This window comes from Paraburkholderia phymatum (assembly GCF_040965635.1).
GTDB lineage: Bacteria > Pseudomonadota > Gammaproteobacteria > Burkholderiales > Burkholderiaceae > Paraburkholderia > Paraburkholderia phymatum_B.
Map to the genome: position 1 here is coordinate 1 of NZ_JBFRCH010000026.1, position 55,992 is coordinate 55,992.

Sequence of the window (55,992 nt, forward strand, 5' to 3'; positions counted from 1 at the left end):
CTACAACTCGGTGCGCCCGCATAGTGCCCTGGGGCAACTGGTGCCGGACCAATTCCGGCAACTGCATCAACCGAAAACCGACGAGCTCACTAACTTACGAATGGTGTACTCGGCGGGGTAAGGTCAACCAGCACCCAGGCGCACTAACCGAACACCAACTCTCCTCAATGCTTCGTCTGCGGGGCCGCAACGTCCCCGTCATCCGCACGCAGCGCATCGCTGATCACACTCTGGCATCCCGTCTCACCCAGCAACGCGACGTCGCGGGCAATGACCTGCGGCAACGCTGCTCATCAAAATCGATCATCCGCGCAAGCATCTGATGTTCATTACCGGAAATCCGTCACAAGTCCCAATCCAGCAATCCAGATATTCCAATCCGGACGCACAATAACCGTCATTGCTGCGCTTTTAAAAGCTTTAAAGCACAGAAAAACCCAATCAGACATAGCATTTAATTCAGAAGAAAAGCAAACCAAAACCAAAAAAGGGGCACGATTCATCCCGCAATTTTCCGTGTAGGATACTGTATAAATATACAGGCATTTTCCTACGTCGATGTCAGCCCCCGCTACCCGTGCCGAAGAGATTCATCCGTCGCTATGGCGAGCCTCGCAGCTCGCGCGCGGCGGGCGGCGCACGCTCGACACCGGCTATCCCGCGTTATCGACGGAGTTGCCCGGCGGTGGCTGGCCCATCGGCGCGCTTGTCGATTTGCTGGTCCAGGTGCCGGGTGTCGGCGAGATGCGGCTGTTGCGGCCGGCATTGAGTTCACTGGGCGAGCGGCCCATTGCTCTCGTTCAGCCGCCTCATATACCGGATGGGCTAGGCCTCAATCACATCGGGCTCCCGCTCGACAGGCTGCTGCAGATCAAAGCCCCCAAAAGCGCCGACGCCTTCTGGGCCGCCGAACAGATCCTGCGTGCCGGCAGTTGCGGTGCGCTGATCCTGTGGGCGCAGCATGCGCAGGCGTCGTCGCTGCGGCGTCTTCATCTGGCTGCGCAGTCGTCGGAGACGCTCTTCATCATGGTCCGGCCGCTCGCCTCGGCTCAGGACTCATCGCCGGCATTACTGCGGCTGGCGTTACGCCCCTCGGCCGACGGTCTGATGGTCGACATCGTAAAGCGACGAGGTCCAACACGCGCGGAGCCTCTGTCGATTCCTCTTCAACCCACTCCTGTTCTGTTTTCCCGCCATGCGCGTTTTTCTCGCCGTCCATCTGCCGAAATTGCCGCTCGAAGTCTTCCGACCGAGGTGGTCGCCTGAGCCGGTGCACGGCAGCGCGGTTCTGGAGAAGGACAAGGTCGCGATTGCCGACAGCGCGGCCCGCGCAGCCGGCGTGCGATTGGGCATGAAACGCGGTGGCGTGCTGACGCTGTCGCCGGAAACGGCTCTATACGAGCGCGACATCGCACGTGAAAACGCGGCGCAGCGCGAAGCCGGCGTGGCGCTGATGAAGTTTTCGCCCGATGTCGCGTTGCTCGACGAAGCGACGGTGCTCGTCGAAGTCGGCGCGAGCGTGCGGCTTTTCGGCGGGCTGCTGTCGCTATGCCGGCAGGCGAAGGCGGTTCTCGATGCGCTCGGCTTGACGGCGCGCATCAGCGCCGCGCCGACGGGGCAGGGCGCGTGGCTTCTGGCGAAACACGGCAACCGACGCGTGCTGCAACTCGCGTCGCTCGAGCGCGTGCTCGCACCGCTGCCGATGCTCGCCGTGCCGGAGATTCGTCCGTTTGCCGACTGGTTCGGCGGTTTGGGCTGCGAATGGATTGCCGATGTGCGCCGTCTGCCGCGTGCCGGTCTGCAGCGGCGCTGCGGCGAGCATCTGCTGGATTCGCTCGACCGCGCGTTCGGCACCGCGCCGGAACTGTTCGACTGGCTCGAGCTGCCGCCCACGTTCAGCGCGCGCCTCGAATTGCCCGATCGTCTGGAGCATGCGGATGGCGCCGTGTTTGCCGCGCATCGTCTGATCGTGCAGTTGTGCGGCTGGCTGTGCGCGAAGCAACTGGCGGTGACGGCGATCACGCTGTCGTTCGAGCATGAGCGCGGGCGCGAAGCCATCGCGCCGACGTCGATCGACATCGCACTGGGCGAGGCCGCCTGGCGCGAAGACCATCTGCTGCGCCTCGTGAAGGAGCGGCTGCATCGCCTCACATTGGATGCCCCGGCTATCGCGGTGCGGCTCGATGCGTCGAAGGTCGATGCGGCCGCGCCCGCCACCGATCAGCTCTTTCCCGAGCCGGGCGGCTCGCCGGCGGATCACGCGCGGCTGATCGAGCTGCTGGTTGCGCGTCTCGGCGACGAAAACGTGTTGCGTCCCGCGCCGACGGCCGACTACCGGCCGGAAGTCGCGAACCGCTGGGTGCCCGTGAACCACGCGGAAAAAAAGATGCAATTGCCGAAGAGCCTGCCGCGTCCGACATGGATGCTGGCGACGCCCGTGCGCCTGCTGATGCGTCAGCACCGGCCGTTTTACGGCTCGCCGCTGAAGATGGTGTCGCCGGGCGAGCGGATCGAAGCGGGCTGGTTCGACGGCGCATTCGTCACACGCGATTACTTCGTCATGCAAGGCGAAGACCGCAGTTGCTACTGGGTTTATCGCGAGCGCATCAGCAGCCGCGATGCCGAAGAGGAGCCGCGCTGGTTCCTGCACGGCCTGTTCGGATGACGCGCGATGGACACCACACTCAATGCGTTGCCGGCCTACGCCGAGCTGTTCTGCTTTTCGAACTTCACGTTCCTGCATGGCGCGTCGCATGCGGAAGAACTCGCCGAACGCGCGTTTCAGCTTGGTTATTCGGGGCTCGCCATCACCGACGAATGCTCGCTCGCGGGTGTCGTGCGCGCGCATGTCGCGGCGAAGGAAGTGGGCTTGCCGCTCGTCATCGGGTCGTATTTCCGGTTGCGCAATGCCGATGGCACGCCCGCGTTCGGCCTGATTCTGCTCGCGCAGAATCGCGAAGGCTACGGCAATCTGTCGGAGCTGATCACGCTCGCGCGCACGCGCGCGCCGAAGGGCGAATATCGCCTCACGCCGCACGATCTGTCGCGGCCCGATCGCGAGAATACGCATCTGCGCGGCATGCCCGATTGCCTCGCGATCCTCGTTCCCGACTTTCCCGCGGACGAAGAGGCGCTCGAAGCGCAGATCGAATGGCTCGACGAGACGTTTCCCGGCCGCGCATGGGTCGGGCTCGTGCTGCATCAGCGTGCGATGGACGACATTCATCGCGGCGCGCTCGAATATGTCGCGGGCAAGCAGAGCGTGCCCGTCGTTGCATTGGGTCATGTCGTGATGCATGTGCGCTCGCGCAAGCCGCTGCAGGACACGATGACAGCGATTCGCGTCGGCAGGCCGGTGCACGAATGCGGCTACGAGCTTGCGCCGAATGCAGAACAACATTTGCGCTCGCGTCTGCGCATCGCGAATCTGTATCCCGAGCATACGTTGCGCGAAACGATCAGCGTGTTGTCGCGCTGCACGTTTTCACTCGACGAACTGCGCTACGAATATCCCGACGAACTCGTGCCCGAAGGCTATACGCCGACGCAATACCTGCGTCAGGAAACGTATTTCGGCGCGCAGCGGCGTTTTCCTTCGGGCATTCCGCACAACGTGCAGGAGCAGATCGAGCACGAACTCGCGCTGATCGTGGACCTCAAATACGAGCCGTATTTTCTGACCGTCTACGACATCGTGCGTTACGCGCGCAGCCAGCACATTCTGTGTCAGGGGCGCGGGTCGGCGGCCAACTCGGCTGTCTGCTATTGCCTGGGCGTGACGGAGGTGGACCCGGCACGCGGCAACATGCTGTTCGAGCGGTTCATCTCGAAGGAACGCGGCGAGCCGCCCGACATCGACGTGGACTTCGAACACCAGCGGCGCGAAGAAGTGATCCAGTACATCTATCGCAAGTACGGACGCGACCGCGCGGCGATCGCGGCGGCCGTGTCGACGTACCGGCCGCGCGGCGCGTTGCGCGAGACGGGTAAGGCGCTCGGCATCGATCCGCAGATCGTCGATACCGTCGCGAAGTCGCATCACTGGTTCGATACGAGCCACGACCTGCTCAAGCGCTTCGAGGAGTCGGGGCTGAACCCGGAGAAGCCGCTGATCCAGGCGTGGGCGCGGCTCGCATCGCAACTGCTCAATTTTCCGCGCCATCTGTCGCAGCATTCGGGCGGCTTCGTGATCAGCCGCGGCAAGCTCACGCGGCTCGTGCCCGTCGAGAATGCGGCGATGGCCGATCGCTCGGTGATCGAATGGGACAAGGACGATCTCGAATCGCTTGGCCTGCTGAAAGTCGATGTGCTCGCGCTCGGCATGCTGTCGGCGATCCGGCGCACGCTGGATCTCGTGTCGGAGCGGCGCGGCGAACGCTTCGAGATGCAGGATATTCCGCCGGAAAACAAAAAGACCTACGACATGATCTCGCGCGCCGATACGATCGGCGTGTTTCAGATCGAATCGCGCGCGCAGATGAGCATGCTGCCGCGTTTGCGTCCGCAGACGTTCTACGATCTCGTGATCGAAGTCGCGATCGTGCGGCCGGGACCGATTCAGGGCGGAGCGGTGCATCCGTATCTGCGGCGGCGGCAAAGACTCGAACCCGTCAGTTATCCGAACGACAAGCTGAAAGTCGCGCTCGAGCGCACGCTTGGCGTGCCGATCTTCCAGGAGCAGGTGATGCAGGTCGCGATTATCGCGGCGGGGTTCACGCCGGGCGAAGCCGATCAGTTGCGCCGCGCGATGGCCGCGTGGAAGCGCAAGGGCGACCTCATCAAATACTACGACCGCATCGTCAACGGCATGCAGGAACGTGGCTACCCGCAGAGTTTCGCCGAGAGCATCTTCGAGCAGATCAAGGGCTTCGGCGAATATGGTTTTCCGGAGAGCCACGCGGCGAGTTTCGCGCTGCTGGTCTATACGAGCAGCTGGCTGAAATGCCACGAGCCCGAGGCGTTTCTTGCCGCGATGCTCAACAGCCAGCCGATGGGCTTCTATACGCCGTCGCAACTCGTGCAGGACGCGCGGCGGCATGGCGTGATCGTCTTGCCCGCGGATGTGACCGTCAGCGGCTGGGATTCTGCGCTCGAAACCGTGGTGGGCAGCGCGCGTCCCGCCGTTCGCCTCGGGCTGTCGCTGTTGCGCGGCATGAAGGATGGCGCGGCGGAGCGCATCGAAAATGCGCGCGCGGTGCGCCCGTTCAGGAGCGTCCACGATCTCGCGCGCCGGGCGCAACTCAACCGGCACGACCTGCATGTGCTCGCCGATGCGAATGCGTTGTCGTCGTTGGCGGGCAACCGGCGCGAGGCGTTGTGGCATTCGGTTGCCGCCGTGCCCGACAAGGACATGCTGTCCGCCGCCGCCGTTCAGGACGACACGCCCGAACTGGGTGCGCCGTCGGAGGCGCAGGACATCGTCGCGGATTACCGGTCAGTCGGGCTGACGCTCGGCCGTCATCCGCTGGAACTGCTGCGGCCCGTGCTGCTGGAGCAGCGCCTGATGCCCGCGTCGACGTTGCGCAACTATCGCAATGGACGTCTCGCGCGCGGATGTGGGATCGTCACCGTGCGGCAGCGGCCCGGCACGGCGAAAGGCGTGTTGTTCGTGACGCTCGAGGACGAGACGGGCAACGTCAACGTGATCGTGTGGCCGAGCCTGCTGGAGAAGCAGAGGAGGGAAGCGCTGGGCGCATCGCTGCTCGCCGTCTACGGCACGTGGCAATGCGAGGGCGAAGTGCGGCACCTCGTGGCGCAACGGCTCGTCGATATGTCGCATCTGCTGGGCGGGCTGCAATCGACGAGCCGCGACTTTCATTGATCGTCCGCGCCGTTTTATGCCCCGCTAACCACGCCACGGAAACTGGGCGAGCACCTGGCGGATCGCCGTATCGAATGGCGTGCGCCGGCCGATGCCGAGCGCCTCGAGCCGCGACGAGTCCAGATGGCAGTTGTGCGGGCGCGGCGTCGAGTCGGCCGGCGTGTGCAGCGGCGTGAGTTGCGCGTCGATTTGCAGCGCGTCTGCGAGGCGTTGCGCGATGTCGTACTTCGTCATCGGTTCGTCGCCGGACCACTGCGCCGTGCCGCACACCGTCTCGCCGCGTGCGTGCCGCTCCAGCAACTGCCGCACGACGACGGCCACGTCCGGCGTATACGTCGGATAGCGGATCGCCCACGCGTCCATCACGGCGGCCTTTGCGTCGGGCGCCGCGCTTGCCGACGCGGCGATCGTGGGCACGAGACTCGTCACCGCCGACTCGTGCCAACCCACGATTGGCCCGAACAGCAGCGGCAAGCGCAGCACACAGCCCAGGTCGGTCGATTCGGCGAGCGCCCGCTCGCCATCCAGCTTGCTGCGGCCATATGCGTTGATCGGCGACGGCCTCGCGTCCTCGCGATAGGGCGGCTGCGTGCCGTCGAACACATAGTCGGTGGAAATGGACAGCACCCATGCGCCGTGCTGCCGCGCCGCCGACGCAATCGCCCGCACGGCGTCGACATTCAACGCGCGCGCGAGCGCCGGATCCTGCTCGCACACGTCCGGCCGGCGCTCGGCTGCCGCGATCACGATGGCATCGGGTTGCTCGCGCTCGAGGAACTGCGTGACGGCATCCGCATCACGGATGTCCAGCCTGATGCTTTGCGGACTCGGGTGGCTGAATGCCGTCTGCACGAGTTGCCAGTCGCGCTGCCGGCTGAGCTCTCCGACAACGGACCGCCCCAACAGACCCGATGCGCCGATAACGGCAACCTTGAACATCCGCGTTCCCCGGGTCAATGGCCGTCGACGGCGACGACCGTGTAGCCGGCTTCGTCGATGGCGGCCTTGAGCGTGTCGACGGATGCGCCCGAGTGGACGGCGATCTTGCCCGCAGGCAGATCGACGTGAACCTGCGCGTGCGCGTCGTGTTCCTGGATGGCGCGCGTAACGGCCGCGACGCAATGCTGACAGCTCATGCCTTCTACCTTGAATTCGATGCTCATGCCTTTTCCTTTTGGCTTGTCAGTCCTGCAACCATTGAATTATGCCTGTCGACCGGCAACTAGGTGATTGACCTTCCCATCGTGGGAAGGTCAAGAATCGTGCAACATATCGTGAAAGCAAAATGGGGAACGGGTGATGAATATCGGTCAAGCGGCCCGCGCGTCGGGCGTGACGGCGAAAATGATCCGCTACTACGAGAGCGTCGGATTGCTCGCGGCGAAACAGCGGACCTCGGCGGGATATCGGATTTACGGCGCGCAAGAAGTGCATTCGCTGCGCTTCATCCGCCAGGCGCGGCGGCTGGGCTTTGCAGTCGGGGACATCCGCAGGCTGCTGGCGTTGTGGCAGGACCGGACGCGCACGAGTGCGGAAGTGAAATCGATCGCGCTGGAGCACGTCGCCGAACTCAACCACCGCATCGCCGAATTGACCGAGATGCGCGACACCCTGGCGCATTTGGCCGAACATTGCCATGGCGATGACCGGCCGGATTGCCCAATCATCGAAGGCCTCGCGGCCACTGAACCGATGACCGCCGTGCCCGATTGTCACAGCCATTGAAAAACATCGACGCTATGTTGTGCTCATTCACTCACGATTGCACCGAATTGGTGCCGCTGAGAGGCCTATTCCAGCTGATTTCGCGATCAATCTCAAAAAATTGGCCGCAAATCAAAGAGTTGCCCGAGAAATTAAGACGCACCATTCCAAAATGGAATGCACATCATTCGGGCAATTCACTGGCACGGTTGCACCAGTTCGTTATAATGCGGGTTAACCCTTCTACGTGAAATCCCTGATGTCCAACCCACCGGGGATTCTTAACTGATCCTTGGAGTTCATCATGATTGCGTTTCTGGTCGAAAAGCTGAGCAGCTGGTTTGAAACTGCTGAACGTAGCCGCCGTGAGGCTTATCTCGCAGCGTCGTCGGATATCGTTCAGCTCGAGCAGCGTATTCGCTCGCTCGAAACCAACGGCTACTCGCTGTAAGTCGATCGCACCGGCTTGCGCGGCACGCTGTTCGCCGCGAGCCCAACGCGATACGGAAGCCCCGCCACGCGGGGCTTTGTCGCATCTGGCGCCGGCGGATCGCGCGCGGCGGCTTCGACGACTAGCCGGACCGCCGACGTCGCGGTAATGTAGGATGTTTTTGCGATAACCGGCTTCCTACAATCAACCGGGGCGCTCATGTTTTCAGACCATTCGATGTTTCTGCTGCGGTCCGCAGCGATCGTCGTGCTGCTGGGGGCGGCATCGGCGGTGTTTGCCGCCTCGCCGGCTGGCCGTCCGCCGCTGCTTCTCGATACCCAGAGCGGCATCAGCGACGGCCAGAGCGGCACCATACTTCAAACGGGACCGCTTTCGACGAGACGCATCGTCGAAGCCCAACCGATCGCGCCGCCCGAAGAATTGCCGTACAACAACGGTTCGACGCCATATATCGTCGCGCCGTATATCCAGGTGCCGGGCGGTGCGCCAGCGCCGTATCCGCTGCCTCAGCCGCATCCACGACCCGCGCCTCGTTCGCAATAGATCGGCCGGTTCGCTCCGCACAACGATTCGTGCTTTCGCGCGCGACATGATCACCCGTGATTCGGGTTTCGGCGCATGGCGCGCGCCGGATCATCCGACGACAATCGTTGCGCAATCATCGCTCGCGGCACACACGTTTAACGCGTTCGACGCAGCGAGACGAACAACTCGAAAAAGACAGGAGACGACGAATGCCTAACCTCTGGTTCCTGCGTGCCATGGGCGCATGTGCAGCGCTGCTCGCGCTCGCGACGTATCCCGCTATCGCGAAGGAGACGCCCGAGAAGCCGAAGCTCACGATGGCCGTCGGAGGCTTGCCGGGCCTCTACTACCTTCCCGTGCTGACTGCGCAGCAACTGGGCTTTTTCAAGGACGAAGGCCTCGACGTGACGCTCGAGGACTTCGCGGGCGGATCGAAGGCGCTTGAAGCCGTGGTTGGCGGCAGCGCGGATGTCGGCGCGGGCGCCTACGAACACACGATCTTCATGCAGGCGAAAGGCCAGCACTATCGCGCGTTCGTGCTGATGGGCCGCGCGCCGCAGATCGCCGTGGCGGTGACGAAAGAGAAGGCCGGCACGCTGAAGACTCTGGCCGATTTCAAAGGCGCGAAGGTCGGCGTGAGCGCGCCGGGTTCGTCGACCGACCTCGTGCTGACGGTCGCGCTGCGCAAGGCAGGAGTGCAGCGCAGCGATATCTCGGTGATCGGTGTCGGCAGCGGTGCGACGGTGATTTCCGCCGTGAGCAACGGACAGGTAGACGCGCTATCGAACGTCGATCCGATGATGACCAAACTGCAGCGTTCGGGCGACATCAAAGTGCTGGTCGATACCCGCACCGTGAAGGGTACGCAGGAGGTATTCGGCGGGACGATGCCCGCGGCGACGCTCTATGCACCGGATAGCTTCATCCAGAAATATCCGAAGACGACGCAGGCGCTGGCCAACGCGATCGTGCGCGCGGACCGCTGGCTTCAGACGGCCAGCGACGCCGACATTGTGAAGATGGTGCCACCCGCTTATCTGCTCAACGACAAGGCGCTGTATATCGATGCCTTTCATAACGTCCGCGAAGCCTATTCGCCGGATGGCCTGATGCCCGCGGACGGGCCGCCGACGGCCTTGCGCGCGCTTTCATCGTTCGATACGCGGCTCGACGCGTCGAAGATCGACCTGAAGGCGACTTATACGAACGACTTCGCGCGGAAGGCGGACGAGCAAACCAAGTAGTTCCGGCGTTGCGAGGAGGCGGCGTCTTACGTGTCGGCTTCTTCGCTGACGCGCGCGCCTGCTTTGCTGGTTTCGCTGAGGCCGAGTCCGCGTTCGGCCCGCTGTGGCTCAGTCGCCGCGATGTTCGATTTTGAACTGCGCGGCCTTATCTTGACCGAGCGCATCGACGAGCCACAGCAGCGTTTCCTTCATCATCTTCGGCAACGTGTAGGGCGGATTCAGAATGAACATGCCGCTGCCGAAGAGTCCGAAACCATCGCTGGGCGGGCTGCTGACCGTCAGCGACACATGCAGCCAGTTCTTGTCCTGTAGCCGTTTCAGCTGGTCCGGGAAGCGCTGCGACTCCGGACGCGCGACTTGCGGATACCAGACCGCATACGTTCCCGTCGCAAAGCGCTTCAGACTTTCTTCGACGCATGTCAGCGTGCGCGCGTAATCGCGCTTGTCCTCATAGGACGGATCGACGAGCACGAGCGCGCGGCGTGGCGCGGGCGGCAGCAGCGTCTTGATGCCATCGAAGCCGTCGCCATCGAACAGCATCGCGCGCCGGCCGGCATCGCGGAAGTTGTGGCGCAGCACGTCGATTTCGGTGCTATGCAATTCGAACAGGCGCATGCGGTCCTGTTCGCGCATCAGCCGCCACGCGAGATAGGGCGAGCCCGGATAGAAACGCAACTCGCCGTCGGCATTCAGCGCGGATACTTCATCGACATACTCCGCAATCACGGGCGGCAAGTCCTTGCGATTCCACAGCTTCGCGATACCCGTTTCGAACTCCGCAGTCTTGGTCGCGTACCCTTCTTTCAGCGAATACACACCTGCGCCAGCGTGCGTGTCGATATACCAGTACGCCTTGTCCTTCTGTCCGAGATAGCGCAGCAGTTGCACGACGACTGCGTGTTTCAGGACGTCGGCGTGGTTGCCTGCGTGAAAAGCGTGGCGATAACTGAGCATGGCGATGAGGAGCGCTAGAAGAGGCTGGCGGGTTATGCGGTCGCGTATTGTACGTGAATGAGGTAAGCGAACGAGGCAAGCGAGCGAGCAGCGTGGACAACGCCGGCGGTACGCCGTTCCGGCCGAACGCATGAGCGGATCGACGGGTACCCGATCGGCGCTCGATCCATGTCCGACCCGCGCCCCTTCGAAAGCCTAGTCGTATTCGTCGCCGACAATCGCTTCAATGTTGAACTTGATCTCCGACGTGATCTGCTCGGCGACATCTTGTGCCTTCATGTTTTCCAGGATCTGCTCGACGCGCGATGCGCCCGTGATGACCGTGCTGACGTTCGGATTCGTCAGGACCCATGCAAGCGCAAGCTGCCCCACCGTGCAGCCCAGTTCGTCCGCGACTTCGCCGAGCTGGCCGACGATGCTGTTCCTGCGAGCGTCGGTGACTTCCTTGCGCAGCCAGTCGTAGCCTTGCAGTTCCGCACGGCTGCCGGATGGCACGCCGTTACGATACTTGCCCGTGAGCAGTCCGGAAGCAAGTGGGCTCCACGTCGTGAGACCGAGGCCGATGTCCTCATAGAGCCGTCGATATTCGTATTCGACGCGCTTGCGGTGAAACAGGTTGTATTGCGGCTGCTCCATCACCGGTTTGTACAGATGATGGCGCTCGGCGATTTCATGGGCCGCGCGAATTTCGTCGGCGCTCCATTCGGACGTGCCCCAGTACAGCGCCTTGCCGCGCGCGATCATATCGCTCATTGCCCATACCGTCTCGTCGATGGGCGTGTGCGGGTCGGGACGATGACAGAAAACGAGATCGACATAATCGAGTTGCAGGCGCTTCAGCGAGCCGTCGATCGCGTTGAGCAGGTACTTGCGATTGAGCGTGTGATACTGATTGGGCGCTTCGTTGAGCCCCCAGAAAAACTTTGTGGAGACGATGTAGCTCACGCGCGGCCAGCTCAGCTCCTTCAGCGCCTCGCCCATGATCTCTTCCGATCGTCCGCCCGCATAGACTTCGGCGTTGTCGAAGAAATTGACGCCCGCGTCGCGCGCAGCCGCCAGCGATTCCCGCGCGGCGCGCCGGTCCACCTGATTGCCGTAAGTCACCCATGAGCCGATCGACAGCTCGCTGACCTGCAGGCCGGAACGGCCGAGACGTCGGTAGTTCATCCAGATCTCCTTGTAAGTATCGTCGCAGGAACATCACATTAATCCGATTCCGCGAGACGTGCCTTTGGTGTTTCATTCGCTTCGGTTCATGCACAATAGCGAAGTCGGCCGCAGTGCAGCAATCGACCGAACGGCATATGCCGTTCAGCCAGCTTCACGCTATCTGCGCGCCATGGTCTCATCGCTCAATCAACTGCATGGAGGTTCTGGATGTCGTCATCGAATGAGAGTCTGAAAGGCAAGGTCGCCGTCGTCACGGGCGCGGCGAGCGGCATCGGCAAGCAGATCGCGTTGACGCTGTCGGCGGCGGGCGCGGCCGTCGCTATCGCGGACCTGAACCAGGACGGCGCAAACGCCGTCGCCGAAGAAATCAGGAAGGCAGGCGGCAAGGCGCTCGGCGTCGCGATGGACGTGACGAGCGAAGATGCAGTCAATCAGGGCATCGACAAGGTCGCGGCCGAACTGGGCTCGGTGGATATCCTGATCTCGAACGCAGGCATTCAGATCGTCAACCCGATCGAGAACTACTCGTTCTCCGACTGGAAGAAGATGCAGGCGATCCACGTCGACGGCGCGTTCCTCACGACGAAGGCCGCGCTTAAGCACATGTACAAGGACGATCGCGGCGGCGTCGTGATCTACATGGGCTCGGTGCACTCGCACGAAGCGTCGCCGCTGAAGTCCGCCTACGTGACGGCCAAGCACGCGCTGCTCGGTCTTGCGCGCGTGCTCGCCAAGGAAGGCGCGAAACATAACGTGCGCTCGCATGTCGTATGTCCGGGTTTTGTGCGCACGCCGCTCGTCGACAAGCAGATTCCGGAGCAGGCCAAAGAACTGGGTATCAGCGAGGAAGAAGTGGTCAAGCGCGTGATGCTGGGCGGCACGGTGGACGGCGTATTCACGACCGTCGAGGACGTCGCTCAGACGGTCCTGTTCCTGTCGGCATTCCCGACGGCTGCGCTCACGGGGCAATCGTTCATCGTGAGTCACGGCTGGTACATGCAATAACAACGGAGGGTGATGATGGCGCAACGCGAATCACAACGCAGCGTGAAGCGGGAGCGCGCCGGCGGCGCCGGTGCGGAAGAGGGCGAACGGGTGGGCGTGTCGTCCGGCGTTCGCGCCAGTCATCACATCGAGCTGCCGCAGTACGAAACTGTCGCGCTGGTGCTGCAGGGCGGGGGCGCGCTCGGCGCGTATCAGGCGGGCGTCTACCAGGGGCTCGACGAGGCCGGTATTTTGCCTAACTGGCTCGCGGGCATTTCGATCGGCGCGTTGAACACGGCGATCATCGCGGGCAATGCGCCCAAGCATCGCGTCGAAAAGCTGCACGAGTTCTGGGAGACGATCTGCCAGCCGGCCTACGGTCCGCCTGTGCCGCCGTCCATCGAACACGCGCTCTTCAACTCGAACGACGCAGTACGCAAGATGTTCACGGCGATGCAGGCTGTAGGCGCGCTCGTCGACGGGCAGAAGGGTTTCTTCACGCCGCGCTTTCCGCCGCCGTTGCCGGCCGTGTCGGTGCCACCGCAAAACGCGAGCTACTACGACACGACGCCCCTCAAGGCGACGCTCGAGCTGCTATGCGATTTCGACCGGATCAACTCGAAAGAGATGCGCGTGTCGGTCGGTGCGGTGAACGTGCACACGGGCAACTTCGCCTACTTCGACAACACGCATACGACGTTGAAGCCCGAGCATTTCATGGCGTCGGGTGCGTTGCCGCCGGGCTTCGGCGCCGTCGAGATCGATGGCGAGTACTACTGGGACGGCGGACTGATGTCGAATACGCCGCTCGCCGAGGTGGCGCAGGCAAGCCCACGCCGCGATACGCTCGCCTTTCAGGTCGATCTGTGGAGCGCGATCGGCCCCGTGCCCGACAACATCACCGACGTGCAGGGGCGTGTCAAAGACATTCAGTATTCGAGCCGGACTCGCTTCGTCACGGACACGATGCAACATTCGCAGCGCTTTCGGCATGTACTGCGCGAAGTGCTCGACCGCGTGTCGCCCGAGCATCGCGACGATCCGTGGTGCAAGCTCGCGGAGCAACTTGCCTGCTCGAAACGCTACAACATCATTCACCTGATCTACCGGGACAAGGAATACGAAGGGCATTACAAGGATTACCAGTTCGGCCTGTCGACGATGCATCAGCATTGGGAAAGCGGTCTGGACGATATCCGCAACTCGCTTGCGCAACCGGGCTGGCTCGATATGCCGGATAACGAGGCGAGCTTCGTCACGCACGACATTCATCGCGATTCACGTTGAGCGCAGTGTTCGACGCCTGGCGTTGACGTGTGGCATTGAATGCGCGTTTGCCGTCGCGTTGACACGCGATTGCGAGTCGGCATGAGGATGAGTGGGCACGACACGAAAAAGGCGCTCACGTGGAGCGCCTTTTGACTGGCAGCGTTAACCGCCATGCGAGAAGAGACGGCGCGTCGCCCCGTCTCTCTCTACGACTTACTTCAGGACGGCAGCAACCGCGTTGGCCACGACGTCCAGATTGCGCGTGTTCAGCGCGGCCACGCAGATACGGCCCGTGCTGACGGCGTAGATGCCGAACTCTTCGCGCAGGCGGTCGACTTGGGGCGCCGTGAGACCCGAGTACGAGAACATGCCGCGTTGTGCGTTGACGAAGCTGAAGTCGCGGTCGATGCCCGCCGCCTTCAGACGCTCGACGAGGCCATTGCGCATCGCGCGGATGCGGTCGCGCATTTCGCCCAGTTCCGTTTCCCACGTTGCGCGCAGTTCCGGCGAAGCAAGCACCGCTGCGACGACGGCGCCGCCATGCGTCGGCGGGTTCGAATAGTTCGTGCGGATCACGCGCTTGAGCTGTGACAGCACGCGCGATGCTTCTTCCTTGCTGCCCGTGATGATCGACAGTGCGCCGACGCGTTCGCCGTACAGCGAGAACGACTTCGAGAACGATGACGACACGAACACGTTCAGCTCCGACTGCGCGAAGAGGCGCACGGCAGCCGCGTCGGCGTCGATGCCGTCGCCGAAGCCCTGATAGGCGATGTCGAGGAACGGCACCAGTTCGCGTGCCTTCACGACTTCGACCACCTGACGCCACTGGTCGACGGAGAGATCGACGCCCGTCGGGTTGTGGCAGCACGCGTGCAGCACGACGATCGTGCCCGGCGCATAGCTGTTGAGCGCCGACAGCATGCCTTCGAAGTTCACGCCATGCGTCTTCGCGTCGTAGTACGGGTACGACACGACTTCGAAGCCAGCGCTTTCGAAAAGCGCACGGTGGTTTTCCCAGCTCGGATCGCTGATCGCAACCTTCGACACCGGATTGAGGCGCTTCAGGAAGTCCGCACCGATCTTCAGCGCGCCCGTGCCGCCCAGCGCCTGCGCCGTCACGACGCGGCCGGCGGCGATCAGCGGCGAATCGTTGCCGAGCAGCAGCTTTTGCACCGCTGCGTCATAGACGGCGATGCCTTCGATGGGCAGATAGCCGCGCGGCAGCGCGGCTTCAACGCGCGCCTTTTCTGCTTCGCGGACGGCGCGCAGCAGAGGAATCTTGCCTTCTTCGTTGGTGTACACGCCAACGCCCAGATTGACCTTGGTGGTGCGCGTGTCGGCATTGAAGGCTTCGTTCAGGCCCAGAATCGGGTCGCGGGGAGCAAGTTCGACGGCGGAGAACAGAGACATGATGATTCGGCAGTAGTGAAAAGAGGAAGGACTTCCGATGCTGCTAGGAACGGCATGCGGCCTGAGGCGGCCAGGTTCGGAACTTGCGATGAGAGCCATGCTCGGGTCCCGATCACGCATTCGACGACAGCCGCGGGCGCGAACGTGCCATTGTAACGAATCTCACCGGGGTTTTTCGCGCCCGGCGCGTTGGCAGGCGGATTAATTTGCAATGAAAACAGCGATCTGGCGATGTTTTTTGGCGGCCAACACGCGATTTCTGGCGCAACGGCGCGGGTGACCGGGCACGGTTTCAGACGCGAAGTGCGCCGTCGGCCCGACCGTTCGCAAAACGCTAGAATAGTCGTTTGCTCCGGGGCCGAGGTGCCGCTTCCATGTCCGAACATCATCTGAGTGAAGTCAACGACGCTCTCGACGAATCGAAATTCGTGACGTTCGAGGACTCGCCGTTCAGACTCTATCAGCCGTATCCGCCCGCCGGTGACCAGCCGACAGCGATCGACACGCTCGTCGAAGGCGTCGAGGACGGTCTGTCGTTCCAGACGCTGCTCGGCGTGACGGGCTCCGGCAAGACGTACACGATGGCGAACACGATCGCGCGTCTCGGCCGGCCGGCCATCGTCTTCGCGCCCAACAAGACGCTCGCTGCGCAGCTGTACGCTGAGTTTCGCGAGTTTTTTCCGCGCAATGCCGTCGAGTACTTCGTCTCGTACTACGACTACTACCAGCCGGAAGCGTATGTGCCGCAACGCGACCTCTTCATCGAAAAGGACTCGTCGGTCAACGAGCACATCGAGCAGATGCGTCTGTCGGCGACGAAGAGCCTGATGGAGCGTCGCGACGTCGTGATCGTCGCGACGGTGTCGGCGATCTACGGTATCGGTAATCCGTCGGAATATCACCAGATGATTCTGACGCTGCGCACCGGCGACAAGATCGGTCAGCGTGACATCATCGCGCGTCTGATTGCGATGCAGTACAACCGCAATGAGGCCGATTTCCAGCGCGGTTCGTTCCGAGTGCGCGGCGACACGATCGATATTTTTCCTGCCGAACATGCGGAAATGGCAGTGCGCGTCGAACTGTTCGACGACGAAATCGACACGCTTCAATTGTTCGATCCGCTCACGGGCCGCGTGCGTCAGAAGATTCTGCGCTTCACTGTGTATCCGTCGTCGCACTACGTGACGCCGCGTGAGACTGTGATGCGTGCCGTTGAGACGATCAAGTCCGAACTTCGAAGCCGGCTCGAGTTCTTCTACAACGACGGCAAGCTCGTCGAAGCGCAACGGCTCGAGCAACGCACGCGCTTCGATCTGGAAATGCTGCAGGAACTGGGCTTCTGCAAAGGCATCGAGAACTACTCGCGGCATTTCTCGGGCGCCGCGCCTGGCGAGCCGCCGCCGACGCTCGTCGACTATCTGCCGACCGACGCGATCATGTTCCTCGACGAATCGCACGTGCTGATCGGCCAGTTGAACGGCATGTATAACGGCGACCGCGCGCGCAAGGAAAATCTCGTCGACTACGGCTTCCGGCTGCCGTCCGCGCTCGACAATCGGCCGCTCAAGTTCAACGAGTTCGAGCGCAAGATGCGCCAGGTCGTGTATGTATCGGCGACGCCCGCCGACTATGAGAAAAAGACGTCGGGGCAGGTGGCCGAGCAGGTCGTGCGCCCGACGGGCCTCGTCGATCCGGAAATCAACGTGCGGCCGGCGCGCACGCAAGTCGACGACGTGCTGGCCGAGATCAACGAGCGCGTGGCCGCGGGCGACCGCGTGCTCGTCACCGTGCTGACCAAGCGCATGGCCGAGCAACTGACGGAGTTTCTCGCCGATCACGGCGTGAAGGTGCGCTATCTGCACAGCGACATCGATACCGTCGAGCGTGTCGAAATCATTCGCGACTTGCGGCTGGGCACGTTCGATGTGTTAGTCGGGATCAATCTGCTGCGCGAAGGACTGGATATTCCCGAAGTTTCGCTAGTTGCGATTCTCGACGCGGACAAGGAAGGCTTCCTGCGCGCCGAGCGCTCGCTGATTCAGACGATCGGCCGCGCCGCGCGCAACGTGAACGGCAAGGCCATTCTCTACGCGGACAGGATTACTGATTCGATGAAGCGCGCGATCGACGAAACCGAGCGGCGGCGCGCGAAGCAGATCGCGTTCAACGAGAAGATGGGAATCGTGCCGCGCGGCGTCGTGAAGCGGATCAAGGACATTATCGACGGCGTCTACAACGTCGACGAGGCTCGCGCGGAATTGAAGGAGCAGCAAGTCCGTGCGAAGTTCGAAGACATGTCCGAGAAGCAGGTCGCGAAGGAGCTGAAGCGGCTCGAGAAACAGATGATGGAGCACGCGAAGAATCTCGAATTCGAAAAGGCGGCTCGGGTGCGCGACGAGATTGCCCTGTTGCGCCAGCGGGTGTTCGGCGCGAACGTCGGCGATCACCTGACGGGCACGGATTAGGTTTCGACGGTGTCCTTTAAGACGCACACATGACCTGGGTGCGGCGCTTCGCGTCCGCGCCCGTCCGCTCGCCGGATCGCAACGACTGCATCATTCCGAAAACGGCGCTTTAAGCTCCCCGTAAGACCCTGTTGCAGCAAGGCTTTCCACGCATTCGCATTTGTTCTTCGACATGAACAGTGATACACTGACTCATGTATTGAGAATGGTTCGCATTACCGTTCGTTACTGCTTTCGCACTTGCGTCGGCGGTATCGAAAAATTGGCGAAAGAGACGTAAAGCAATGCGCATGCGAAACCTCTTCGACGCGCGTTTTCCGTTTTCAGCTTTTCCTTGCTTCAGCCTAAAAAAACAAAGGAGTTTCAATGCGCGTTTCGTCAATTCTGAGCAGCGGGGTTGCTGTCCTCGCTGCCGTTGCCGCGATGTCGGCGTCGGCCGCTGAGTATCCGATCGGCAAGCAGCAAATCCAGGGCGGCATGGAAATCGGCGCCGTGTATCTCCAGCCGATCACGATGGATCCAGAAGGCATGATGCGTAAGGCATCGGATTCCGACGTCCACCTCGAGGCGGACATCCACGCGGCCAAGAAGAATCCGACTGGTTTCGCAGAAGGCGACTGGATGCCTTATCTGCAAGTGCGCTACGAACTGACCAAGTCGGGCTCGAGCTATGACCAGAAGGGCGATCTGATGCCGATGGTCGCCGACGACGGTCCGCACTACGGCGACAACGTCAAGCTCGCCGGCCCGGGCAAGTATCACCTGAAGCTGATCGTCGAACCGCCGATGCAGACGGGCCATATGGCGTTCGGCCGTCACGTCGACAAGGAAACGGGCGTCGGCCCGTGGTTCAAGCCGTTCACGATCGAATACGATTTCGCATTTGCAGGCATCGGCAAGAAGGGCGGTTACTGATCGCCGTCGATCGCATCGCGATCTCCAATGAAGCAAGCGGCGCGTTAGAGCGCGCCGCATTTCCAGGAAGGGTGCATGAGAGTCAACAAGAAGATCGCCGTTCTGGCCTTGGCGGCATCGTTCATCGGGCTGGCGCACGCCGACGAGGCCGTGACGTTCAAGCTGGAAATGACGGACGGCAAGCTGAATCCGGCGCGTATCGAAGTGCCCGCCGGCAAGCGCATCAGAATCGAAGTGAAGAACACGGGTAAAGGCGCGGCGGAATTCGAGAGCGTCGAGTTGCGCAAAGAGAAGGTGCTAGCGCCGGGCGCCGAATCGGTCGTCGTGATCGCCCCGCTCGATCCCGGTACGTACAAGTTTTTTGACGATTTCCATCAACAGGCTCAGGGCGTGATCGTCGCCAAGTGACGTCGTCGCGGCAGCACGAGCCGTAACACGGGCGCGCGGCGTCCACTGAAGCAGTTGGAGGTTTCGATGGGTCAGGTAGTGTTCATCGTTTGGCGGGAGAGCGTCGAGGCGCTGCTCGTCGTCGGGATTCTGTACGCGTGGTTGAAGAATGGTGACGAGCAGGCGCGTCATGGTCTGCCGTATCTGTGGGCGGGCGTGGCGGCCGGCGTGCTGGCCGCGATCGGCCTGGGCGCGGCGCTGGTCGGGTTCACCGAGGTGTTGTCGGGCGATGCGCAGGACTATTTTCAGACCGCTATGGTGCTGATCGCGTGCGTGCTGATCGTGCAGATGGTGCTGTGGATGAAGTCGCACGGACGCACGCTCAAGCGGGACATGGAACAGTCGCTCAAGAAGAGCACGCAGGACGCGAGCTGGTGGGGCATCGCCGTGCTCGTCGCGCTCGCGATCGCGCGTGAGGGTAGCGAAACGGTGATCTTCCTGTACGGTCTCGGCTTCGGCCAGTCGGGCCATGTGGACGCGAGTCAGGTGATTGCCGTGATCGTCGGCCTCGGCCTCGCGCTCATCACGTTCTACGTGCTGCAGCTGGGCGGCAAGATCTTTTCGTGGCGGCTCTTTTTCCGCATCACGGAAATCATGCTGCTATTTCTCGGCGCGGGCCTGTTCCAGACGGGCGTCGACAAGCTGATCGACAAGGAAATCCTGCCGACCATCGTTGACCGGCTGTGGAACACGTCGATGATCCTCGACGACTCCGGCACGTTCGGCTCGCTCGTCGCGACGCTCACCGGCTATCGAGCTCATCCGGCGTTGATGAACCTGATCACGTACGCGCTGTACTGGGCTGTCGTCTGGCTGCTGCTGCGCCGTGCGAAGCGCGGTCCGGCGCGGCAACCCGCGGGGCGCGCGGCATGAGCAGTGTCGTTGCGAATCGCAGTAGCCGGCTTGCGGAAGTCGGCCACTGGATGCAGCGCCACGGCGCTGTCATCCGCGGCATTCAGTGGGTCGTCGTTGGCGTCTACGCGTTTCTGATTCTGGTGCCCGCGTTCACCGAACTGCCGGGCGACTCCGCGCATCTGTGGAGCAACCTGACGCTCGCCGCGCAGTTCGTTTTCTGGGGCATCTGGTGGCCGTTCGTGCTGCTGTCGATGGTGATGCTCGGACGCGTCTGGTGCGGCGTGCTGTGCCCCGAAGGCGCGCTGTCGGAGTTCGCGAGCAAATACGGACGAGGCCGGGCGATTCCGCACTGGATGCGCTGGGGCGGCTGGCCATTCGTCGCATTTGGCCTGACGACGATCTACGGCCAGATGGTCAGCGTCTACCAGTATCCGAAAGCGGTTTTGCTGGTGCTCGGCGGGTCCACGTTGGGCGCGATGGTCATCGGCTTGCTTTATGGCCGTGAGAAGCGCGTCTGGTGCAAATACCTGTGCCCCGTGAACGGGGTCTTTTCGCTTCTGGCGCGCCTCGCGCCGTTTCACTACAAGGTCGATGAAGACGCGTGGCGCCGCTCTTACAAGCAGGGCGAGCACGGTCATCGCGTGATACCCATCAACTGCGCTCCGCTCGTGCCGTTGCGCAACATGAAGGGTGCGTCGCCGTGCCATATGTGCGGCCGTTGCAGTGGGCACCGCGACGCGATCGCGCTGACATGGCGCAAGCCGTCGTCGGAAGTGGTCGATCTCGGCGACAAGCAGGCGAGCGCCTGGGACACGGCGCTGATCCTGTATGGCCTGCTCGGCATCGCGATCGGCGCGTTCCACTGGACGGGCTCTCCGTGGTTCATCGATATCAAGCAGACGCTCGCGACGTGGCTCATCGATCACGACATCATGTGGCCGCTCGACACGAATGCGCCGTGGTTCGTGTTCACGCACTATCCGGAGCAAAACGACGTTTTCTCGTGGCTCGATGGCGGGATGATCATCGGCTACATCCTTGCGACGGGCGCCTTCTATGGCACGGCGCTGCTCGCGCTGCTGGCGGGCGCGACGCGCACGCTGGGCCGCTTCGATACGACGCGCCTGCATCATCTCGCGCAGGCGCTGATTCCGATTGCGGGCACGGGCGTGTTCCTCGGGCTCTCGGCGACGACGCTGTCGCTGCTGAAGGCCGAGCATGTGCCGATCGACTGGGCTTCGGATCTGCGCATCGCGATTCTTGTGATCGCGAACGCGTGGAGCGCGTGGCTCGCGTGGCTCGTGACGCGCCGCTACACCGCGCACATTTTGCAGCGCGGGCTCGCGATGGTATGGTTCATGGCGGCATTGGCGGTCGTCGATAGTGCGTGGTGGCTGATGTTCTGGGGCTGGACGCACTGAAGGCGCGCCGCGTTTTCCACCGCGTTTTCCAGCGAGGCAGCCTGTGAGAACCAAACCCGTACTGACCGACGAAGACGTCAAGAAAATGGCGGCCGCCGCCGAGGCGCACGCGGTCGCCAATCACTGGATCGTGACGATCGCCATCCTCGACGATGGCGGTCATCTGCTCCATTTGCACCGGATGGACGGCGCCGCGCCGGGCACGGTCGAAATGGCGACCGCGAAGGGGCGCACGGCCGTACTCGGACGCCGCGAAACCAAGGTCTACGAAGACGTGATCAAACAGGGCCGCACGGCGTTTCTGAGCGCGCCGATCACCGCGATGGTCGAGGGCGGCGTGCCCATCGTCGTGGACGGCGAGACGGTCGGCTCGATCGGCGTATCGGGCGTCAAATCGGAGCAGGATACGGCGATCGCGCGCGCAGGGATCGCCGCGCTGGAGATCGGCTGACCCCGTTTTTCTGTCGTCGGCTGAGGCTCGCGATTCCGCGCGACAGGCCTTCAAAGACAAAAGCCGTGCGGATGTCTTCATCCACACGGCTTCATATCGTTTGAACGTCGCGCGATTTCGCTGCGCGCGCTTTGCGGTGCTATCCGCAGTGAGAACCAAAAAAAAGCGGCCTGGCTGGCTGAGACGGCTGGCTTGGTGTCTGCACGAAGGGGTCTAGATCTCGCGTGCAAGCCGTCGTGGCTGGCTAGTGCCCAACACCTCTCGGAGAGGTGGTCCCCACAATACCCGGTTCTACTGCAATCGTTACTTGGTCAGGATCAGCTTGCCCAAACGCGTCGCGCGCAGCTGATACGTCTCGCCGTTATGCACGATGCTCACGTGGCTGCGTCCCTGAAGCAGCGCGTCGCTGGTCAATACGCGCTCAGTCGGCTCGGCGGCCTGTGCGGCGTTGCTGCCGCTGCCGTTGCTGCGTTCGGCGGACACCGTCGTGACGGATTTCGTCGGGCGGCCGGTCGTCAGCGCCGTAGCCGCGGGGCGGCGCAGGCTGAGCGTGGAAGTGCGCGTCGTGTTCGTCATGCTTGCCATCGGTTCGTCGATTTGTTGGATTGATTCTAAATGATAACCATTCCCATTAACAAGGCTGCGAAATCAATCGGCACGATATTTCGATAGGCAGGGGATTGCGCCGCGCGGAGCGTCCGGCGGCGCGCAGGATTTAATGCAGCTGGTCAGGCGTATTGCGCGCGCTGACGTATTGGCGGATCAGGCGGACGGTGTCGATGTCCGACTCGCGATACGCCGATTTCACGATCTCTTCCGTCTGACGCGCGTCGGGATCGCCGTTGTCGTCGGCGGACGGCAGGCTCGTTTTGTACTCGAAGCGCAAAAAGAGCTGCAACTCGTCAGGCTGCTCGATCGTCATCGTCAGCGAACCGCCGACGTATTCGGCCGTTGCGAGGATGTCGTAACGCACGCTGTCCTTCGGCGTGAGCGTTACGCGATCGCGCACGGTCGCCTGGCCGTAGTGCAGTTCGCGCTCCATCGTGCTGTCGGTGCGCGACAGGATCGAGCAACTGTCGAGGCCGATGACGAACAGCTGCGGCTGCTCGGCGCGCAGCACGAGCCCTTCCCACAGTTGCTCGCGCGTCAGCGATTCGACGAGCGGATTCAGCGGATCGTTAATCTGGATCAGATGTTCGAAGTTCAAGACGGCAGCTTCCTCTTAAAGCCCAAGATTTATAGCGTCAAGCAACAGCCAGGCCCGTACGGATCGAAATCGGATTGCTGAGGATCTTGTGCACGGGACACGAATTGGCGATCTGCAGAAGCCGTTCCTGCTGCTCGTCAGACAGGTCGCCCGTCAGCACGATCTGGCGGTCGATGGCCGTGCCGTTGCCTTCTTTCTGGATCGACAGCGTCACGCGCACTTCTTCGAGCGGCCAGCCTTTGCGCTGCGCATACATCTTCAGCGTAATCGACGTGCATGCGCCGAGGCTCGACAGCAGCAGCGAGTTCGGCGTGGGGCCGCGATCGGCGCCGCCGAGCGACTCGGGTTCGTCGGCGATCCACGTATGCGCGCCGTCGTCGAACATGACCTGATAATTCGTCGAGCCGATGTGTGCCGTGACCTTCGTGTCTGCCATGCGCGCTCCTTACGGGAAAGGTGATGCCGCGCGGCGCATCACGCGGCGCACGGCTCAGGTTGCTTTTCTCAGGTTGCTATTGTGAACGAATTTGCGGCTATTCGCGGACAGGACGGCGGACAGGACGGCGGATAGGGCGCGCCGCGCGAAAAGCTGAAACCTCGGGGTAATAGGGCGCTTCAATGCGTGATCTGTCCCATGCGGCCCGCCTGATAGTCGATGACGGCCTGACGGATTTCGTCCTCCGTATTCATCACGAACGGGCCATAGCGCACGACGGGCTCGTTGAGCGGCACGCCGCCGAACAGCAGCACGTCGAGCGGCTCGTCGCCGGCGGCCATCGTCACCGTGTCGCCGTCGTTGTCGAATACGATCATCTGCTGCGCTCCGATTTCGAGCTGCTCGTCGCTGTAGAAGCCCTTGCCCGAGAGCCCATAAGCGAACACGCGATAGTCGCGCGGCACGGGATGCACGATGCGCGCGCCCGGTTGCAGCGTGAAATGCTGGTACAGAATGGGCGTGCGCGTTTCGATCGCGGCCTTCACGCCGAGCGCCTCGCCGGCGATCACCTTCACGCGCACCTTGCCGTCGTCGGAGGTCGCGACGGGAATGCCCGCCGACGGCATCTCCTGATAACGCGGCGCGATCATCTTGTCGCGCTTCGGCAGGTTCACCCACAGTTGCAGACCGTGCACGCGGCCGCCCGTCGCGACGAACGACGGGTCCGGCATTTCGCTGTGCACGACGCCGGAACCGGCCGTCATCCATTGGACATCGCCCGCGCGCAGCGTGCCCGAGTGGCCCGCCGAGTCCTTGTGGCCGAACTGGCCTTCGAGCACGTACGTCACCGTTTCGAACCCGCGATGCGGGTGATCGGGCGCGCCTTTCGCCTCGCCGGGCGCGTAGTCGACGGGACCCATTTCGTCGAGCAGCAGAAACGGATCGAAGTCCATCAGCATGCGTGTCGGAAACGGGCGGTGGACGACGAAGCCGCCGCCTTCAACCGTGCGAACGGAGGGGTACGTGCGTTCGATCGTGCGGGTCGCGCTCATCAAAGTCACCTCGAAAAATGGGGAATAGCGTTATTTCTGAAACATGCAGCTATTATATGGACCGATTTTGGCTAAAACAGGCGGCTTGTCGCAATGGATTGTTCTGCTAGTGAAACGATGACATGAAGATCGATTCGCATAACCTGAACGACCTGATGTACTTTTCGCAGGTCGTCGAGCATGGCGGATTTTCCGCCGCCGAGCGCGTGCTCGGCATTTCGAAGTCGCGTCTGTCGCGGCGCCTGACGGAACTGGAGGCGTCGCTCGGCGTGCGTCTGCTGCAACGCTCGACGCGCAAGCTCGCGCTGACGGAAGCAGGGCAATTGTTCTACCAGCACTGTCAGGCGATGCTTTCCGAGGCGCAGGCGGCCGTCAACGTCGTGCAGCAGCTGCGCTCGTCGCCGCGCGGCACGGTGCGCGTGAGCGTGCCCGTGACTATCTCGCAGACCATCCTGTCGCAAATCCTGCCGGAATTCATGCATCGGTATCCCGAGGTGCGCGTCGTGATGCGCGTGACGAACCGCGTCGTCGATCTGTTCGAAGATTCGATCGACGTTGCGTTGCGCGTGCGTTCCGAGCCACCGGAGAACGCGAATATCGTCGTGCGGCCGCTGTGGCGCACGCAACAGATGCTGGTCGGCGCGCCGAGCCTCCTGAGTCAGAATGCGCCGCCGCTCGCACCCGCCGATCTGAACCGTTTCGAGACGCTCGACACGCCGACGGGCGGCGGACGCCACGTGTTCAATCTGATCGCGCCCGACGGCACGCGTCACGCGCACGAGCACGAACCGCGCCTCGTGACAGCCGATCTGATGATGATCACGGAAGCGGCGCTCGCGGGCGTCGGCATCGCGGCGTTGCCGGAGATGATGTATGGCGCCGCGTTGCGCAGCGGACGCCTGTCGCCCGTGATGCCGGGCTGGACGCTGCCGTCGCCGCAGCTGTACGCGGTGTTCCTGTCGCGACAGGGCATGGTGCCTGCCGTACGGACATTCGTCGATTATCTGGTCGAGATGCTCGACCCCGACGCGGGCAAGCATATCCAGCAGGAATGCCCGGAGCGCGAAGCAAAGCCGCTGCGTCTGAAGGCGGCAGCGATCTGACGCATCACATCGGATCGCGTCGCCGTATCCGCGCGAGCGAACGTGAACCTGGCGCACGCCACACGGCAAATATCGTTTTTGCCATTTAAGCGCGAACGGCGATGGTTACTTTCAATGGCCGCAGTCTTGAACGCACGCGCCCACAGGCTTATATTGAAGGTCCCTTCGCTAAGGAGAGTGTCCTATGCGAAAACTGACGGCCGCTTTGATAGTGAGCCTGATAGGGCTGACCGCGCTGTCCGTGTCAACCACGGCTGCTGCATGCGGTGATCAGATCCAGAGCAGAAGCGATGGTAAATGATCCCGCCGCCCGAAGGCGCCGAGTGCGCACGAAAAAAGGCCTTCATCCGACGATGAAGGCCTTTTACATTTAGCCCTGAAAAACAGGTCTTTTCTTCGAAGAACGATGAACGCGGGCAGCGCGTCAGTGCGCTTTCGGCTGCGTGACGAAGCCGATCTTCGTCAGGCCACCCGCCTGGGCCGCCGACATCACGTCCGCCACCTTCTCGTACGCAACCTTGCGGTCCGCGCTCAGATGCAGCTCCGGCTGCGGATTCTGCTGCGCAGCCGCGGCGATCTTCGCCTGCAGCGCGTCGTCGGAGATTTTCTGGTCGTCCCACAGCACGTTGCCGTCGGCGTCGATCGACACAGTCACCTGCGCGGGCTTCGTGTCTTCCTTCTGACTGCTCGCGTGCGGCAGGTCGATCTTCACCGCGTGGCGGATCACCGGGATCGTCACCATGAAGACGATCAGGAGAACCAACATGACGTCGACGAGTGGCGTCATGTTGATTTCGTTCATGAGGCCGTCGTCATCGTCGCCGGCAAAAGGGCTCATTGCCATCGCCATGCCTCCCGGTTAGTTGGCGCGGGAAGCGAGCCGCAGACCGTCCCCGCGCTTCGTCGACGACAGGCGCGCGCCCGTCACGAAGAACGCGTGGAGGCCATGAGCGAAGCGGCTCAGCTTGCTGACGATCGCCTTGTTGGCGCGCGTGAGCGCGTTGTAGCCGAGCACGGCGGGAATCGCGACGAAGAGGCCGAAGGCCGTCATGATGAGCGCCTCGCCGACAGGACCGGCGACCTGATCGATCGACGACTGGCCCGTCGCGCCGATGGTCAGGAGCGCGTGATAGATGCCCCACACCGTGCCGAACAGGCCGACGAACGGCGCGGTGCTGCCGATTGACGCGAGAATCGCGAGGCCGCTCTGCATGCGCGCGACGCTGTCGTCCATCGTGTCCTTCAGGCAGCGCGTGACCCAATCGGACACGTCCATGCGATCGTGCAGATGCGGCTGTGTCTGATGATGATGGTCGGCGGCTTCCTGGCCCGACAGCGCGAGCGCGAGGAACGGGTTTTCAGCCGGCGACGACGTATCGCTGCCGAGCTTCTTCACGCCGTCGCTGAAGTCGTCCGAATGCCAGAACGCCTGCTCGGCGTTTTTCGTCAGACGCTTGAGACGCATGACGTTCCAGCTCTTGATGACGATCACGCTCCAGGACAGCACCGACATGATGAGCAGTGCCATCGCGATGCCGCGCGTGACGAAATCCCCTTGTGCCCAGACGTGGGCAATACCGTAGTTCTGCATGGCAATTCCTTTTCTTCTTTGAAATCTGTTCCGGCGGATCAGTTGCTGAGGCTGAAGGCGAAAGGCTGGGTGTACGCGGCGCGGACGGGCTCGTCGTTCTCCAGATACGGCTTGCACGAACTGGAGTGCATCGCGTCGAGCGCGGCCTGGTCGAGGCGGTCGTAGCCGCTGCTCTTTTTCAATTCGATGTTCTCGATCTTGCCCGTCAGTCCGACGACGAAGTGGATCATTGCCGTCCCCGTCTCGCCGCGTCGGCGCGAAAGGGCGGGATAGTCGGGCTGGACGATGCTGCAATCGAGGTGCGACACGTTCTTCGGTGCGGACAACGCCATCGTCGGCTTGCCGACGGCAGGCGCGGCGGGCGCAGTTGGCGTCGCGGGGGCGGGCGCGGCTGGCGCGGGCGAAGGCGGCGGCTCGGACTCGGCGGGCGCGGCGATTTCGTGCTGCGACGGCGCCCGCGCAGCGGGCAGCGGCTCGGGCGCGGGCTTCGGCGTCGGGTGCGGCTGCACTTTCGGCTTGACCTTCTGCACGGGCGTGGGCTTCGCGGGAGGCGGTGTCGGGATGGACTGGATCGCGGCCGGTGCGGCGACGGGCGCCGGGCTGATCAGCTCGGCCGTGATCGTGCGCGATTCGATCGGTTTGAATGGTGTCGCTTCACGCATCGAGAACGCGACGGCGAGCGCAACGACATGAAGTCCGATGACGATGCCCGTCACCGTGACGATGCGCGGATTGATTCGTGCGGAAGCGTCTGGCGCGAAGCCGGTTGGGAGAGTAGGCGTGGCCTGCATGTTAGCGTGGCGGCGCGCCGTCGATGCAGCACGGCGTCATTTTCGGAATATCAGCAGTGAGATGCACAGGGTGGTCACGAAACCGATCAGCAATTCCATCTCGAACTCCTCGAAGAATGGCGTCGCTGGCTGGTCTCGGACTGGCTTGCTGACGGCGGAGAAAACTGAAGCGCGTGCGATGCTAGCGCGCTTTACAGCGCGCAACATGAAGATGCGTCAAGGCTGACGAACGCAGTTTCAGGCGGCCTTGCGTTCGTAGAACGTCAGCGGCACGGCTTGCGTGTGGTGCTCGACGCCGCAACGACTCGCGCAGACGCCGCTTTCGGCCATCACATCCCGCACGGATTGTTCGCACTTGCCGCAGCACATCGCGACGCCCAGCTCGAACTGAAGTTCGTCGAAGGTGTCGATGCCCTCCGCGATCGAGGCGCGAATCTTCCGGTCGGATACAGACTTGCACACGCAGACAATCATGACAGCTCGCGATAGCTAACGTTAATGCGAATTATTATCATTATGTTGGGGCGCTTTGGCAAGCGTCCATCGCAAATTTTTGTAACAAAACCAGCCTGCGGGAAGGGTTTCGTTCCCGCGGCCTTTGCCTGGCGCGGGCGTGGCCGGGTGCGACAAGCGGAGCGGCGTGTGGGTTTTTGCCGCAATGGACGGGCGTCGGGCCCGTTTGTCTCTTGTTCGTCTCGTGTGGCGTGGCGCTGTACAGTCGGCGCGGTGCATCAAAAACGGAAATATCGCGCTCGCCCGCTAACTGGAATCAGGTCAGGCAGCGTGCGAATCCGTGGCGGCTGTACGACGCGACGGAATGTGGACGCGCTCGACGGGCGCGTCGATCTGTAGCAGTGTCGACGCGAGCTGCCTGAGATGCGCGCCGTCGCTCGTCGAGCAGAAGCGGGGCTCGAGCGCGGCATCGCGCTCGGGCGCACGTAGCCCCTGTTGGTCGAGCACGCGCTCCAGTTGACGGGCAATCGCGATGCTCGTGTCGATCAGCGCAAGCCGGTCGCCGGTGATATCGCGAATCGCGGCGTCGAGAAACGGATAGTGCGTGCAGCCGAGCACGAGCGTATCGGCGCCGGCATCGAGCATCGGCTGGATGTAGCTTTCGAGCAGCGCGCGCAGTTCCGGCGAGCCGATATCGCAGCGCTCGACGGCTTGCACGAGCCCATGGCCCGGCTGGCATAGAAAACGGCAGTCGGCGGCGTGGCGTTCGAGCAGCGCCTGAAAGCGTGTGCTGCGCAGCGTTACCTGCGTGGCGAGCACGCCTGCCACGCGCGAGCGCGATTGCAGCGCCGCGGGCTTCACGCCCGGCTCGACCCCGATCAGTTGAATGGGCAGCTTTTCGCGCACCAGTGCAATCGACTGCGCCGTCGCCGTGTTGCACGCGACCACGAGCGCCTTTGCCCCTTGCGCGACGAGCCATTCGCCGATCGCCAGCGTGCGGTCCGCAATGAAGTCGTCGTCGCGCTCGCCATAGGGGGCGTAGAGCGAATCGGCGACATAGATGATTGCTTCGTTCGACAGTTGCGCGCGCACCGCACGCAACACCGACAGGCCGCCCAGGCCCGAGTCGAAAATGCCGATGGGCGCGCGCGGATCGAGCGGGGGGATCACAGGCAGCGAAGAGAGCGCAGGGAAGGCGGGGGGCGAAGCGGTCATGGATTCAATGGAAGCCATATAAGAAAATCCGCGCAGCGCGTTCGAAAGACGTTGCGCGGATCGAACCGCAGAAGTGTAGCAGGAGTCACAGGCGTGGCGACGCCACCGTTTCGAGCGCCGCCTTATTCTTCGGGCGAACCCATTGCGGACTGCTGGTAATTCTGGATGCCGACCTTGTCGATCAGGTCGAGTTGCGTTTCGAGCCAGTCGATGTGCTCTTCGGTGTCGTCGAGAATCGTCGTGAAGATGTCACGCGAAACGAAATCGCGCACCGACTCGCAATAGGCGATCGCCTCCTTGCACGTGCCCTGCGAGATCTGCTCGAGCTTCAGATCGCATTCGAGGATTTCCTTTGTCTCTTCGCCGATCAGCAGCTTGTGCAGATCCTGCAGATTCGGCAGGCCGTCGAACATGAAAATGCGCTCGATCAGCATGTCGGCGTGTTTCATCTCGCCGATCGATTCGTCGTATTCATGCTTGCCGAGCTTGTCGAGACCCCAGTGCTTGTACATCCGCGCGTGCAGGAAGTACTGGTTGATAGCGGTCAGTTCGTTCTTCAACTGGGCGTTCAGATATTCGATGACCTTTTTATCGCCTTGCATGATCTTTCCTCGCTGGAGCCTGGTTTTCCAAGAACAATAAACGGCTGAACCCGAAAAGCCAAGGGCGAATGCGGTTGATGAGAATTGTTCACGCAATTGTGTTGCGTTGTGCGTGAGCAAATAAAAAGCCGGGACTATAACGCCCCGGCTTTTGTAAAACAAACAGACGTCAGGCCGTCGCGACGGGGATCTTGCCGATCTTCGCCTGCCATTCCTTCGGGCCCGTCTGATGAACCGACGTACCGCTCGAATCGACGGCCACCGTCACGGGCATGTCCTGCACGTCGAACTCATAGATGGCTTCCATGCCGAGGTCTTCGAACGCGAGCACCTTCGCGCTGCGGATTGCCTTCGACACCAGATATGCCGCGCCGCCCACGGCCATCAGATATGCGGCCTTGTGCTTCTTGATCGCGTCGATCGCGACGGGGCCGCGCTCGGCCTTGCCGATCATCGAGATCAGGCCGGTTTGCGCGAGCATCGTCTCGGTGAACTTGTCCATGCGCGTTGCCGTGGTCGGGCCAGCGGGGCCGACTGCTTCGTCGCGCACGGGGTCGACGGGGCCCACGTAGTAGATCACGCGGTTCGTGAAGTCGACGGGCAGCTTCTCGCCCTTCGCGAGCATGTCGGCGATGCGCTTGTGCGCGGCGTCGCGGCCCGTCAGCATCTTGCCCGACAGCAGCAGCGTCTGGCCCGGCTTCCACGACGCGACTTCTTCAGGCGTCAGCGTGTTCAGGTCGATGCGCTTGCTCGTTTCGGTATTCGGTTGCCACGTGACCTTCGGCCATGCGTCGAGCGGCGGCGGCGTGAGCTTCGCGACGCCCGAGCCGTCCAGCGTGAAGTGCGCGTGGCGCGTGGCCGCGCAGTTCGGGATGATCGCGATCGGCTTCGATGCGGCGTGCGTCGGCGCAGCCATGATCTTCACGTCGAGCACTGTTGACAGGCCGCCCAGGCCTTGCGCGCCGATGCCGAGCGCGTTGACCTTCTCGTGCAGTTCGACGCGCAGTTCTTCGATCCAGTCCTTCGGGCCGCGCGCGATGATGTCCTGAATGTCGATCGGGTCCATCAGCGATTCCTTCGCCATGACCATCGCCTTCTCGGCCGTGCCGCCGATGCCGATGCCGAGCATGCCGGGCGGGCACCAGCCTGCGCCCATCGTCGGCACGGTCTTCAGCACCCAGTCGACGATCGAGTCCGACGGGTTCAGCATCGCGAACTTCGACTTGTTCTCCGAGCCGCCGCCCTTGGCCGCGACCTGCACGTCGATCTTGTCGCCCGGCACGATCTCGTAGTGGATCACAGCGGGGGTATTGTCCTTCGTGTTCTTGCGGCCGCCTTCGGGCGGGTTCACGATCGACGCGCGCAGCACGTTGTCCGGGTGCGTGTAGCCCCGGCGCACGCCTTCGTTGATCATGTCGGTGACGCTCATCGTCGCCGAACCGGATTCACTCGCCCAACGCACGTCCATGCCGACCTTCACGAACACCGTGACGATGCCCGTATCCTGGCAGATCGGGCGCTTGCCTTCGGCGCACATGCGGCTGTTCGTGAGGATCTGCGCGATGGCGTCCTTCGCGGCGGCGCTCTCTTCGAGCTCGTACGCGCGGCCGAGTGCCTGGATGTAATCGAGTGGATGGTAATAGCTGATGTACTGCAGCGAGTCCGCAATACTCTGGATCAGGTCTTCCTGTTTGATGACGGTCATGGCTAGGCTCAGTGGGGTAGCGCTCGTTATCGCGACTGCGCGGCTGCGCGGTCGGTCATGCGCTTTCAGGGGAGTTGGAAATCTTCTGCTTCAACGTGCGCGCTGCCGCGGGCTCGTGGAAATGCTCGGGGTGCGTGTGCGTCGTGAGACGGTCGACGAAGGCCATCACCAGCGCGGACACGAGGAACGCGATGTGAATGATCACCTGCCACATCACCGCGTGCGTCGTGTGCTGATCCGGGTTGATGAAAGTCTTCAGCAGATGGATCGACGAGATGCTGATGAGCGCCATCGACAGCTTCACCTTCAGCACGCCCGCGTTCACGTGGTCGAGCCATTCGGGCTCGTCGGGATGGCCCTCGACGCCGAGTCTCGACACGAACGTTTCATATCCGCCGACGATCACCATGATCAGCAGGTTCGAGATCATCACGACGTCGATCAGGCCGAGCACGACGAGCATGATGCTGGTTTCGTCGAGCGTCATCGACGCGGTGACGAGGTGCCACACTTCCTTCAGGAACAGCACGACGTACACGCCTTGCGCGACGATCAGGCCCAGATAGAGCGGCACCTGCAGCCAGCGGCTCATGAAGATCACGGAGGGCAGCGGACGCATGCGTCGGTGCGGGCTGGAAGGAACGGGACGCAGGGCGGTCATGGGTCGTCGGCGTAGTGTTGGCGCTTGGTGGTGGCGAATGACAGCGGGCACGGGCGCGCTCGCATCGACGACGGCGGATCACGCGGAAAGCGAACAACCGACGTTCAGGCGGCGGCGATGAAACCGGCCGGCGCAGCGCGCTGGGCGCGGTTATTGTACAGCGTGATGCGTGACGGCCATGCCGAGGCGGGCAGAAGCGCCGGCACGGCATCTCGCGCGGCGCCGCGCGAGGCCCGGCACACCCGCGCGAGGCCATGCATGAGCCCGATGAGTGAGGCCGATGAGTGAGGCCGATGAGTGAGGCCGATGAGTGAGGCCGATGAGTGAGGCCGATGAGTGAGGCCGATGAGTGAGCCCGATGAGTGAGGCCATGCGTGACGCCGATGCTACGACGCGACGGGCGGCACGCGCCTGGCCTTGAGGCTCGCGAGCGCAATGCCCGCGATCACGCACGCGAGCGCGACGCCGTGGGCGAGCGTCGGCCGTTCGTCGAGGAACACGATGCCGTAGACGGCGGCCGCGACGGGTAGCACCGCGCTGAACACGCCCGCAAGGCTGCCCGGCACATGGCGGATGCCTTTCATCCAGAGCCAGAACGAGAAGATGCTCGCCGACAGCCCGTACCACAGCACGAGCGCCCAGACGCTGACGGGCGTGCTCGCATAGCCGAACTCGAACAGCGCCGACACGCCGAGCGGCAGCATCAGCAGCAAGCCGAATAGATGCGTGTACGCGCAGATATCGATGGGCGCGAGCGTCTGCGTGAGACGGCGCGACAGGATCACGTACAGCGATTCGCAGCATACGGCGCCGAGCACCATCAGATTGCCGGCGAACGAGCTTGTGCTCGCTGCGCCCGCGGCGTTGCCGGCGTGCGCGAGATTGATGACGACCACGCCGGCGATCGCGAGCGCAATCGAGGTCAGCGCCCGCCCATCGGGCCTCTCTTTCAGGAACATCCATGAGAACAGCGCGACGACGGCGGGTATCGTGCTCGTGATGACACCCGCCGCGACGGCACTGGTCCGATGCACGCCGTTGAGCATCAGCAGCGTAAACCCGAATGTGCCGAAGAGCGCCTGCAGGAACAGATTGACCCATTCGCCCGCTTTTACACGGCGCAGCTTGCTTACGCGCAGCAACGGCCACAGCACGGCCATCGCGATCACGAAACGCAGCAAGGCGAAGAGCGGAACGGGAACGAACGCGACAATCGACTTGCCAATGCCGACGTTGCTGCCGACGAGCAGCATCGCGCCGATGAGAAACAGTGAATAGCGGTTCAAGCTGGAATCCATATGGCTAGTTCAGTTAGCATTGTAAAAGGGCGCATAACAGCGGCGCAAAGCCGAAAGCAATTGCACTAGGACGTGTGCAACACACGCGAGCGACAGGTAGGCTCGATGTTTGCGGCGCTCTCGATGCTTGCGATGTGCTTGCATCACGATGTGTCGGCATTCATGGCGCCTGGTGTTTTGCCTGACGCGCGGCCGGTCCGCGCGTAAGTACGCGGTAAGTTGCAACGCTTATCGTGGGAAGCGATCGAAGCTACTGAACGGGCGGGCGGCCACGCGAGGTTGCGATGCCGCACCTGCCATGCATTGATTCGCAGTGTGCCCGCCGATGCGCATGGGCACGAGGGTGGGAGACACGCCGCAACCGATGTCACGCGCGGCGCCACTATGACGACACGGAGCGACGCCTTGCGCCCGCTGGACGGGCACGCATCGCGAGCGCGCCAGCACAGGATTGATGTTTCATCTTCACCAAGGGGTAGTCGATGTCTGCGATTGAATCGGTTCTTCATGAACGCCGCGTGTTTACGCCTTCCGTCGAAATGACGGCACAGGCAGCAGTGTCCGGCATGGACGCATACCGGGCGCTCGCCGCCGAAGCGGAGCGCGATTACGAAGGCTTCTGGGGCAGGCTGGCGCGCGAAACGCTCAGCTGGAAAAAGCCTTTCACGAAGGTGCTCGACGAATCGGATGCACCTTTCTACAAATGGTTTGAAGACGGCGAACTGAACGCGTCATACAACAGCATCGACCGGCACGTCGAAGCGGGCAACGGTGATCGCGTCGCCATCATCTTCGAAGCCGATGACGGCACGGTCACCCACGTCACGTACAACGACATGCTGCAGCGTGTGTCGCGCTTCGCGAATGCGCTGAAGAAACGCGGCATCAAAAAGGGCGATCGCGTCGTCATCTACATGCCGATGTCGATCGAGGGCATCGTTGCGATGCAGGCGTGCGCGCGTATCGGCGCGACCCACTCGGTCGTGTTCGGCGGGTTCTCGTCGAAGTCGCTGAACGAACGTCTCGTCGACGTGGGCGCCGTCGCGCTGATCACGTCCGACGAACAGATGCGCGGCGGCAAGGCGCTGCCGCTCAAGAATATCGCCGACGAAGCGCTCACGATGGGCGGCTGCGAGGCCGTCAAGAGCGTGATCGTCTACAAGCGCACGGGCGGCAAGATCGGCTGGGACGACAAGCGCGATCTGTGGATGCACGAGATCACGGCGAACGAATCGGATCAATGCGCGCCGGAATGGGTCGGCGCCGAGCATCCGCTCTTCATCCTCTATACGTCGGGCTCGACGGGCAAGCCGAAGGGCGTGCAGCACAGCACGGGCGGCTATCTGCTGTGGGCCGCGCAGACCATGAAATGGACCTTCGACTGGAAGCCGACGGACGTATTCTGGTGCACGGCCGACATCGGCTGGGTCACGGGTCACAGCTACATCACTTACGGTCCGCTCTCGCTCGGCGGCACGCAGGTCGTGTTCGAAGGCGTGCCGACGTATCCGAACGCAGGCCGCTTTTGGGACATGATCCAGAAGCACGAGGTCTCTGTGTTCTATACCGCGCCGACGGCGATCCGCTCGCTGATCAAGGCTGCGGAAGCCGATCCGAAGGTGCATCCGAAGAGCTATGACCTGTCGTCGCTGCGCATCATCGGCACGGTCGGCGAGCCGATCAATCCAGAAGCGTGGGTGTGGTACTACGAGAACGTCGGCGGCTCGCGCTGCCCGATCGTCGATACGTGGTGGCAGACGGAAACGGGCGGCCACATGATCTCGCCGCTGCCGGGCGCGACGCCGCTCGTGCCGGGTTCGTGCACGCTGCCGCTGCCGGGCATCATGGCCGCGATCGTCGATGAAACGGGCCAGGACGTGCCGAACGGGCAGGGCGGCATTCTCGTCGTCAAGCGTCCGTGGCCGGCGATGATCCGCACGATCTGGGGCGACCCCGAACGCTATAAGAAGAGCTACTTCCCTGAAGAGCTTGGTGGCAACCTGTACCTCGCGGGCGACGGCTCGGTGCGCGACAAGGAGACGGGCTACTTCACGATCATGGGCCGCATCGACGACGTGCTGAACGTGTCGGGCCACCGCCTCGGCACGATGGAGATCGAGTCGGCGCTGGTCGCGAATCCGCTGGTGGCGGAAGCCGCCGTCGTCGGCCGCCCGGACGAGACGACGGGTGAGGCCGTGTGCGCGTTCGTCGTGCTGAAGCGCACGCGCCCCGAAGGCGAAGAGGCCGCGAAGATCGCTGCGGAACTGCGCAACTGGGTCGGCAAGGAAATCGGTCCGATCGCGAAGCCGAAGGACATCCGTTTCGGCGACAACCTGCCGAAGACGCGCTCGGGCAAGATCATGCGGCGTCTGTTGCGCTCGCTCGCAAAGGGCGAGGAGATCACGCAGGACGTGTCGACGCTCGAGAACCCGGCGATTCTCGATCAGTTGGGTGAATCGCGCTGATCGATGAAAGCGCATAGGGCCTTAAGACCCTGAAGCCTTGAAGACGCAAACGGCGCATCCGATGACGATGCGCCGTTTTTTCATGCGCCGCGCGTCGTGCTTCGAATGATGACGCAAGTCGTTGCGCGGACAACCCCGATTGCCGATGCAACACGTTTTTGATACATAGGCGCATGGCCGCGCCACACCACACATCGCGTCACCACATCAATCCCTTGCCCGAGCCGCCGCCCGTGACGGAGGCGATGGCGCGCGCGCATGCGCGCTACTGGCGCTTCAACATCGTGCTGATCGTCGCGCTGATGCTGGTCGGCTTCTTCGTGTCGTTCATCGTGCCGCTGATCGCGAGAGGGCTCGCACCCGTGCGTTTTGCGGGCTTCAGCCTGCCGTTCTACATGGGCGCGCAGGGCGCGATCCTCGTGTACCTGGTGCTGATCGTGGTCTACATCGTGCTGATGCAGCGCGCCGACGCCGCATTGCAACGCGCGCTCGAAGCCAGCGCGCAGGACGACATTGCCGAGCGCACGGCCGACCGATGAAGCTCGCGCATCGGCTGATCCGTTCGTATTCGCTCTATACGCTGGGCTTCTTTGCGTTCATCTATCTGTTGTGGCGCATCGAGGCCGCGAACGGGCCGGGCATGTGGATCGGCTATGTGTTCCTGTTCGTGCCGATCGCCGTGTATGCCGTGATCGGCCTGCTGTCGCGTACCTCCGATCTCGTCGAGTACTACGTGGCCGGGCGGCGTGTGCCGTCCGCGTTCAATGGCATGGCGACGGCGGCGGACTGGCTGTCGGCGGCGTCGTTCATCGGGCTCGCCGGATCGCTGTACGCGACGGGCTACGATGGCCTCGCGTACACGATGGGCTGGACGGGCGGCTACTGCCTCGTCGCGTTTCTGCTCGCGCCGTACGTGCGCAAGCTCGCGCGCTACACGATTCCCGATTTTCTCGGCACGCGCTTTTCGAGCAACGCGGTGCGCGGGCTTGCCGCGCTGTCGGCGATTCTCTGTTCATTCGTCTATCTGGTCGCGCAGATTCAGGGCGTCGGGCTGATCGCGACGCGCTTCATCGGCGTCGACTTTGCGATCGGCATCTTCTGCGGGCTCGCGGGCATTCTCGTCTGTTCGTTCCTCGGCGGCATGCGTGCCGTCACGTGGACGCAGGTCGCGCAGTACATCATTCTGATCGCGGCGTTTCTGATTCCCGTGTCGATGATCGCGCACAAGGATGGCCTCGGCTGGGTGCCGCAATTCGGCTATGGACGTCTGATGGAGCGCGTCGAGACGATGGAGCGCGCCGTGCGCGATGCGCCGTCCGAGCAGGCGGTGCGCGACGATTACCGGATGCGCGCCGCGCTGATGCAGGCGCAGATCGACGGCCTGCCGCAGTCGTATATCGACGAGAAAGGCCGCCTGACCGAGCAGCTCGTCGACTTGCGGCGGCACAACGGACCGTTGCGCGAGATCGCCGATCTCGAACGGCGGATTGCGCGCTTTCCTCGCGACGCCGCAACGGCGCAGATCGTGTGGGCGCAGCAGCGCGACGAGATGATCCAGCGCGCGGCGGCGCCCGAGCAGATGTACGAGCCGTTTCCCGCCGCGAACGAAGCCGAGCGGCGGCTGCATCTGCGCAATTTTCTTTCGCTGCTGCTGTGCCTGTCGCTGGGGACGGCGAGCTTGCCGCACATTCTGACGCGCTATAACACGACCACCTCGGTGGCGTCGGCGCGGCGCTCGGTCGGCTGGACGCTCTTCTTTGTCGCGCTGTTCTATCTGACGGTGCCCGTGCTCGCGGTGCTGATCAAGTACGAGATCCTGTCGAATCTCGTCGGCCATCGCTTCTCCGAGCTGCCGCAGTGGGTGATGCAATGGCGGCGGATCGAGCCGTACCTGATCAGCATTGCCGACGTGAACGGCGACGGCATCGTGCGCTGGAGCGAGGTCCAGATGCAGCCGGACATGGTCGTGCTCGCCGCGCCGGAGATAGCGGGGCTGCCGTACGTGATGTCGGGGCTGATCGCGGCGGGCGCGCTGGCGGCGGCGCTGTCGACGGCCGATGGCTTGCTGCTGACGATCGCCAACGCGCTGTCGCACGATGTCTACTACCACATGGTCGATCCCGACGCGTCGAGCCAGCGGCGCGTGACGATCTCGAAGATCCTGCTGCTGGGCGTGGCGCTGTTCGCGTCGTATGTGGCGTCGCTGAATACGGGGAATATCCTGTTTCTGGTCGGCGCGGCGTTTTCGCTGGCGGCGTCGAGTCTCTTTCCGGTGCTGGTGCTCGGCGTGTTCTGGAAGCGCACGACGCGGCTGGGCGCCGTCGCGGGGATGCTAGCGGGGCTGGGGGTGTGCATTTACTACATCGTGTCGACCTATCCGTTCTTCACGCAGCTGACGGGCTTCGTCGGCACGCGCTGGTTCGGCATCGAGCCGATCAGCTCGGGCGTGTTCGGCGTGCCGGCGGGGTTTCTGGTGACGGTGCTGGTGAGCCTCGTGGACGCGAAGCCGGACGCTTACACGAGGGCGCTGGTGGACTACATCCGGCACCCGTGACACGGGCCATCCCGCCGAGATGGCAAGGGCGCGAGAGTTTGCTATAATGCGCGTCCTCGCAGGAGAGATGGATGAGCGGTTTAAGTCGCACGCCTGGAAAGCGTGTATAGGTTAATAGCCTATCGGGGGTTCGAATCCCCCTCTCTCCGCCAGGACACCAATGAATACGGGCCATTTCGGCCCGTTTTTCGTTTCTGTCCGCCAAAGAACCCGCCGCACGCAAAAGGCGCTTGTACGCGGGCCATCAGTGCCTGTGGTGCATCAAGTCGACGTAGTGCGTGTCAAGCCAACGGGCTCCCCGTCCGTGGCCAGGCTTGCCGTGGTAATGCGCGACGATCCACAGTACAACGCCGACGATTGCCATTACGACGGGCCCTAGCAAGTACGCCATCAACGTTTCATTCACGGCGTGCCCTCCATCATGTCGTGGCCGAACTTACATTCTAGGCGACCGATCGCGAGAATGCCTGCCTCGCCGTTGCATTGCGAGCGTCCCTCGCGAGCGTCCCTCGACGGCGGCAAGGCCGCGGACGCAGCGTCACAAATCCCGACACGAACTTGATGCACAATCGAAGCTGGTTCGCCACACACGATCTCCACGAGGAGCAGAGATGAGAGTTTCGGATCTGGAAGGCGCGTTGCTCGATTACTGGGTCGCACGAGCGGACAATCTGCCGAAGCCGCGCGTCGACGACGGCTTCTGCTGGATCGAAGAACCGGCTTGCGACGGCGACCCGGAAGGCGCGCTCGAAGCCGCTTTCGCGCCGTCGACGGATTGGGCCCAGTGCGGCCCGATCATCGAGCGGGCCAGGATTCATCTCGTCCCCGCCGCGGCGGGCGAGCACGCGACGTGGACGGCCGCCGTTCCGGCCGGCACTGGCACGATCGAACAGACGGGGGCCACGCCATTGATCGCCGCGATGCGCGCGTTCGTCGCGAGCCATTTCGGCGATACCGTCGCGGACCAATCGAACACGGCCTGAGCGCCGTTCACCGCTTGGTCAGAAGCACTCGAACACCACTTCGACAGTCTGGTTGCCCGCGCTGCGCACACCGTTCGTACGAACCTCGACGGTGTGCATCTGCTTGTTCTGGTCGCGGCAATAGGCCTTCGCGTGCTTGAGCCCCGCGTTGCGGATGCTGTTCCACGATGCAAGGCTGGTGCGTCCGCGACTCGTGACGGAGAGATAGCCATTCTGCTTCTTGTCCACGCTCGATACCGCGGTGCATGCCGCGAGCACGCCAATCCCCGCCAGCAGAATGCACTTCTTCATAGTCCTCCCCTGGTTGGCGCATTGTGGCGGCCGATGCGCTTAACAAGCAATCGAAAAAAATCCTGGTCTGATTCAGGGCGATCATGTGGCCTCACATCGGAGTCATGTTATTGCATCGTGCTTCCGATACCGGGCGCGGCAGGCAGGTCGCGTCTGTTAGAACGCGAAAGCATGAATTGAGCAAAGCTCAAGAATTCGCGATTCATGCTGATCACCCATGCTCGATAACTTCAAAAAGCTTCGCAGAAGAAGGGAGACTATTCCATCAGATGCTTGATTCAAAAGATGAGATAAACTCAAATAAAGACCCGTGGCGTCACGCTCGAGTCCGCAAGGCGCAACCTGTGCGCGATTCGATGTTCGACATCGACATCCAGGAACTCGACGCGTTGTGCGGGCCACTCGCGTCGCTTGCGGAGTAGCATGACATCGGGCGCATCGCCGCGCGCATAAGCAACACACAGGAGACACTGATGCTTCCCGCCGCTGACACATACGACGGTCTCATCGCCGCATTCGAATGGCGCATTCCGCAGCAATACAACATCGGCGTCGACGCGTGCGACAAGTGGGCTGACGGCAGCGGCCGTCTCGCGCTGATCTGCGAAACGCGCGAAGGGCAGGCGACGCGCTACACCTTCGACGAACTGAAGTCCCTGTCGGATCGCTTCGCGAATGCGCTGCGGCGCAGTGGCGTGAAGAAGGGCGACCGTGTCGGCATCTTTCTCGCGCAATCGGTCGAGACGGCCATTGCGCATCTCGCCGTCTACAAGTGCGGCGCAATCGCTGTGCCGCTGTTTGCGCTGTTCGGGCCCGATGCGCTTCAATATCGCTTGTCGGACAGCGGCGCTGTCGCGCTCGTCACGGACCTGAGCGGTGTGCAGAAGATCGCCTCGGTGCGCGCGACATTGCCCGAACTGCGCACGATCTTTTCCGTCGACGCCGACCAGGCCGATCCCGCATCCCAGACCGAAGCGCAGGTCGATGCGCCGACCGAATCGTTCTGGACCGCGCTCAACGAATCGACGGCCGTATTCAATGCAGAGACGACCTTTGCGGACGATCCCGCCGTCATCATCTACACGTCGGGCACGACGGGCAAGCCGAAGGGCGCGCTGCACGCGCATCGCGTGCTGCTCGGCCATCTGCCTGGCGTGGAGATGCCGCAAGCGTTTTTCCCCGCCGATGCGCGGCTGATGTGGACACCCGCCGACTGGGCATGGATCGGTGGTCTCTTCGATGTCCTGCTGCCCGCCTGGCATCACGGCGTGGCCGTGCTCGCGCGGCGCTTCGAGAAGTTCGACGGCGAAGCGGCTTTCGATCTGATGCAGCGTTATGCCGTCACGCACACGTTCCTGCCGCCGACCGCGTTGAAGATGATGCGCGCCGTCGAGCGCCCGGAGCGATGGAAGCTCTCGCTGCGCGCGGTCGCGAGCGGTGGCGAGTCGCTCGGCGCGGAGCTGATCGATTGGGGGCGGCGCGCGCTCGGCGTGACGATCAACGAGTTCTATGGGCAGACGGAGTGCAACGTCGTGGTGTCGTCGTGCGCGACGCTGTTCGAGCCGCGTCCGGGCTCGATCGGCAAGGTGGTGCCTGGGCATCGCGTCGCAATCGTCGACGACGCGGGGCAGACCGTCCCGCGCGGCGAGCCCGGCAACATCGCAATTCGCGCGCCGGACCCGGTGATGTTCCTCGGCTACTGGCGCAACGAGCCGGCCACGCGCGACAAGTTTCGCGGCGACTGGTTGCTGACGGGCGACATGGGCCTGATGGACGCGGACGGTTTCATCGGTTTCGTCGGCCGCGACGACGACGTGATCACGAGCGCCGGCTATCGGATCGGTCCCGCGCCGATCGAAGACTGCCTGCTGCGTCATCCCGCTGTGCGCATGGCGGCCGTGGTCGGCGCGCCCGATACGCAGCGCACCGAAATCGTCACCGCCTTCATCGTGCTGAATCCCGGCTACGAACCGGGCGATCTGCTCGTGCGGACCTTGCAGGAGCACGTGAAGACGCACCTCGCCGCGCATGAGTATCCGCGCGCGATTCATTTCGTCGAAGCGTTGCCGATGACGGCGACGGGCAAAGTGATCCGCCGCGAACTGCGCGAGCGCGTGACGCCGCCGGCCGGTTCATCCACGTAGGCGGCGTTCGAACGGACGCGGATTCTCCCTCAAGCCCATTCGCGCGGCGCATCGTCGTCGGCGGACAGCGTGAGCCCCGCGACAGGCAGCGGCAACGCCGTCTTGTAGCGCACCTGCTTGAGCGCGAAGCTCGAGCGGATGTTCGACACGCCGGGAATCTTCGTGAGCCACTGGACGATGAAGCGTTCGAGACTCTGCATGTCAGGCACGACGACGCGCAGCAGATAGTCGGCATCGCCCGTCATCAGATAGCACTCCATCACCTCGGGCCGCTCGCCGACTTCCTGTTCGAAGCGGCGTAGCGCGTCTTCGACCTGCTTTTCGAGGCTCACCTGAATGAACACGTTGATGCGCAGTCCGAGCGCCTCGGCATCGAGCAGCGTGACCTGCTGACGGAACAGCCCCAGCTTTTCGAGCGCGCGCACGCGGTTGAAGCACGGCGTCGGCGACAGGTTGACAGCGCGCGCCAGTTCAGCGTTCGTGATGCGCGCGTTCTGCTGTAGCTGCTGGAGAATCGCGATGTCGATACGGTCGAGCCGCCGCGCGGCGGTGGATCTCGCTTCGGACGTCATAGTGTAAAGATTCCATGTGAGGGCGAATTTGCGGAATAAATACACTATCTGAAACCTCGAGAGCGAGCAAAAGAGATGCACATTTTGTGGCTGCATGGGTAAGCTGATCCACGTCGCCGAGTCGTTTCGGCATTCCGCTTTTCACGCCTGCTTTTCACGCCTCTCTTCTGCCGGAGTCGCGCCATGACCGATTTATCGAGCGGTGCTCAACCCGTTCTCGCCCTCACTCAAGCTCGCGTCGACAGTGACCCGCAGGAAACGGCCGAATGGCTCGCCGCGCTGGATGGCGTCGTCCAGCATGTCGGCATCGAGCGCGCGCAGTATCTGTTCGACCGGCTCGCCGCGCATGCGCTGTCGAACGGCGTCGCCTCGGCGCGCGTGAGCGTCACGCCATACGCGAATACGATTCCCGTCGATCTGCAGCCGCCGTATCCCGGCGATCTCGACACGGAAGAACGGCTCGCCGCCGCGTTGCGCTGGAACGCGCTGGCGATGGTCGTGCGCGCCAATCGCGCGTACGGCGAGCTGGGCGGCCATATCGCGAGCTATGCGTCCGCTGCCGATCTGTTCGAGGTCGGCTTCAACCATTTCTTTCGCGGCCCGGACGATGCGCGCGGCGGCGATCTCGTCTACTTCCAGCCGCATTCGTCGCCGGGCGTGTATGCGCGCGCGTTTCTCGAAGGCTTCCTGAGCGAGACGCATCTCGAGCACTACCGGCGCGAGATCGCGGGGCCGGGGCTGTGTTCGTATCCGCATCCATGGCTGATGCCGGACTTTTGGCAGTTCCCGACGGGCTCGATGGGCATCGGGCCCATCAACGCGATCTACCAGGCGCGCTTCATGCGCTATCTGCAGAATCGCGGGCTGCTGAAGACGGAAGGCCGCAAGGTGTGGGGCTTTTTCGGCGACGGCGAGATGGACGAGCCCGAATCGATCGGCGCGTTGTCGCTGGCGGCGCGCGAACGGCTCGACAATCTCGTGTTCGTGATCAACTGCAATCTGCAGCGGCTCGATGGCCCCGTGCGCAGCAACGGCCGCATCATCGACGAACTCGAAGCGCAGTTTACGGGCGCGGGCTGGAACGTGATCAAGGTGCTGTGGGGCTCGGACTGGGATGCCCTTTTCGCGCGCGATCGCACGGGCGCGCTGCTGCGCGCGTTCGCGCATACCGTCGACGGCCAGTTCCAGACCTTCTCGGCCAACGACGGCGCCTACAACCGCGAGCGCTTCTTCGGCCAGAACTCCGAGCTGGCCGCGCTCGCCGCGCATCTGAGCAACGACGACATCGACCGCCTGCGGCGCGGCGGCCACGACGTGCGCAAGCTGCACGCCGCCTATGACCGCGCGTCGAAACACAGCGGCCAGCCCACCGTGATTCTCGCGAAGACGATGAAGGGCTTTGGGATGGGCTCGATCGGCCAGGGGCGCATGACGACGCATCAGCAGAAGAAGCTCGACGTCGAGCAATTGAAGGCGTTTCGCGATCGCTTCCGTTTGCCTCTCTCCGATGACGACGTCGAGCAGCTCCGGTTCTACAAGCCAGCGGAAAACAGCCCGGAAATGCAGTATCTGCATGCGCGCCGGGCTGCCTTGGGAGGCTATCTGCCCAGAAGGCGGAGAGCGGCATCGCAGACGCCGATCGTGCCTGCGATGCCGTCCTGGGGGCAATTCGCGCTGGACGCAAACGGCAAGGAAATGTCGACGACGATGGCGATCGTGCGGATGCTCGGCAGTCTCCTGAAGGACGCGTCGCTCGGGCCGCGCATCGTGCCCGTCGTCGCCGACGAGGCGCGCACGTTCGGCATGGCGAACCTGTTCCGCCAGGTCGGCATCTATTCGCCGCTCGGCCAGTTGTACGAGCCGGAAGACATGGGCTCGATGCTGTATTACCGCGAAGACACGAACGGCCAGATACTCGAAGAGGGCATTTCGGAGGCGGGCGCGATATCGTCGTGGATCGCGGCGGCGACCTCATACAGCGTGCACGATCTCCCCATGCTGCCGTTCTACATCTACTACTCGATGTTCGGCTTCCAGCGTATCGGCGACCTGATCTGGGCCGCTGCCGACCAGCGCGCCCGCGCCTTTCTGATCGGCGCGACGGCGGGCCGGACGACGCTCGGCGGCGAAGGCTTGCAGCACCAGGACGGCACGAGCCACATGGCGGCATCGACGGTGCCGAACTGCCGCGCGTACGATCCGGCGTTCGCGTACGAGATCGCGATGATCGTCGACGAAGGCATGCGCGAGATGATCGAGAATCAGCGCGACGTCTTCTATTACCTCACGGTCACGAACGAGAACTACGCGCAGCCTTCATTGCCTGCCACGCCCGTCGACACGGTGCGTGACGGCGTGCTGAAGGGCATGTATCCGCTCGATGCCGTGGCGCTCGAAACGGCTCAGGTTCAATTGCTCGGCTCGGGCGCGATACTCGGCGAGGTGCAGGCGGCGGCGCGCATGTTGAAGGACGACTGGCAGATCGACGCGGCCGTGTGGAGCGTGACGAGCTTCATCGAACTGCATCGCGACGGCGTCTCATCGGAGCGCGCGGAGCGCCTGTTCGATACCGACGACAACACGACGCCCTATGTGACATCCGCGCTGGCTGCATCGCGCGGCCCCGTCATCGCGGCGACCGATTATGTGCGCGCCGTGCCCGAGCTGATTCGCGCGTATGTGCCGCGCCGTTACGTGACGCTCGGCACCGACGGCTTCGGGCGCAGCGACACGCGCGCGGCGTTGCGGGCGTTCTTCGAGGTGGACCGTGTGTCGATTGTGATCGCGGCGCTGAAGCCGCTCGCCGACGAGGGCGTGGTTTCGCGCGATACCGTGCGGCAGGCGCTCGGACGGTACGGCAGGCTCGACGCGGATCGGCGCGCGCCCTGGGAGACGTGAGCGGCCGATACCGCGACCCGCGTAGCGGCCGTCTATGTCACTGCTGCGGCATGAGCAGATTGGCGTCGCGCGCGAGCAGCCAGCGGCCGTCGGTTTCCTTGCGCAGGATCGTCAGCGTGTTGCCGGCGCGGCGCATCGGTGGCGAGCCGTCCTTCGGCGTGACCGTGACTTCGAGATGCGTGCGCAAGAACGCCCAGTCGCCGAGCACCTGAAGTTCGAGAATGTCGCTCTTGCCGTCGATGTCGATGTTCTTCTGTCCTTCGGATGCCGCCATGAACGCGGCCTTGCCGAACGGCTTCTGGCCCGCGACCATGAAGACGACGTCGTCCGTCATCAGGCTCAGCACGGTTGCCGTGTCGGCTGCCTTGCTGGCGGCGAGCCATGTGTCGATCAGCTGGCGGATTGCGCGTTCGTCGTCGGTCATGATGCTGTCCTCGATGGTCGGAATGTGATCCGTCGATTGTAGACCGTCGATGCGAAGCGTCGGCGCAGCGCCTCATCTCGACGTGACAATCACGCCGACGCTCGCGCTCACGACGAACAGCGTGCCCGCGAGTTGCAGGGCCGTCATCGGCTGATGCAGCACGACAAAGCCCGCGAGCGCGCCGATCGCCGGTTCGATGCTCATCAGAATGCCGAACGACGACGCGGGCATGTGCCGCAGTGCGATCATCTCCAGCGCGTAGGGCAGAAGCGGCACGAGCAGCGCGAGCCCGGCCGTCGCGGCCAGTTGCATCGGCGCGATGTGCAGGCCGTGCTCGGCGAGCCCGAACGGCGTCGCGGCGAGCGCCGCCGCGATCAGCGACACCGACAGCCCTTCGAGCCCGTCGAAGAGCGCGCCCGTCTTCTTCATCAACACGATGTAGCTGCCCCAGCCGCATGCCGCGCCTGCCGCGAGCAGCATACCGATCGGGTCGCCGATCCAGCCCGCGCGGTCATGCGCGAGCAGCAGCACGCCCGCGACGGCGAGCAGCGGCCACAACAGCGCGCGCGGACGCCGCACGCCCAGCGTCGCGACAGTGAGCGGGCCGAGAAAGTCGATCGCAACGGCGAGACCGAGCGGAATGCGCTCGATCGCCGAGAAGAAGCACAACGTCATGCCCGCCATCGCGGCGCCGAGCACGCCCGCCGCGACCCAGTGCGCGCGCGAGTAGCGGCGCAGCCGGGGACGCACGACGAGCGCGAGAATCGCCGCCGCCCACGCGAGCCGCAACCAGGTCGTGCTGAATGCGCCGAATGCATCCATTGTCGGCGCGGACAGCGCGGCGCCGAACTGCACGCAGGACATCGACAGCAAGCCTAGCAACGCCGCCATGCCAACGTGGCGTTTCGGCGCTGCCGGCGTAGGTGCGGCCGGCGTAGGTGCGGCCAGCGTAGGTGCGGCCAGCGTAGGTGCGGCCGGCGTAGGCGCGGCCGTCTCGAACGGCACCGTTTCAGGCGCGGCGGGCGCGGGCCCCGTCGGTGCGCGAGACGAAGGCGACGCGTCGAATGCGGCAGGAACGGCGAGCGTGGAGTCTTTCATGGGTTTTCAGTGGGCGCAGCGGGCATAGAAGGGCGGAGGAACGGCAGAACCCATCATATCGGCGAATCGAGCGTTAAGATAAGCTGATATTTCTTATGCTGTTATCACGGACGCTAATAGTGCGCGACTTCGACAGCAGTCTTCTGAGAGCCTTCGTGACGGTCGCGGAGACGGGCGGCGTCAGTGCTGCCGCTGCGCGGCTCTCGCGAACCCAGGCGGCCGTCAGCATGCAGCTGCGCCGTCTCGAGGACGACATCGGCCAGCGCCTGCTGGAGCGCTCGCCGCGCGGCGTGCGCCTGACGGAGGCGGGTCATCGGCTGCTGCCGTATGCGCACGCGATTCTCGGCGCCGGCGAAGATGCCCGCCGGGCGCTCGAAGCGGGCGATGTGGCTGGCACCGTGCGTCTCGGCATGCTCGAAGACGTCGCGGTGGGCCGCTTGCCGCGCGCGCTGCGGCGCTTCTCGGCGGCGCATCCGCAGGTCGCGCTGGAGATCGTCGTCGATGCGAGCGCGGCGCTGTCGCAGCGTCTTGCCGATGGCGCGCTCGATGTGCTCGTCGGCGATCCGGCGATGGTCGATGCGACGCCGCTCGTCCAGTGGACCCAGCTGCTCTATTGGGTCGGCGCGCGCGGCTATGTCGCCGGGCGCGATGCGCCGCTGCCGCTCGTCGCATTCGGCGGCACATGCCTGTGGCAGCAACATGTAATGACGATCTTGCGGCGCGCGGGTATCGCGTGGCGTGTCGTCTGCACGAGCACGAGCTTGCCTGCCGTGCAGTCGGCCGTCGAAGCAGGGCTGGGCGTTTCGGTGCTGCTGGAGGGCAACATCCGCTATGAATCGATGCGCGTGCTCGGCGCCGCCGACGGTCTGCCCGAGCCGCCCGCAGCGGATCTCGGCCTTTTCACGCGGCACATGGCGGGCGCGCAGAGCGCCGCCGTCGACGCGTTGCAGACCTTTCTTTGCGAAGAACTGGATATCGGGCTCAGCGAACGCACATCGAAAGAGCGTCGCTAGCGCCGCGTGTCGCCGTGGACGCTACGCACGTGCGGTTTGCGCGACAAGCGACAGTTTGACGAGCGCATGAAAGCCGTGAGGATTCCTCGTACACACAACGGTGGATTTGCCGGCGTGTTGATCGTGTTGTCATATTGGGCATTCATAGTCTGTTCGAGGGCCGCGATGGCTTGAGCGCGTGAGAGCCCGCTTCGGCACATATCAATTCGACACTGCCGCCACAGCATGAAGGGGTGATCCAGGCGGACGGTGCGATCGGGGAAAGGCATGAACCATCATCAGCTTGAGTCGGATCTCGTGCATCTCGAGCATGTCCTGGTGCGCATTTCCGGTGCGGAGCCAATTCCGCTTTCCTACTGGCGCAAGCGCGTGGACGACGTCAATGCGGCTGCGCGCATTCCTGCGCAGAAGAGCCGCGCGCAAAAGCTTCACGAAGCGTTGAACGCGCTGGAGTCTCGTGCGGGGACTTGAGCGTTTGCTCGTCTGCGATGCGTCGTCTGGGCCTTTGCGCTGGCATCCGCGTTAGCGCCTCCGCGCGCATTGCGGATGCTCAGGACAGGCGACGCGATCCACGAAAAGCAACCGCAAACGGCTGCCGGCAACTATTGCAAAAGCGCCGCGCACAATTTGCAAGCACGACGATCAGCAATTTGCCGGAAAAAGGCACGCGCGCTCAGCGTCTGATCACGCCCATCAGCAGCGTCACGAGGAAGATCACGATAAAAATAAAGAACAGCACCTTCGCGATTTCGGCAGCGCCGGCGGCGATACCGCCAAATCCGAAGATGGCCGCGATGATGGCGATGACGAAAAAGATGGCAGCGTATCGAAGCATGGCAGTCTCCATCGTTGGATTGCTGGGCAGGTCGATGCAGCGATCGACCGACACGCGGGAACCGCGTCGGCTGACACAGGCGCCGCCGTCACGGCTTCGAGCAACACCCGTGCCCATCGTGCCATCATAGGAAGCCTCGCGGCCCATATGCAATTGTCGGCTCATGACAGCCCATTTTCTCGCCCACATGGGAATTTCGTGGATCATCATCGCCTGCGTGGTGGTGGCGATCCTGCTGCTGTCGGTTGCATGGTTGAGGCCCGCAATCACCGCGTGCAAGCGGGTTTCGGCGACGGGCATCGGGTCGGTCGCGTTCTTCTACGGCGCGAACGTGCACGCCGAACAGTTCGAAGCGTTCGACACCGTCGTGCTCGAACCCGATAGCGGCTTCGATCCGCGCGCACACACGGCGCACTGTCCGAACTGGTATGCGTATGTGAGCGTCGGCGAGGTGACGAAGCAGCGCGCGTACTACACGAAAATGCCGCAAACATGTCTTATGGGCCGCAACGAAGCGTGGGCGTCGATGGTCGTCGATCAGACGGCGGCCGGCTGGCCCGAGTTCGTTGTCGGCGAGATCATCGGGCCGCTGTGGGAGCGCGGCTATCGCGGCTTTTTCCTCGACACGCTCGATTCGTATCAGCTTGTCGCGAAGACGGATGCGGAACGGGCGCGGCAGCAGGCGGGACTGGTTGCGGTGCTGCGAGCGGTGAAGGCGCGCTATCCGCAGGCGCAGCTGATCCTGAATCGCGGCTTCGAGATCCTGCCGCACGTGCACGATCAGGTCGCGGCCGTCGCGTTCGAATCGCTGTTCGGCCGATGGGATCAAACCAATCAGCGCTATGAACAGGTGCCGGACAACGACCGCGAATGGCTGCTCGGCCGGGCCCGCACGATATGCGAGCGCTACAGGTTGCCCGTCATTTCAATCGATTATTGTCCGCGGGATGACGACGCCCGCCGCCGAGAGATCGCGCTGAAGATTGCCGCGCTGGGCCTCGAGCCCTATGTGACGGACGGCGCGTTGCAGACGGTGGGCGTGGGCAGCGCAGCCCTCGAAGACATCGCGCGGCCCACGAAGGTGACATTCAAACGTTGACGAGCCGGCGCGTCGGTCGACGCAATCCGGCACACCTCAGCGGCCTTAGCGCAACTGCGTGACGGCGAGCAGCAACACCATGCTGCCGATCGCGCCATCCAGCACGCGCCAGGCAACTGCGCGCCTGAAGAGCGGCGCGAGAGCCCGCGCGCCATAGCCCAATGCGACGAACCAGACGGCGCTGACGAACATCGCGCCGATTGCGAATGCGGCGCGCGTGCCTTGCGCTTCGCGGGCGCCCGCCGTGCCGATCAGCAGGAACGTATCCAGATAGACGTGCGGATTGAGCCACGTGAACGCGAGCGTCATCAGCACGATAGGCCACGCGCGTTGCACGGGCGGCGCGGTGTCGCCTTTCGAATCGGTGTCGAGCACGGCATGCCCGGGGCGCAGCGCGCGCATCAGCGCGCTGATGCCGAACCACGCCAGATAGGCGAGACCCACATACAGCAGCGCGTGGATGAAAGTCGGATAACGCTCGACGAGTACGGACGCGCCGCCGACGCCCGCGCCGATCAGCAGAAAGTCCGACAGCGTGCACAGCAGCACGATTTTGCCGATATGCGAGCGCATGATGCCTTGACGCAGTACGAATGCGTTTTGCGCGCCGATTGTGACGATGAGTGACGCGCAAAGAGCGGCGCCATGTGAAAAAGCCAGCCAGTTCATGATGTTTTTGGGGAGAAGAATAAGTTCGCGTGGCCCCAGTGTGCTGCGATAATTGGAATAAGAGAAGCTAATTTCAGTAATGTGGATTAAGGAACGCTAATGCTCGACTATGCACTGCTGGATGCGCTCGCGGCCGTCGTGCGCCACGGCTCGTTCGATCGCGCGGCGACGGCGCTCAACGTGACGCCTTCGGCCGTATCGCAACGCGTGAAGCTATTGGAGGAGCGCGTCGGCAGCGTGCTCGTCAAGCGCGGGCAGCCGTGCACGGCGACCACTTCGGGCGCGCTGCTGTGCCGGCATACGGAGCGCGTGCAACTGCTCGAAGCAGAACTCACGGGCCGCGTGCCCGATCTGCCCGGCGCATTGCTCGAACCGTGGCCGACGTTGCGCGTCGCCGTGAACGACGACAGTGTGGGCACGTGGTTCATCGACGCGATTGCGGACTTCTGCGCTGAGCGCGGCATGCTGCTCGATCTGGTGATCGACGATCAGGACCATACCGCACAGCGCATTCGTGACGGCAGCGTGCAGGGGGCCGTGACGACGCAATCGGAGCCTGTGCAGGGGTGCCGTTCGACGCGGCTCGGCAGGATGCGTTATCTCGCCGTCTGCACGCCCGCATATTTCGAGCGCTATTTCAGCGAAGGCGTCGCGCGCGATACGTTGCGCCGCGCGCCGTGCGTCGATTTCAATCCGAAGGATCAGTTGCAGAAGCGCTTCGTGCGCAAGATCACGCGCGCCGAACTCGATGCGCCGACGCACTGGATTCCGCACGTCTCCGGCTTTCTGCGCGCATGTTCGACGGGCCTGGGCTGGGGCATGTGCCCGGAGCGGATGATCGCCGCGCAGCTCGAAAGCGGCGAGCTGATCGACATGGCGCCGGGCAAGCATCTGGACGTCGACTTGTACTGGCAAAGCTGGCGGCTGTCGATCGGTTGGCTCGACGATTTTGGCGCGGCGCTGCGCAAGCGGTCCGCCGAGTTTCTCGACTGAGCGCCTGCGTTCCTTCTTCTTACGCGAGATTCAATGCAGCCGGATCACAGGGTGCACGCGGCGGCGCAGCCAATGGCTCGCCGTATCGAGGGTCATGCGCGCGAAGCCGGTGAGCGTCATCACGTGCCGGCGATAGATCAGCCGGTAGACGACGGTCGCGAACCAGCCGTCGACGAACACAGGCCGCTCGCGCAACCCGCTCAGGCTGCCGATCGTGCCGACATCGCCGAAGCCCACCAGCGTGCCCGCATCGCGATACGTGAACTCCGGCAGCGTTTCACCGCCGACACGGCACTTCAGCGCGCGTGCGAGAAACATCGCCTGCTGATGCGCGACCTGCGCACGGGGCGCGAGAAAGCCGTCCGCATCTGACGGACAGGCCGCGCAATCGCCGAGCGCGAACACGTTCGCATCCGTCGTCGTTTGCAGCGTGCGGTTCACGAGCACCTGCGCGTTGCGATTCACCGCGATGCCGTCGAGCGTGTGCAACACGGGCGGTCCTGCGATGCCTGCCGTCCAGATCGCGATATCGCTTGCGAGTTGCTGGCCGTCGTGCGTGTGCACGGCCGCTTCGCGCACTTCGGTGACGCGCGTATTCGTGAGCACATCGACACCGAGCCCAGCGAGAATCCGCTGCGCGCGCGCCGAAATGCGTTGCGACAAGGCGGGCAACACGCGATCGGTGCCTTCGATCAGCCTGATACAAAAGTCGCGCTCGGGATCGAGTGCAAAGAGGCTATAGCGGTGCATCAACCGAATGCTGTCGCGCAGCGCGGCGGCGAGCTCGACGCCCGTCGCCCCCGCACCGATGATGTTGATCGACACGGGCTGCACGTGTTGCGCGCCGCTCACGCGCCGCGCGTGATTCGCTCGCGTGCACGCATCGAGCAGCTTGCGGCGAAACGATTCCGCATGCGTGACGGACTCCAGCGGCAGCGCATGTTCGGCCGCGCCTTGTACGCCGAAATAGTTGGTCACGCTACCCATCGCGAGCACGAGCGTATCGAACGCGATGCCGCGCGCAGGCAGCACTTCGCGGCCGTCTGCGTCAAGCGTAGCGCCGATCGTGATGCTGCGCTGCGCACGGTCGAGCGATTGCAGCGAGCCTTGTTCGAACTCGAAGCCATGACGCCGCGCCTGCACCGCATATTGCAGCTGGTGCGTGGCGGGATCGATCTGCCCTGATGCGGCTTCGTGCAGGAGCGGCTTCCAGAAGTGCGTCGGCGAGCGGTCGACGAGAACGACCTGCGCTTGTCCGCTCTTGCCGAGCGATTCGCCGAGCCGCGTCGCGAGTCCCAGTCCGCCGACGCCGCCGCCAACGACGACGATACGGTGCGGAGCGTAATGCGTGCTGCTTGCTGTGTGTCGATCGATCGAGGCCATGATGCGTACTCTCCTGAACGTTTTCAATTCGATTCATGCGGCCACTTCATCATTGAGGTCGAGTATAGAATCGGGGGAAACAGCAGCACAATTTAATGTTTGTACGAAACATATAGGTTTTAGCTTATGTTAAAGGCGGCGACGTTTCGTCAATTGAAGGCGCTGCATACGGTGGCGAAGCTCGGCAGTGTGTCGGGCGCGGCGGAAGAGTTGCGTCTGACGCAGCCCGCCGTATCGCTGCAAATCCGGCTGCTCGAAGAGGCCGCGGGCGCACCGCTCTTGCAGCGCGTGGGCCGTGGCGTGCAACTGACGGCGGCGGGAGAAATCCTCGCGCGCTATGCACTCGAGATCCTCGACTTATGGAACGGCGCGGCCGACGATCTCGCCGCTTTGCACGGCGAGCAGGGCGGTACGTTGCGCATCGGTGCGATCACGACGGCCGAATATCTGATCCCGCCGTTTCTGGTGCGCTTCACGGAGGCGCGCCCGCAGGTGAAAGTGCAATTCAAGGTCGGCAATCGCGCGGACCTCATTCGCATGCTCGCGACGCATGAAATCGATCTCGCCGTGATGGGCAGTCCGCCGCGCGAATTGCGCACGGTCGCCACGGCATTCGCGAAGCACCCGATGGCGTTCGTCGCGTCGCCGTCACATCCGTTGATGAAGAAAAAGCGCCTGACGCTCGGCGATCTGGAGTCCGCCAACCTGTTCGTGCGCGAGCGTGGCTCGGGCACACGCTCGACCGTCGAAAATCTGTTCCGTCAGGCGGGGCACAAGATTCACATCGGCTCAGAGCTGTCGAGCAACGAAGCGATCAAGCAATTGGTGGAAGCGGGCCTCGGCATTTCGTTTCTGTCGCTGCATGCGTGCACGCTGGAATTTCAGGCGGGGCTGCTCGCGCTGCTGCCGCTGCCCGACAACCCGATCGAGCGCGACTGGTATGTGATGCATGTATCGGACAAGCGCTTGCCGCGCGTCGCCAGCCTGTTCCGCGACTTCCTGATCGACGAGGGCATGACGGGCAGTGTGCCGATTCCGATGCCGTCCGTCGCGGCTGCGAGAAAGCGTCGCCGCGCGTGAAAGCGGCCGACTCGCGTTGAGACTTTGAGCGAAGCACGGCCGAAGCCGCGCATCGACGTTGCATCGACGTTGCTTCGACGTTACTCCGCCCGCTTGAACGGCCCTTCGTCCGAAGGGGCGGGCTTCGTCTGCAGATCGTCGTTCGCATCGCGCGTTTCGGGCATCGCGGCCCACACGAGCAGAACCGCAAGCGCGCCCGCGCCCGCGAGTCCGAAGAAGCTGATTGCGCTGCCGAAGCGGTCGGCAATGAAACCCGCGAGCGCCGTCGAGAACGTCGCGCCGATCCCCGCCGCAAGACCGAACAGGCCGATCGTGAGGTTGTAGCGGCCCTTGCCGCCCGCGACGTCGGCGGCGATCAGCGGCAGCATCACGCCGAACACGGCCGCGCTCACGCCGTCGAGCATCTGTACGGGCACGAGCAGATACGGGCTGCTCACGCCCGCGAACAGCAGCGCGCGCAAGGGCAATGCGGAGAAGCCGAGTAGCAGGATAGGGCGGCGTCCCCAGCGTTCTGCCGAGCGTCCGACCCACGGCGACAGCATCGCGACGATCGCTTGCGGCACGATGATGCAGGCGGCGATCACGAGTTGAACGTTTTCGCCCATGCCCGTCGTCACTTCGCCCGCTGCGAGGTTCAGCATTGCCGCATTCGACAGGTGGAACAGCACGACGCACGCCGCGAACACCAGCATGCGCTTGTCGCGCATCAGATCGAGCAGCGACTCTTTTTCCTCGTGCTCGTCCTGATCGTTCTTCGCGGGCACGTGCGCCGGCGCGTGGTGAGACGGCATCGTGATCATCGACAGCGCGAGCAGGGCGGGCGCCGCGAGCGCGGCCGTCAGCCAGAACACGGCGCGCGCGGAGAAGTACTCGCCGAACAGGCCCATCAGGCCCGCCGCGATGGCACTGCCGATCGACGCCCAGCGTGCATTGCGTCCGAGCCGGTCGCCGAGATCGTGCCGTCCGACGAGCGCGAACGAGATGGCCGCCATCGCCGGCACGAGCATGCAGCTCGCGAAGCCGTGAAAGACCTCGGCGGCCATCACAGGCAGCATGGTCGGACTTGCCGCGAGCAGCACGGCGCTCAGGATGATCGCGATGATCGCCCAGGCGGCGGCGCCCTTCTTGTTATGCAGCGCATCGACGGCAGCGCCGCCCGGCACCTGACACACCATCGCGCTGATCGTGCCGATCGACAGGGCGAGCCCGATCTCGCCCTGCGTCCACTTGTGCGAAGCGAGGTAGGAAGCAATGAACGGCCCGAATCCCGTCTGCACGTTGGCGA

General features: G+C 63.4%; 54 protein-coding genes and 1 tRNA gene (1 of these 55 only partly in view). 28 read left to right on the forward strand and 27 right to left on the reverse strand.

Annotated elements, in window-relative coordinates; all coding sequences use genetic code 11:
- Positions 1-329: 329 nt before the first annotated feature.
- Positions 330-503, reverse strand: a complete 174-nt coding sequence (locus AB4Y32_RS30095) for a hypothetical protein (protein WP_368724815.1) — start codon at positions 501-503, stop codon at positions 330-332.
- A gap of 55 nt (positions 504-558) precedes the next feature.
- On the opposite strand from AB4Y32_RS30095, the gene imuA reads away from it, so the two are divergent.
- Genes imuA through AB4Y32_RS30110 form a run of 3 tightly spaced genes read left to right on the forward strand, consistent with a single transcriptional unit; the run spans position 559 to position 5,821 of the window.
- Positions 559-1,266, forward strand: a complete 708-nt coding sequence (gene imuA, locus AB4Y32_RS30100; RefSeq protein ID WP_368724816.1) for a translesion DNA synthesis-associated protein ImuA — start codon at positions 559-561, stop codon at positions 1,264-1,266.
- Positions 1,196-2,665 (forward strand): DNA polymerase Y family protein, encoded by a 1,470-nt coding sequence (locus tag AB4Y32_RS30105; protein WP_368724817.1) that lies wholly within the window; start codon positions 1,196-1,198, stop codon positions 2,663-2,665. Before imuA ends, AB4Y32_RS30105 begins: the two co-directional genes overlap by 71 nt.
- A 6-nt stretch (positions 2,666-2,671) precedes the next feature.
- Positions 2,672-5,821 carry an error-prone DNA polymerase gene (locus AB4Y32_RS30110; protein ID WP_368724818.1) on the forward strand — a complete coding sequence of 1,050 codons (3,150 nt, stop codon included), beginning with the start codon at positions 2,672-2,674 and terminating at the stop codon, positions 5,819-5,821.
- 24 nt (positions 5,822-5,845) lie between these two features.
- Here the strand turns inward: AB4Y32_RS30110 and AB4Y32_RS30115 are convergent, their stop codons facing one another.
- Both AB4Y32_RS30115 and AB4Y32_RS30120 read right to left on the reverse strand, forming a co-directional pair.
- Positions 5,846-6,760 (reverse strand): dTDP-4-dehydrorhamnose reductase family protein, encoded by a 915-nt coding sequence (locus AB4Y32_RS30115; RefSeq protein ID WP_368724819.1) that lies wholly within the window; start codon positions 6,758-6,760, stop codon positions 5,846-5,848.
- 14 nt (positions 6,761-6,774) lie between these two features.
- Positions 6,775-6,984, reverse strand: a complete 210-nt coding sequence (locus AB4Y32_RS30120; RefSeq protein ID WP_368724820.1) for a heavy-metal-associated domain-containing protein — start codon at positions 6,982-6,984, stop codon at positions 6,775-6,777.
- A gap of 136 nt (positions 6,985-7,120) precedes the next feature.
- Here AB4Y32_RS30120 and cueR point away from each other — a divergent pair, with 136 nt between their 5' ends.
- The 4 genes from cueR (at position 7,121) to AB4Y32_RS30140 (ending at position 9,745) form a co-directional block, all read left to right on the forward strand.
- Positions 7,121-7,546 carry a Cu(I)-responsive transcriptional regulator gene (gene cueR / locus AB4Y32_RS30125; RefSeq protein ID WP_368724821.1) on the forward strand — a complete coding sequence of 142 codons (426 nt, stop codon included), beginning with the start codon at positions 7,121-7,123 and terminating at the stop codon, positions 7,544-7,546.
- A 283-nt stretch (positions 7,547-7,829) separates the two neighbouring features.
- Positions 7,830-7,976: a DUF3563 family protein gene (locus AB4Y32_RS30130; RefSeq protein ID WP_368724822.1), complete on the forward strand. Its 147-nt coding sequence runs from the start codon at positions 7,830-7,832 to the stop codon at positions 7,974-7,976.
- 198 nt (positions 7,977-8,174) lie between these two features.
- Positions 8,175-8,519, forward strand: a complete 345-nt coding sequence (locus AB4Y32_RS30135) for a hypothetical protein (RefSeq protein ID WP_368724823.1) — start codon at positions 8,175-8,177, stop codon at positions 8,517-8,519.
- A gap of 191 nt (positions 8,520-8,710) precedes the next feature.
- A complete protein-coding gene (locus AB4Y32_RS30140; protein ID WP_368724824.1) occupies positions 8,711-9,745 on the forward strand; it encodes an ABC transporter substrate-binding protein in 1,035 nt (344 codons plus the stop codon).
- Positions 9,746-9,853: 108 nt separating this feature from the next.
- Here AB4Y32_RS30140 and AB4Y32_RS30145 read toward each other — a convergent pair whose 3' ends face one another.
- Positions 9,854-10,699 (reverse strand): 23S rRNA (adenine(2030)-N(6))-methyltransferase RlmJ, encoded by an 846-nt coding sequence (locus AB4Y32_RS30145; protein WP_368724825.1) that lies wholly within the window; start codon positions 10,697-10,699, stop codon positions 9,854-9,856.
- Positions 10,700-10,894: 195 nt separating this feature from the next.
- Positions 10,895-11,866, reverse strand: coding sequence for a potassium channel beta subunit family protein (locus AB4Y32_RS30150; protein WP_368724826.1), 972 nt, complete (start codon positions 11,864-11,866; stop codon positions 10,895-10,897).
- Positions 11,867-12,076: 210 nt separating this feature from the next.
- On the opposite strand from AB4Y32_RS30150, the gene AB4Y32_RS30155 reads away from it, so the two are divergent.
- Entirely contained in the window at positions 12,077-12,874 is a 798-nt protein-coding gene (locus AB4Y32_RS30155; protein ID WP_368724827.1) for a 3-hydroxybutyrate dehydrogenase, read from the forward strand.
- A 15-nt stretch (positions 12,875-12,889) separates the two neighbouring features.
- Positions 12,890-14,140, forward strand: a complete 1,251-nt coding sequence (locus tag AB4Y32_RS30160) for a DUF3734 domain-containing protein (protein ID WP_368724898.1) — start codon at positions 12,890-12,892, stop codon at positions 14,138-14,140.
- A gap of 195 nt (positions 14,141-14,335) precedes the next feature.
- Here the strand turns inward: AB4Y32_RS30160 and AB4Y32_RS30165 are convergent, their stop codons facing one another.
- Positions 14,336-15,535, reverse strand: coding sequence for an amino acid aminotransferase (locus AB4Y32_RS30165; RefSeq protein ID WP_368724828.1), 1,200 nt, complete (start codon positions 15,533-15,535; stop codon positions 14,336-14,338).
- Between the two features lie 374 nt (positions 15,536-15,909).
- Between AB4Y32_RS30165 and uvrB the strand changes: the two genes are divergently transcribed.
- The 6 genes from uvrB (at position 15,910) to AB4Y32_RS30195 (ending at position 22,092) form a co-directional block, all read left to right on the forward strand.
- Entirely contained in the window at positions 15,910-18,003 is a 2,094-nt protein-coding gene (uvrB, locus tag AB4Y32_RS30170; protein WP_368724829.1) for an excinuclease ABC subunit UvrB, read from the forward strand.
- 366 nt (positions 18,004-18,369) lie between these two features.
- Complete coding sequence (locus tag AB4Y32_RS30175) at positions 18,370-18,918, forward strand: iron transporter (RefSeq protein WP_368724830.1); 549 nt, start codon at positions 18,370-18,372, stop codon at positions 18,916-18,918.
- A 75-nt stretch (positions 18,919-18,993) separates the two neighbouring features.
- A complete protein-coding gene (locus AB4Y32_RS30180) occupies positions 18,994-19,326 on the forward strand; it encodes a cupredoxin domain-containing protein (protein ID WP_342941101.1) in 333 nt (110 codons plus the stop codon).
- Between the two features lie 66 nt (positions 19,327-19,392).
- On the forward strand, positions 19,393-20,238 hold the full coding sequence (locus AB4Y32_RS30185; RefSeq protein ID WP_368724831.1) for an FTR1 family protein: 846 nt from the start codon (positions 19,393-19,395) through the stop codon (positions 20,236-20,238).
- Positions 20,235-21,641, forward strand: a complete 1,407-nt coding sequence (locus AB4Y32_RS30190) for a 4Fe-4S binding protein (RefSeq protein ID WP_368724832.1) — start codon at positions 20,235-20,237, stop codon at positions 21,639-21,641. Before AB4Y32_RS30185 ends, AB4Y32_RS30190 begins: the two co-directional genes overlap by 4 nt.
- Before the next feature lie 43 nt (positions 21,642-21,684).
- Positions 21,685-22,092: a heme-binding protein gene (locus tag AB4Y32_RS30195; protein ID WP_368724833.1), complete on the forward strand. Its 408-nt coding sequence runs from the start codon at positions 21,685-21,687 to the stop codon at positions 22,090-22,092.
- Between the two features lie 303 nt (positions 22,093-22,395).
- Here the strand turns inward: AB4Y32_RS30195 and hemP are convergent, their stop codons facing one another.
- The 4 genes from hemP to AB4Y32_RS30215 form a co-directional block, all read right to left on the reverse strand.
- A complete protein-coding gene (gene hemP, locus AB4Y32_RS30200; protein WP_368724834.1) occupies positions 22,396-22,668 on the reverse strand; it encodes a hemin uptake protein HemP in 273 nt (90 codons plus the stop codon).
- Between the two features lie 139 nt (positions 22,669-22,807).
- Positions 22,808-23,299, reverse strand: a complete 492-nt coding sequence (locus AB4Y32_RS30205) for an SRPBCC family protein (RefSeq protein WP_368724835.1) — start codon at positions 23,297-23,299, stop codon at positions 22,808-22,810.
- Between the two features lie 37 nt (positions 23,300-23,336).
- Complete coding sequence (locus tag AB4Y32_RS30210; RefSeq protein ID WP_368724836.1) at positions 23,337-23,735, reverse strand: OsmC family protein; 399 nt, start codon at positions 23,733-23,735, stop codon at positions 23,337-23,339.
- A gap of 179 nt (positions 23,736-23,914) precedes the next feature.
- Positions 23,915-24,787, reverse strand: a complete 873-nt coding sequence (locus AB4Y32_RS30215) for a pirin family protein (protein WP_368724837.1) — start codon at positions 24,785-24,787, stop codon at positions 23,915-23,917.
- 122 nt (positions 24,788-24,909) lie between these two features.
- On the opposite strand from AB4Y32_RS30215, the gene AB4Y32_RS30220 reads away from it, so the two are divergent.
- The gene (locus AB4Y32_RS30220; RefSeq protein ID WP_368724838.1) at positions 24,910-25,890 is read left to right on the forward strand and encodes a LysR family transcriptional regulator; all 981 of its coding nucleotides are present in this window, start codon (positions 24,910-24,912) and stop codon (positions 25,888-25,890) included.
- A gap of 424 nt (positions 25,891-26,314) precedes the next feature.
- Here AB4Y32_RS30220 and AB4Y32_RS30225 read toward each other — a convergent pair whose 3' ends face one another.
- The 9 genes from AB4Y32_RS30225 to AB4Y32_RS30265 form a co-directional block, all read right to left on the reverse strand.
- Complete coding sequence (locus tag AB4Y32_RS30225) at positions 26,315-26,734, reverse strand: ExbD/TolR family protein (protein WP_368724839.1); 420 nt, start codon at positions 26,732-26,734, stop codon at positions 26,315-26,317.
- Between the two features lie 15 nt (positions 26,735-26,749).
- On the reverse strand, positions 26,750-27,481 hold the full coding sequence (locus AB4Y32_RS30230; RefSeq protein ID WP_368724840.1) for a MotA/TolQ/ExbB proton channel family protein: 732 nt from the start codon (positions 27,479-27,481) through the stop codon (positions 26,750-26,752).
- A 38-nt stretch (positions 27,482-27,519) separates the two neighbouring features.
- A complete protein-coding gene (locus tag AB4Y32_RS30235; protein ID WP_368724841.1) occupies positions 27,520-28,272 on the reverse strand; it encodes an energy transducer TonB in 753 nt (250 codons plus the stop codon).
- A gap of 237 nt (positions 28,273-28,509) precedes the next feature.
- Positions 28,510-28,746 (reverse strand): (2Fe-2S)-binding protein, encoded by a 237-nt coding sequence (locus AB4Y32_RS30240; protein WP_087736062.1) that lies wholly within the window; start codon positions 28,744-28,746, stop codon positions 28,510-28,512.
- A gap of 300 nt (positions 28,747-29,046) precedes the next feature.
- Positions 29,047-29,958: a glutamate racemase gene (gene murI / locus AB4Y32_RS30245; RefSeq protein ID WP_368724842.1), complete on the reverse strand. Its 912-nt coding sequence runs from the start codon at positions 29,956-29,958 to the stop codon at positions 29,047-29,049.
- A gap of 104 nt (positions 29,959-30,062) precedes the next feature.
- Positions 30,063-30,542 (reverse strand): bacterioferritin, encoded by a 480-nt coding sequence (bfr, locus tag AB4Y32_RS30250; RefSeq protein ID WP_087736060.1) that lies wholly within the window; start codon positions 30,540-30,542, stop codon positions 30,063-30,065.
- A 169-nt stretch (positions 30,543-30,711) separates the two neighbouring features.
- Positions 30,712-32,247, reverse strand: a complete 1,536-nt coding sequence (locus AB4Y32_RS30255; RefSeq protein ID WP_368724843.1) for a fumarate hydratase — start codon at positions 32,245-32,247, stop codon at positions 30,712-30,714.
- A 55-nt stretch (positions 32,248-32,302) separates the two neighbouring features.
- Positions 32,303-32,866, reverse strand: a complete 564-nt coding sequence (locus AB4Y32_RS30260; protein WP_368724844.1) for a TIGR00645 family protein — start codon at positions 32,864-32,866, stop codon at positions 32,303-32,305.
- 428 nt (positions 32,867-33,294) lie between these two features.
- The gene (locus tag AB4Y32_RS30265; protein ID WP_368724845.1) at positions 33,295-34,194 is read right to left on the reverse strand and encodes a DMT family transporter; all 900 of its coding nucleotides are present in this window, start codon (positions 34,192-34,194) and stop codon (positions 33,295-33,297) included.
- A 494-nt stretch (positions 34,195-34,688) separates the two neighbouring features.
- On the opposite strand from AB4Y32_RS30265, the gene acs reads away from it, so the two are divergent.
- From acs to AB4Y32_RS30290, 5 genes are all read left to right on the forward strand, one after another.
- The gene (gene acs / locus AB4Y32_RS30270) at positions 34,689-36,671 is read left to right on the forward strand and encodes an acetate--CoA ligase (RefSeq protein WP_368724846.1); all 1,983 of its coding nucleotides are present in this window, start codon (positions 34,689-34,691) and stop codon (positions 36,669-36,671) included.
- 173 nt (positions 36,672-36,844) lie between these two features.
- Positions 36,845-37,210 (forward strand): DUF4212 domain-containing protein, encoded by a 366-nt coding sequence (locus AB4Y32_RS30275; protein WP_368724847.1) that lies wholly within the window; start codon positions 36,845-36,847, stop codon positions 37,208-37,210.
- Positions 37,207-39,225 carry a sodium:solute symporter family protein gene (locus tag AB4Y32_RS30280; RefSeq protein WP_368724848.1) on the forward strand — a complete coding sequence of 673 codons (2,019 nt, stop codon included), beginning with the start codon at positions 37,207-37,209 and terminating at the stop codon, positions 39,223-39,225. The genes AB4Y32_RS30275 and AB4Y32_RS30280 overlap by 4 nt, the downstream gene beginning before the upstream one ends.
- 61 nt (positions 39,226-39,286) lie before the next feature.
- Positions 39,287-39,377: transfer RNA gene (locus tag AB4Y32_RS30285), tRNA-Ser, on the forward strand.
- A gap of 459 nt (positions 39,378-39,836) precedes the next feature.
- Positions 39,837-40,208 carry a DUF2591 domain-containing protein gene (locus tag AB4Y32_RS30290; protein WP_368724849.1) on the forward strand — a complete coding sequence of 124 codons (372 nt, stop codon included), beginning with the start codon at positions 39,837-39,839 and terminating at the stop codon, positions 40,206-40,208.
- A gap of 18 nt (positions 40,209-40,226) precedes the next feature.
- Here AB4Y32_RS30290 and AB4Y32_RS30295 read toward each other — a convergent pair whose 3' ends face one another.
- On the reverse strand, positions 40,227-40,499 hold the full coding sequence (locus tag AB4Y32_RS30295; RefSeq protein WP_368724850.1) for a hypothetical protein: 273 nt from the start codon (positions 40,497-40,499) through the stop codon (positions 40,227-40,229).
- 473 nt (positions 40,500-40,972) lie between these two features.
- On the opposite strand from AB4Y32_RS30295, the gene AB4Y32_RS30300 reads away from it, so the two are divergent.
- Entirely contained in the window at positions 40,973-42,643 is a 1,671-nt protein-coding gene (locus tag AB4Y32_RS30300; protein ID WP_368724851.1) for an acyl-CoA synthetase, read from the forward strand.
- A 29-nt stretch (positions 42,644-42,672) separates the two neighbouring features.
- Here AB4Y32_RS30300 and AB4Y32_RS30305 read toward each other — a convergent pair whose 3' ends face one another.
- Entirely contained in the window at positions 42,673-43,215 is a 543-nt protein-coding gene (locus tag AB4Y32_RS30305) for an Lrp/AsnC family transcriptional regulator (protein WP_368724852.1), read from the reverse strand.
- Positions 43,216-43,398: 183 nt separating this feature from the next.
- Between AB4Y32_RS30305 and mdeB the strand changes: the two genes are divergently transcribed.
- The gene (mdeB, locus tag AB4Y32_RS30310) at positions 43,399-46,113 is read left to right on the forward strand and encodes an alpha-ketoglutarate dehydrogenase (RefSeq protein WP_368724853.1); all 2,715 of its coding nucleotides are present in this window, start codon (positions 43,399-43,401) and stop codon (positions 46,111-46,113) included.
- Positions 46,114-46,150: 37 nt separating this feature from the next.
- Here mdeB and AB4Y32_RS30315 read toward each other — a convergent pair whose 3' ends face one another.
- The gene (locus tag AB4Y32_RS30315; protein ID WP_368724854.1) at positions 46,151-46,537 is read right to left on the reverse strand and encodes an SgcJ/EcaC family oxidoreductase; all 387 of its coding nucleotides are present in this window, start codon (positions 46,535-46,537) and stop codon (positions 46,151-46,153) included.
- Positions 46,538-46,609: 72 nt separating this feature from the next.
- Complete coding sequence (locus AB4Y32_RS30320) at positions 46,610-47,635, reverse strand: DMT family transporter (RefSeq protein WP_368724855.1); 1,026 nt, start codon at positions 47,633-47,635, stop codon at positions 46,610-46,612.
- A 95-nt stretch (positions 47,636-47,730) separates the two neighbouring features.
- Here AB4Y32_RS30320 and AB4Y32_RS30325 point away from each other — a divergent pair, with 95 nt between their 5' ends.
- Together AB4Y32_RS30325 and AB4Y32_RS30330 are read left to right on the forward strand one after the other, a co-directional pair.
- Positions 47,731-48,648, forward strand: a complete 918-nt coding sequence (locus AB4Y32_RS30325; RefSeq protein WP_368724856.1) for a LysR substrate-binding domain-containing protein — start codon at positions 47,731-47,733, stop codon at positions 48,646-48,648.
- Positions 48,649-48,915: 267 nt separating this feature from the next.
- A complete protein-coding gene (locus AB4Y32_RS30330) occupies positions 48,916-49,119 on the forward strand; it encodes a hypothetical protein (RefSeq protein ID WP_087732165.1) in 204 nt (67 codons plus the stop codon).
- 202 nt (positions 49,120-49,321) lie between these two features.
- Here AB4Y32_RS30330 and AB4Y32_RS30335 read toward each other — a convergent pair whose 3' ends face one another.
- Entirely contained in the window at positions 49,322-49,483 is a 162-nt protein-coding gene (locus AB4Y32_RS30335) for a DUF1328 family protein (RefSeq protein ID WP_007590496.1), read from the reverse strand.
- 163 nt (positions 49,484-49,646) lie between these two features.
- On the opposite strand from AB4Y32_RS30335, the gene AB4Y32_RS30340 reads away from it, so the two are divergent.
- Positions 49,647-50,582, forward strand: a complete 936-nt coding sequence (locus tag AB4Y32_RS30340; RefSeq protein WP_368724857.1) for an endo alpha-1,4 polygalactosaminidase — start codon at positions 49,647-49,649, stop codon at positions 50,580-50,582.
- 45 nt (positions 50,583-50,627) lie between these two features.
- Here the strand turns inward: AB4Y32_RS30340 and AB4Y32_RS30345 are convergent, their stop codons facing one another.
- Entirely contained in the window at positions 50,628-51,251 is a 624-nt protein-coding gene (locus tag AB4Y32_RS30345; RefSeq protein WP_368724858.1) for a LysE/ArgO family amino acid transporter, read from the reverse strand.
- 99 nt (positions 51,252-51,350) lie between these two features.
- Between AB4Y32_RS30345 and AB4Y32_RS30350 the strand changes: the two genes are divergently transcribed.
- Entirely contained in the window at positions 51,351-52,244 is an 894-nt protein-coding gene (locus AB4Y32_RS30350) for a LysR family transcriptional regulator ArgP (protein WP_368724859.1), read from the forward strand.
- A gap of 30 nt (positions 52,245-52,274) precedes the next feature.
- Here AB4Y32_RS30350 and AB4Y32_RS30355 read toward each other — a convergent pair whose 3' ends face one another.
- Complete coding sequence (locus tag AB4Y32_RS30355; protein ID WP_368724860.1) at positions 52,275-53,627, reverse strand: NAD(P)/FAD-dependent oxidoreductase; 1,353 nt, start codon at positions 53,625-53,627, stop codon at positions 52,275-52,277.
- Between the two features lie 126 nt (positions 53,628-53,753).
- Here AB4Y32_RS30355 and AB4Y32_RS30360 point away from each other — a divergent pair, with 126 nt between their 5' ends.
- Positions 53,754-54,707, forward strand: coding sequence for a LysR family transcriptional regulator (locus AB4Y32_RS30360; RefSeq protein WP_087732169.1), 954 nt, complete (start codon positions 53,754-53,756; stop codon positions 54,705-54,707).
- Positions 54,708-54,787: 80 nt separating this feature from the next.
- Here AB4Y32_RS30360 and AB4Y32_RS30365 read toward each other — a convergent pair whose 3' ends face one another.
- On the reverse strand, positions 54,788-55,992 hold the 3' portion of the coding sequence (locus AB4Y32_RS30365) for an MFS transporter (RefSeq protein WP_368724861.1). 64 nt of this gene lie beyond the right edge of the window; the window shows 1,205 of its 1,269 coding nt (coding positions 65-1,269); the start codon falls outside the window, past its right edge — the gene reads right to left on this strand; its stop codon occupies positions 54,788-54,790.

Bases quoted from the DNA above. Each gene is read 5' to 3' on its own strand.
- AB4Y32_RS30145 (WP_368724825.1), bottom strand. From the start codon at position 10,699: ATGCTCAGTTATCGCCACGCTTTTCACGCAGGCAACCACGCCGACGTC.
- AB4Y32_RS30130 (WP_368724822.1), top strand. From the start codon at position 7,830: ATGATTGCGTTTCTGGTCGAAAAGCTGAGCAGCTGGTTTGAAACTGCT.
- hemP (WP_368724834.1), bottom strand. From the start codon at position 22,668: ATGACGAACACGACGCGCACTTCCACGCTCAGCCTGCGCCGCCCCGCG.
- AB4Y32_RS30135 (WP_368724823.1), top strand. From the start codon at position 8,175: ATGTTTTCAGACCATTCGATGTTTCTGCTGCGGTCCGCAGCGATCGTC.
- AB4Y32_RS30120 (WP_368724820.1), bottom strand. From the start codon at position 6,984: ATGAGCATCGAATTCAAGGTAGAAGGCATGAGCTGTCAGCATTGCGTC.
- AB4Y32_RS30335 (WP_007590496.1), bottom strand. From the start codon at position 49,483: ATGCTTCGATACGCTGCCATCTTTTTCGTCATCGCCATCATCGCGGCC.
- AB4Y32_RS30190 (WP_368724832.1), top strand. From the start codon at position 20,235: ATGAGCAGTGTCGTTGCGAATCGCAGTAGCCGGCTTGCGGAAGTCGGC.
- AB4Y32_RS30305 (WP_368724852.1), bottom strand. From the start codon at position 43,215: ATGACGTCCGAAGCGAGATCCACCGCCGCGCGGCGGCTCGACCGTATC.
- AB4Y32_RS30225 (WP_368724839.1), bottom strand. From the start codon at position 26,734: ATGGCAATGAGCCCTTTTGCCGGCGACGATGACGACGGCCTCATGAAC.
- AB4Y32_RS30155 (WP_368724827.1), top strand. From the start codon at position 12,077: ATGTCGTCATCGAATGAGAGTCTGAAAGGCAAGGTCGCCGTCGTCACG.
- AB4Y32_RS30110 (WP_368724818.1), top strand. From the start codon at position 2,672: ATGGACACCACACTCAATGCGTTGCCGGCCTACGCCGAGCTGTTCTGC.
- AB4Y32_RS30160 (WP_368724898.1), top strand. From the start codon at position 12,890: ATGGCGCAACGCGAATCACAACGCAGCGTGAAGCGGGAGCGCGCCGGC.
- AB4Y32_RS30315 (WP_368724854.1), bottom strand. From the start codon at position 46,537: ATGACCGACGACGAACGCGCAATCCGCCAGCTGATCGACACATGGCTC.
- bfr (WP_087736060.1), bottom strand. From the start codon at position 30,542: ATGCAAGGCGATAAAAAGGTCATCGAATATCTGAACGCCCAGTTGAAG.
- AB4Y32_RS30180 (WP_342941101.1), top strand. From the start codon at position 18,994: ATGAGAGTCAACAAGAAGATCGCCGTTCTGGCCTTGGCGGCATCGTTC.
- AB4Y32_RS30150 (WP_368724826.1), bottom strand. From the start codon at position 11,866: ATGAACTACCGACGTCTCGGCCGTTCCGGCCTGCAGGTCAGCGAGCTG.
- AB4Y32_RS30240 (WP_087736062.1), bottom strand. From the start codon at position 28,746: ATGATTGTCTGCGTGTGCAAGTCTGTATCCGACCGGAAGATTCGCGCC.
- uvrB (WP_368724829.1), top strand. From the start codon at position 15,910: ATGTCCGAACATCATCTGAGTGAAGTCAACGACGCTCTCGACGAATCG.
- AB4Y32_RS30355 (WP_368724860.1), bottom strand. From the start codon at position 53,627: ATGGCCTCGATCGATCGACACACAGCAAGCAGCACGCATTACGCTCCG.
- AB4Y32_RS30330 (WP_087732165.1), top strand. From the start codon at position 48,916: ATGAACCATCATCAGCTTGAGTCGGATCTCGTGCATCTCGAGCATGTC.
- acs (WP_368724846.1), top strand. From the start codon at position 34,689: ATGTCTGCGATTGAATCGGTTCTTCATGAACGCCGCGTGTTTACGCCT.
- AB4Y32_RS30210 (WP_368724836.1), bottom strand. From the start codon at position 23,735: ATGGCAGACACGAAGGTCACGGCACACATCGGCTCGACGAATTATCAG.
- AB4Y32_RS30290 (WP_368724849.1), top strand. From the start codon at position 39,837: ATGAGAGTTTCGGATCTGGAAGGCGCGTTGCTCGATTACTGGGTCGCA.
- imuA (WP_368724816.1), top strand. From the start codon at position 559: ATGTCAGCCCCCGCTACCCGTGCCGAAGAGATTCATCCGTCGCTATGG.
- AB4Y32_RS30340 (WP_368724857.1), top strand. From the start codon at position 49,647: ATGACAGCCCATTTTCTCGCCCACATGGGAATTTCGTGGATCATCATC.
- AB4Y32_RS30140 (WP_368724824.1), top strand. From the start codon at position 8,711: ATGCCTAACCTCTGGTTCCTGCGTGCCATGGGCGCATGTGCAGCGCTG.
- AB4Y32_RS30235 (WP_368724841.1), bottom strand. From the start codon at position 28,272: ATGCAGGCCACGCCTACTCTCCCAACCGGCTTCGCGCCAGACGCTTCC.
- AB4Y32_RS30260 (WP_368724844.1), bottom strand. From the start codon at position 32,866: ATGCGTCCGCTGCCCTCCGTGATCTTCATGAGCCGCTGGCTGCAGGTG.
- AB4Y32_RS30230 (WP_368724840.1), bottom strand. From the start codon at position 27,481: ATGCAGAACTACGGTATTGCCCACGTCTGGGCACAAGGGGATTTCGTC.
- AB4Y32_RS30350 (WP_368724859.1), top strand. From the start codon at position 51,351: ATGCTCGACTATGCACTGCTGGATGCGCTCGCGGCCGTCGTGCGCCAC.
- AB4Y32_RS30295 (WP_368724850.1), bottom strand. From the start codon at position 40,499: ATGAAGAAGTGCATTCTGCTGGCGGGGATTGGCGTGCTCGCGGCATGC.
- AB4Y32_RS30325 (WP_368724856.1), top strand. From the start codon at position 47,731: ATGCTGTTATCACGGACGCTAATAGTGCGCGACTTCGACAGCAGTCTT.
- AB4Y32_RS30115 (WP_368724819.1), bottom strand. From the start codon at position 6,760: ATGTTCAAGGTTGCCGTTATCGGCGCATCGGGTCTGTTGGGGCGGTCC.
- AB4Y32_RS30165 (WP_368724828.1), bottom strand. From the start codon at position 15,535: ATGTCTCTGTTCTCCGCCGTCGAACTTGCTCCCCGCGACCCGATTCTG.
- cueR (WP_368724821.1), top strand. From the start codon at position 7,121: ATGAATATCGGTCAAGCGGCCCGCGCGTCGGGCGTGACGGCGAAAATG.
- AB4Y32_RS30105 (WP_368724817.1), top strand. From the start codon at position 1,196: ATGCGCGTTTTTCTCGCCGTCCATCTGCCGAAATTGCCGCTCGAAGTC.
- mdeB (WP_368724853.1), top strand. From the start codon at position 43,399: ATGACCGATTTATCGAGCGGTGCTCAACCCGTTCTCGCCCTCACTCAA.
- AB4Y32_RS30255 (WP_368724843.1), bottom strand. From the start codon at position 32,247: ATGACCGTCATCAAACAGGAAGACCTGATCCAGAGTATTGCGGACTCG.
- AB4Y32_RS30095 (WP_368724815.1), bottom strand. From the start codon at position 503: ATGAATCGTGCCCCTTTTTTGGTTTTGGTTTGCTTTTCTTCTGAATTA.
- murI (WP_368724842.1), bottom strand. From the start codon at position 29,958: ATGGCTTCCATTGAATCCATGACCGCTTCGCCCCCCGCCTTCCCTGCG.
- AB4Y32_RS30320 (WP_368724855.1), bottom strand. From the start codon at position 47,635: ATGAAAGACTCCACGCTCGCCGTTCCTGCCGCATTCGACGCGTCGCCT.
- AB4Y32_RS30220 (WP_368724838.1), top strand. From the start codon at position 24,910: ATGAAGATCGATTCGCATAACCTGAACGACCTGATGTACTTTTCGCAG.
- AB4Y32_RS30300 (WP_368724851.1), top strand. From the start codon at position 40,973: ATGCTTCCCGCCGCTGACACATACGACGGTCTCATCGCCGCATTCGAA.
- AB4Y32_RS30175 (WP_368724830.1), top strand. From the start codon at position 18,370: ATGCGCGTTTCGTCAATTCTGAGCAGCGGGGTTGCTGTCCTCGCTGCC.
- AB4Y32_RS30215 (WP_368724837.1), bottom strand. From the start codon at position 24,787: ATGAGCGCGACCCGCACGATCGAACGCACGTACCCCTCCGTTCGCACG.
- AB4Y32_RS30360 (WP_087732169.1), top strand. From the start codon at position 53,754: ATGTTAAAGGCGGCGACGTTTCGTCAATTGAAGGCGCTGCATACGGTG.
- AB4Y32_RS30280 (WP_368724848.1), top strand. From the start codon at position 37,207: ATGAAGCTCGCGCATCGGCTGATCCGTTCGTATTCGCTCTATACGCTG.
- AB4Y32_RS30275 (WP_368724847.1), top strand. From the start codon at position 36,845: ATGGCCGCGCCACACCACACATCGCGTCACCACATCAATCCCTTGCCC.
- AB4Y32_RS30185 (WP_368724831.1), top strand. From the start codon at position 19,393: ATGGGTCAGGTAGTGTTCATCGTTTGGCGGGAGAGCGTCGAGGCGCTG.
- AB4Y32_RS30345 (WP_368724858.1), bottom strand. From the start codon at position 51,251: ATGAACTGGCTGGCTTTTTCACATGGCGCCGCTCTTTGCGCGTCACTC.